Source organism: Paraburkholderia sp. BR10923, assembly GCF_040948765.1.
In the GTDB taxonomy this organism is placed as follows: Bacteria; Pseudomonadota; Gammaproteobacteria; order Burkholderiales; family Burkholderiaceae; genus Paraburkholderia; species Paraburkholderia youngii.
On record NZ_JBFPKO010000004.1, the window covers coordinates 55376 to 113046 of the forward strand.

Consider the following 57671-nt stretch of genomic DNA (forward strand, 5'->3'; position numbering starts at 1 on the left):
GTCGTAGATGAATTTCGGCGAGTACGACACGTCGGCCTTGATCATCGGCGCGCCGTCCATCACGTTCTTCACCATGCCCTTCGAGCCCGCGCCGCCGAACACGATCTTGATGTCGTTGCGCTTGGCCTGATCGATCGCCTTCAGCACGCCGACCGCCATGTCGTCGTCGGCGGCCCACACGGCGTCGATGTGCTTGAAGCGCGTCAGGTAGTCCTGCATCACCTTGAACGCGTCGTCGCGATTCCAGTTCGCGTACTTCGCGTCGAGAATCTTGATGTCCGGGTAGTTCTTCAGCACGCCGGTGAAAGCGGTCCAGCGCTCGTTGTCGAGCGTGGTCGGAATGCCGCGCAGCGCGACGATGTTGCCCTTGCCGTCGAGCGCCTTCGCCAGGTACTCGGCGGGAATCTTGCCGAACGCGGTGTTGTCGCCGGCCACGTAGGCATCCTGCGCGCTCGTGTTGGTCAGACCGCGATCGACCACCGTCACGTACACGCCCTTGCGCTTCACCTGCTCGACCGGTTGTGTCAGCGTCGCCGATTCATACGGGAAGATCACGAGCGCGTTGATCTTGTTGACGGTCACCAGATCCTGCAACTGGTTCGCCTGCTCGGGCGCGTTGGCCGCCGTTTTCACGATCACTTTCAGATCGGGATGCGCCTTCTCGAGATCCTCCTTCGCCTTGTTCGCCCACCAGACGATGCCGCCGGTAAAGCCGTGATCGGCCGTCGGAATCGCGACGCCCAGCGTGACCTTGTCGTCGGCGCGCGCCGCGCCCGCCGTGCCCAGTATCCCCAACGCCAGCACGCCGGCGCCGATCGCTCGAATGACTTGCTTCATGGTGTGTGTCTCCAATCAAGAGGCGTTCGCTCGCCCCGATTTTTCGGACCTGCCGTTGGTTTACCGCGCCTGCCTTGCTACACCTGCTTGAAACGCACGTCTACCGCCGCCCGCGCTGCACGAACGCGACGAAAATAATTACCACGCCCTGCACCGCCGCGTTCAGATACACGCTGATGATGCTGGTCAGGTTCAGGATGTTCGCGATCACCGACAGCAGGATCGCGCCGATCACGGTGCCGATCACACGTCCCTCGCCGCCCTTGAGCGCGGTGCCGCCGACCACCACCGACGCGATCGCTTCGAGCTCCCACAACAGGCCGGTGGTCGGCGTGGCGGAGCCGAGGCGCGGCACGTAGAGCACCGTAGCCACGCCTACGCAGATCCCGAGCAGCACGTACGTGACGATCTTGACCGTATCGACGCGAATCGCCGCGTAACGCGCGACCTGCTCGTTCGAACCGATCGCCTGCACGTGCCGGCCGAACGCGGTGCGATTGAGGATCAGCGCGCCGCCCGCCGCGACCACGAGGAACACCCAGATCGGGACCGGTACACCGAACAGGCTCGCGTAATAGACGGGACCATACAGATTCGAGAGAGAATCGTTGAGCGTCAGCGCGCCGCCATCGGCGAGCCATGTCAGCACCGCGCGGAAAATCCCCAGCGTGCCGAGTGTGACGATGAACGGCTCGATGCGCCCTTTGGTGATCAGCAGCCCATGCGCGCAGCCGAACAGCGCGCCGAGCACGAACGCCGCGACGATGCCGATCGTCACGATCAGCAACGGCGGCAACGCATGACCGGTAGCACCGGCCGCGAGCCCGTTCATCAGCCAGATCATGATGCCGGCGATCAATGCCGCCATCGAGCCGACCGACAAATCGATGCCGCCCGAGATGATCACGAAGGTCATGCCGACCGCGATGATGCCGATGAACGACGTGCGCGTTAGCACGTTCATCAGGTTGTCGAGCGTCGCGAAGTCGCGGTTGAGCAGCGTGCCGACGATGCACAGCACGATCAGCCCGGCGAGCGGCCCGAGCGTGTAGAGCCGCTGCGCGACGCGCAGCGCGCGCCGTGATTGCACGGCTTCAGTGGGTGCCGGTCGCATGAGCGATCAACTCCTCTTCGGTCAGATGCTCGAGCGTCAGCGTCGCTTGCAGGTGTCCCGCGCGCATCACGGCGACGCGATGGCACAAGCCGATCAGCTCGATCAGTTCGGATGAAATGACGATCACCGCGCGGCCCTGCGCGGCGAGACGATGAATCAGGAAGTAGATGTCGCGTTTCGCGCCGACGTCGACGCCGCGCGTCGGTTCGTCGAGCACGATCACGTTCGGGTCGGGCTGCAGGAACTTCGCGAGCGCGAGCTTCTGCTGGTTGCCGCCCGACAGCATGCGCGCGCGGCTCGACAGGTCGCCGGTGCGTATGCCGAATTCGCCGACGGCCTTCTGCAACGCCGCGCGCCCCGCTTTCAGATCGAGCAGCGGATGCGCGTAGCGTTCGAGCGTCATCAGCGTGACGTTGTCCTGCAGGCTCATGTTGACATGAAGGCCTTTGCCCTTGCGGTCCTCGCTCAGATACGTGAGACCGTGGCGCATTGCATCGCGCGGGTTCTTCAGATCGACTGCCCGGCCGGCGATTTCGATCGTGCCGCCGGTGCGTTTGCGCAAGCCGATGATCGCCTCGAACGCCTCGGTGCGGCCCGCGCCGACGAGGCCCGCGAAGCCGAGCACTTCGCCCGCGCGCACGTCGAAGCTCAGATCCTCGACCCAGTCGGGCACCGTCAGGCCGTTCACACGCAATGCGACCGGCGTGTCGGCGGGCACCGTCTGCTTGTCGGGGAACATGTCGGACACGTCGCGTCCGACCATCAGGTTCGCCATCTGCTGACGCGCGAGCCCCGAGGTTTGACCGCGCGCGACGAAGCGGCCGTCGCGCATCACGATCACCTCGTCGGTGATGCGCTCCACTTCATCGAGCTTGTGCGAGATGTAGACGATCGTCACGCCATCGGCCTTCAGCTTCAGCATCAGCTCAAAGAGCCGCTCGGTTTCGGCGGGCGTCAGCGTCGCGGTCGGCTCGTCCATGATCAACAGACGCGCGCGGCGCGACAGCGCCTTCGCGATCTCGACCATCTGCTTTTCCGCGACGATCAGCTCGCGCACTTTCGTGTCCGGCGCGCGCTCGAGCCCGACCTGCGCGAGATAGCGCGCGGCGTCGCTGCGCATCGCGGCATCGTCGACGAACCAGCCGCGGCGCTTCTCGTGGCCGAGGTACATGTTCTGCGCGATCGTCAGATGCTCGGCGAGGTTGAATTCCTGGTGGATCAGCACGATGCCCTGTGCCTCGGCGTCGCGCGAACCGGCGAAGCGCTGCGCGTGACCATCGACCAGCACGCTGCCCGAGGTTGCCGCTTCATAACCGGCAAGGATTTTCATCAGCGTCGATTTGCCCGCGCCGTTCTCGCCGAGCAGACCGTAGATGCGGCCGGGCGCCAGCTCGAAGCTCACGCCGTGCAGCACGCGCACCGGGCCGAAGTCCTTGCGGATGTCGTCGAAGCGGATCGCGAGGCTCATGGTTCACGCGCTCCCACGAATCACCAGACGATGCGGCAGCAGCACGCCCGGCACGTTGGCCTGCGGATTCGCGAGACGCTGCAGCAGCAAACGCGCGGCGGTCTCGCCGAGCTCGCGCATCGGCTGCGCGATCGTCGTGAGCGGCGGATCGATCTGCGCGGCGAGCGAGATGTCGTCGAAGCCGGTCACCGCGACGTCGTCGGGCACGCGCTTGCCGACGCTGCGCAAGCCGTGGATCACGCCGATCGCGAGCGTGTCCGACACCGCGAAGATCGCGCTCGGCGCATCGGACTGCTGCATCAACCCGGCTGCGGCGGACGCGCCCGCCTCGTAATCGAGGCTGTTCAGATTCATGCGCCAGCGCGGATCGGGCGCGATGCCCGCGTCGCTCAACGCGTCGAGGTAGCCTTGCTGACGCTGGCGCGCATACAGATAGTCGACGTCGGAATTGATCAGGCCGATGCGCCGGTGACCGCGCGCGAGCAGATGGCGCACCGCGTCGCCGGCCGCGCGATAGTTGTCGATGCCGACGTACGGCACGCCCATCTCCGGATCGAACTCGCAGCACGCGACCCACGGCAGCGCCTGCGACGCCTCGCCGAGCGCCTGCTGGATCGTCGCCGGATCGAGGCAGATCGCGCCGTCCGCGCGGCGACGCCGCAGCATGTCGAAGTAGCTGCGCTCGCGGCCCGGGTCCGCGCCGGTGTCACATAGCAGCATGAAGTAGCCGTGCTGACGCGCGACGCTGTCGATGCCGCGCACGATCTCCGCGTAAAACGGATTGCCGAAGTCCGGCACCATCGTCAGGAGCAGGCGGCTTTCGGCGGTGCGCAGATTGCGCGCGAGTTCGTTGACGCGGTAGCCGCTCGCGTCGATCGCCGCGAGCACCTTGTCGCGCGTGGCAGGCCGCACATTGTCGTGGCCGTTCAGCACGCGCGACACCGTCGCGACCGACACGCCCGCCTGCTCGGCCACGCCGGCGATCGACGGCCCATCGGCCGTGCGCGGCGAGCGCCTCGGCGGCGGACGTAGCGGTTGACTGCTCGCGCCGGACGACGCGGCCGGCGACGATCGGGACGGCGTTCGGGACACACGACCTCGCAGCGAAAATGTAATCGATTACATTTTGTGGCGATGCCGATGCGAATCGCAAGCCCGGATCGCTAGGGATTAACACGGGGGCGGGCCGGCCTGGCACTTGCCCGCGAGCGTCCGGTGCAAGTCGGCCATTTGGTACAATCCCGCAGTTCTCCTGACGCGGCTTGCAAAGCGAACGCCTTCCGGAGGCCGCGGCCGCCGGCAATCCGCCGTGGCCGGGTCAGGACAAAAGTCAGCGGCAATCGTCGCCCGCTCGCCAAACCAAAACCGCCGAATCCACCATGAACATCGAGCAAGCGCGTTTCAACATGATCGAACAGCAGATCCGCCCCTGGGAAGTGCTCGACCAGGACGTGCTGAATCTGCTGTCGATCGTCAAACGTGAGAATTTCGTCCCCGCCGCTTACCGCGACCTCGCTTTCGCCGACTTCGAAGTGCCGCTGCCGGCCGGCCAGCACATGCTGGCGCCGCGCGTCGAGGCGCGCGCGCTGCAGGAGCTGGCGGTGAAGAAGCACGAAAGCGTGCTCGAAATCGGCGCGGGTTCGGGTTACATGGCGGCGCTGCTCGCGCATCGCGCGCAACACGTGCTGAGCATCGACATCGAACCGGAACTGGCCGAGCTTGCGAAGAGCAACCTGATCGCCAACGGCGTGCTGAACGTCGAAGTCGCGACCGGCGACGCTTCGCGCGGCTGGAGCGGCGCGGCGCCGTATGACGTGATCTGCGTGTCGGGCGGTCTGCCGGTGCTGCCGCAGGAAATCCTCGAACAGCTGAAGGTCGGCGGCCGTCTCGCGGCGTTCGTCGGCAGCGCGCCGGTGATGAAGGCGCAAATCATCACGCGCATCGACGAGAAGCAATACCGCATCTCCGACGTGTTCGAAACCTATGTCGAGCCGCTCGCCAATGCAGTGCAGCCGGCGCGGTTCAGATTCTAAGCGGCGGTTTTCGCTGCGCTTCGAGTTGTATTGTTGATCTGGACGGGCGGCGAGTAAGCCCACCGTCCCACGAACTGGATGTCTCGCTGATGCAAAATCTGACCGCTCCCGCACTCGCCGAATGGCTCGCCGATACCTCGCGTCCCGCACCCGTGCTTCTCGACGTGCGCGAGCCGTGGGAACTGCAAACCGCGTCGATGGCCGGCGTCGTGTCGATTCCGATGCGCGAGATTCCCGCGCGCAGCGAAGAACTCGATGACGATGCGCAGATCGTCTGCATTTGCCATCACGGCGCGCGCAGTGCGCAGGTCGCGATGTTCCTCGAATCGCGCGGACACACCAATGTGTTCAATCTGCAAGGTGGCATCGATGCGTGGTCGCGTCAGGTCGATCCGTCGGTTCCGACTTATTGAGGTTTGGCGCGAAGGTAGCGCGTTGAAGCGGCGCAAGGGCTGATGGTCCTTGCGCCGTTTTTCTTTTGTGCTGTGCCTGGATGGGGGCAAAGACCCCGCAAGCCAAGGTTTTGGCTTGCGGGGTCTTTGTTTTTTGCATACTCGTTATTCAGCCATATCTTTTCGGAATAGGCGCATACGGACGGTGGAGTTTCGCGCGTAGTCTTCGAGGCTTTAAAGTCACGACGAGACCGCTGCTATCTATCTCGGACAGGACGCTAGTGGTATTCAGGTCATGGATCAGTGGAACAGTCAGAACCGGGTACGCCGGCGAACTATTTATTGGCATCCGCATTGCAGTGGCTTGAGCAACGATGCGAATGCTTTCTCGGTGATCGAATGGTGAAATCTAATCTATTTGCGGTAGCGGTAATCGCGTCACTTGGCGCCGCTCTCGCGAATCAGGCTTGCGCAACAGAATTGACGTGCTTGCCATCAATTTCAGTCAATGAGTCATTGAGTCAACCGATATCCCAGGAATGGACTCCCCAGCTGGATACGTCACCCCGATTTTTGCAGGAGATAACATTCTTCGATGACGATCCTAAAAAGAACGCAAGCATCGTCCCTACTAGCGACACAGCGTTGACGGGCCACGACCGAATAGCCCGGTGGCGCTTTGGATCAAGCGGTATCCCGGTCTGGCTCGGGTGTCTATACGACGGCACTGGCATCGTGCTTGCAAGGCAACTACCCGCTTCCTATAAAGAATGCCAGCTTGTTTATGGCCCGGGTCGAGTCGTCCAGAAGATTAGCTGCGACTAGTCACGCTCACGAGCAGCGCACCGTGCAGGAGGCGATGTTCCTCGAATCCCGCGGACATGCCAACGTGTTGAATCTGCAAGGTGGGATAGACGCATGGTCGCGTTAGGTCGATCGGTCGGTTCCGACTTATTGAGGTTTGGCGCGAAGGTAGCGCGTTAAAGCGGCGCAAGACTAAATTATGTGCTCAGTGAAGATTTCGGCGATGTGCATCATTCTCTACAGCATATCAAATATAGCGATTGGCGCCGAAGTCGGTTTTAAAGGGGATTTTGAGGGAACAGGTCGTGCGTGTTCCGGTGCGCTCTACGTGCGAGCCAACACAATTGAATGGAATTCAACGTATAGCGTCTGTAAGTCGACACGCTACGAAATCTTGGAAAAGAATTTCAGCGATGATCAAAGACGCATTGTCTTTCACTTGAAAAATCGAGGTCGCCAGTGTCGATTCAAGATTGTGGAAGTTGAGCACGCAAGTGGGCACAACTGGAATGTGAGTGGTTACCAGTCCTTGGAAGGATTTTCAAAAAAGGGATTTGCCAGACTGGAATAATTCCCCGTTACCCGAACGGCAAGTTTTGTCGTGTTTAATGGTTGGACCAGATTAAGCTCATTGCGTGACACACCGCTTCCTAAAAATTTATTAGCTGAATCCGGTGTGGGCAGCGCGCCCACGCCATGCACAAAAGCGCGGCGTCCCCAAGGCGCCTATGCACCGCCGACGCCCCGCCCGCGCCAGCGACGCTTCGCTGGCGTCGAAGCACGCTTCGTCGCGGCGCGACGCGCACCCGAACGAGGCGCGCCGCGCGCGACTGCACCAGTTTCGCGCCGTGCCATCGATGGACCGAGTCGCGCCCCCGCGCCCATAACCGCGCCACCACAGGCATCGCACGCGCATTGCGTCGAACGCATCACATGGCATGTGCCTTGCAGTAGACGAGCGGCAAGCCGTGCGAGCTCAGCCAGGCTGGCTGAAATCGGCGCTCATAAACAGTGACCATCAATGACAAGGGGATAGCACATGAAACGTCGCAGTCTGTTGAAGTACGGCTCCATGTCCGGCGCGCTCGCGCTCGCGGGCCGCGTGCCGTTCGCGCACGCGCAGTCCGATAGCGGTCCGATCAAGGTGGGCATCCTGCATTCGCTGTCCGGCACGATGGCGATCTCCGAGACGTCGCTGAAAGACACCGCGTTGATGACGATTGCCGACATCAACAAGAACGGCGGTGTGATGGGCCGTCAGATCCAGCCGGTGGTCGTCGACCCGGCGTCGAACTGGCCGCTGTTCGCCGAGAAGGCGCGCCAGCTTCTCACGCAGGACAAATGCGCGGTCGTGTTCGGCTGCTGGACCTCGGTGTCGCGCAAGTCGGTGCTGCCGGTGTTCGAGGAACTGAACGGCCTGCTGTTCTATCCGGTGCAGTACGAAGGCGAGGAAATGTCGCGCAACGTGTTCTATACGGGCGCAGCTCCTAACCAGCAGGCGATTCCCGCGACCGAATACCTGATGAGCGCCGAAGGCGGCGGCGCGAAGCGCTTCTTCCTGCTCGGCACCGACTATGTGTATCCGCGCACGACCAACAAGATCCTGCGCGCGTTCCTTAAATCGAAGGGCGTGCAGGAAGCCGACATTCAGGAGGTTTATACGCCGTTCGGTCACAGCGACTATCAGACCATCGTCGCCAACATCAAGACCTTCTCGCAAGGCGGCAAGACCGCGGTGATCTCGACCGTGAACGGCGATTCGAACGTGCCGTTCTACAAGGAACTCGGCAACCAGGGGCTGAAGGCGTCGGATGTGCCGGTCGTCGCGTTCTCGGTCGGCGAAGAGGAACTGCGCGGCATCGATACGAAGCCGCTCGTCGGCAATCTTGCGGCCTGGAATTACTTCATGTCGGTGCGCAACCCGTCCAACGAGAAGTTCAAGAAGCAATGGGCCACGTGGGTCAAGGACAACAACCTGCCGGGTGGCACGAAGCGAGTGACCAACGATCCGATGGAGGCGACCTTCGTCGGCATCCATATGTGGAAGCAGGCGGTCGAGAAAGCAAAGAGCACCGACGTCGACAAGGTGCGCGTCGCGATGGTCGGGCAGACCTTCGCGGCACCGTCGGGCTTCACGCTGGAGATGGACGGCAACCACCATCTGCACAAGCCGGTGATGATCGGCGAGGTACGCGCGGATGGCCAGTTCAACGTCGTGTGGCGTACCAAGGGGCCGATCCGCGCGCAACCGTGGAGCCCGTTCATCGCCGGCAATGCGGGCAAGCCGGATGTGGTCAGCTCGATTCCGGCGTTCCTGCGGCGCTCGCGCGTTGCGTGACGTGTCGGCGTGAGTCGCACCGTGGCGCGCGCGGCGAACCGCGCGTGTCTCGCCGCAGCAGCCGCGTGCCGCGACGTGCGGCCTGCGTACCGGCACGCGCAGCGCACGCGCGGCGACGCCCCGCTGAAGCGGCGGCGGCACCCTCGCGCGTCCGAGCGGCTCATCGATTCAATCCAGTGCAAAAGGCCATCATGGCGTTTTCATTTCCGACTTCCGTACGACGACGCGGCGCGGCGCTCCTGCTGCCGCTCGCGGTCCTTCTCGCCGCCGCGCCGGGCGCCGCATTCGCGCTGACCCAGGCCGACGTCGCGCCGCTCGCCGGCGACGACTTCGAGGCGAAGTCCGCCGCGATCGACAAACTGATCGCCACGCACGATACCGCGTCGCTCGCGGTGCTGAAGGCCCTCGCCGACGACAGCGCGCTCGCCACCGACTCAGGCGCGGTACTGCTGCAGGACGGCGACGCCACCCGCGATGCCGTCACCGGCCAACCGGTCGCCGCGAACGACGGGCAACCCATCACGCTGAACAACCTGCTGCGCTCGAAAGTAGCGGGCGCGCTGTCGGGTCTGCAACTCGCGTCGCCCGACCAGGCGACACGCGCAGCCGCCATCGATGCTCTGCTGAAAAACCCCGATCCATCGATCAAACCGCTGGTGGACGCCGCGCGCGCCAAAGAAACCGATCCCGCGCTGAAGAAGCGTCTCGACACGCTGTGGGCGATGAGCGCATTGCACGACCCGGACCCTTCGAAGCGTCTCGAAGCCGTGCAACTGGTCGCCGCGCGCCACGACCTCGAAATGAACGAGTTGCTGCGCCCGCTAGTCGCGAAGAAAGCCGACGGCACGTTTGCCGAAACCGACGAACGCGTGCGCGCGGCCGCGCAAAGCGGCATCGACGAGCTCGATGCGATCCAGCGCCGCAGCCAGATCGCGGGCACGCTGTTCGCCGGGCTGTCGCTCGGCAGCGTGCTGCTGCTCGCCGCGCTCGGCCTGGCGATCACGTATGGCCTGATCGGCGTGATCAACATGGCCCACGGCGAATTCCTGATGATCGGCGCCTACGCGACCTACGTCGTGCAGAACCTCGTTCAGCGCTTCGCGCCCAACGCGTTCGACTGGTATCCGCTCTTCGCGATACCGGCCGCCTTCGTCGCGGCCGCGCTGGTCGGCATCGTGCTCGAGCGGCTCGTACTGAAGCATCTGTACGGCCGCCCGCTCGAAACGCTGCTGACCACCTTCGGCGTGAGCCTGATCCTGATTCAGGCGACCCGCATGCTGTTCGGCGCACAGAACGTCCAGGTCGTCAATCCGTCGTGGATGAGCGGCGGCGTCACCGTCCTGCCGAACCTGATCCTGCCGTACAACCGGCTCGCGATTCTCGCGTTCTCGCTGATCGTCGTCGCGATCGCGTGGGCCGTGCTCACGCGCACTCGGTTGGGTCTGTTCGTGCGCGCGGTCACGCAGAACCGCCGGATGGCCGCGTGCGTCGGCGTAAAAACCGCGCGCGTCGATTCGTATGCGTTCGCATTCGGCGCGGGCATCGCGGGGCTCGGCGGCTGCGCGCTGTCGCAGATCGGCAATGTCGGGCCCGACCTCGGCCAGAGCTACATCATCGATTCCTTCATGGCGGTCGTGCTAGGCGGTGTCGGCCAGCTTGCGGGCACCGTGCTCGGCGGCTTCGGCCTCGGGCTCGTCAGCAAGGCGATCGAACCGTTCTGGGGCGCGGTGCTCGCGAAGATCGCGGTACTCGTGCTAATCGTGCTGTTCATCCAGAAGCGTCCGCAGGGCATGTTCGCCTTGAAGGGCCGCAGCGCGGAGGCATGAGATGGCATCGGCTACTTCATCGGCGAACCCCTCTTCCGCAGCGTCGTCGCGCGCGGGCGCCGGCGCCGCGCGCGAGTTCAACACCGGCTTTGCGCTCGGCCTGCCACCGCGGCCCGCGTTGCTGTCGCGTCGCGCGTGGCTCGCGCTGATCGCGTTGATCATCGTGGTCGGCCTCGGCGTGCCGTTCGCCGCGCTGGTGATTCCGCAGACGAGCGCCTTGCATCTGTCCGCGTACGCGATGACGCTGACCGGCAAGTTCATGTGCTATGCGATCGCCGCGCTGGCGCTCGATCTGGTGTGGGGCTACTGCGGCATCCTGAGTCTGGGTCACGCGTTGTTCTTCGCGCTCGGCGGCTATGCGATCGGTATGTACCTGATGCGCGCGATCGGTCACGACGGCAAGTACGGCAGCGATCTGCCCGACTTCATGGTGTTTCTCGACTGGCACCAGTTGCCGTGGTACTGGCAAGGCACGCAGCATCTCGGCTACGCGCTGCTGCTCGTCGTGCTGGTGCCGGCCGTGGTCGCGTGGGTGTTCGGCTTCTTCACGTTCCGTTCGCGCGTGAAGGGCGTGTATCTGTCGATCATCACGCAGGCGATGACCTTCGCCGCGATGCTGCTGTTCTATCGCAACGAAACGGGCTTTGGCGGCAATAACGGCTTCACCGACTTCAAGCGCATCGGCGGTTTTCCGATCACGCATCAGGGCACCCGCGCCGTGTTGCTGCTGATCACGTTCGCGGTGCTGATCGCCGCGTTCATCGGCGCGCGCGCGATCGTCACGTCGAAGCTCGGCCGTGTCGTGACCGCGGTGCGCGACGGCGAAACGCGGCTGATGTTTCTCGGCTACAGCCCGCTCGCGTACAAGCTGTTCGTGTGGACCGTGTCGGCGGTGCTGTGCGGCATCGCGGGCGCGTTGTACGTGCCGCAGGTCGGCATCATCAATCCGGGCGAGATGTCGCCGGGCAACTCGATCGAAATGGCGATCTGGGTGGCGGTCGGCGGACGCGGCACACTGATCGGACCGATCATCGGCGCGTTCGCGGTGAACGGCGCGAAGAGCTTCTTTACGGCGAACTTCCCCGAATACTGGCTGTTCTTTCTCGGCCTGATCTTCGTGCTGGTGCCGCTGCTGCTGCCGAACGGCATCATGGGTCTCGCCGATCTGCTGACGCGCAAAAGAAACCGCTGAGGAACCGCTGATGAACGAAAACCCGATGGTTCCCGATCTGGATTTGCCCGAAGCACCGGCGCAACGCTCGCTGAGCGGCGTCGCGAGCATGGGGCACACGGTCGTGCCCGGCGAGATCGACGTATCGCACGGCACGATCCTGTACCTCGAAGACGTGACCGTCAGCTTCGACGGCTTTCGCGCACTCAACGCATTGTCGCTCGCGATCGACGCGGGCGAACTGCGCTGCATCATCGGTCCGAATGGCGCGGGCAAGACGACGATGATGGACGTGATCACGGGCAAGACCGCACCCGATCACGGCAAGGTGTTTCTCGGCCAGTCGATCGATCTGACGCGGATGAACGAACCGGCGATCGCGCGCGCCGGCATCGGCCGCAAGTTCCAGAAGCCGACCGTGTTCGAGCAGCATCCGGTGTGGGAAAACCTCGAACTCGCGATGAAAACCGACAAGGGCTGGTGGGCGTCGCTGCGCGCGCGGCTCGATCGCGACGCGCAGGCGCGCATCGAGCAAACGCTCGCGCTGATCGGGCTGGAAAGCGAAGCGCGCAGGCTCGCCGGCGAGCTATCGCACGGCCAGAAGCAGCGCCTCGAAATCGGCATGCTGCTCATGCAACGCCCAGCGCTGCTGCTGCTCGACGAACCCGCGGCCGGTATGACCGACGACGAAACGATGCAGCTCGCCGAATTGCTCAACCACCTGCGCGGCACCTGCTCGATGATGGTCGTCGAGCACGACATGGAGTTCGTCGCGGCGCTCGCGGGCGACACGGGAAAGGTGACGGTGATGGCCGAAGGCCGCGTGCTCGCGCATGGCACGCTCGACGAAGTGAAGCGCGATGAGACCGTGATCGAGTCTTATCTCGGCCGCTGATTGCAGCTCGAGGCGGTACCGCATCGTCAACCCGACAGGATGACTGAACCATGCTCGAAGTAGACCGACTGAACCAGTACTACGGCGGCAGCCATATTCTGCGCGACGTGAAGCTCACGGTGCCCGACCGCAAGCTGACGGTGCTGCTAGGGCGCAACGGCGTCGGCAAGACCACGCTGCTGCGCTGCCTGATGGGCGTCGTGCCCGCGAAAAGCGGTGCGATCGCGTGGCGCGGCGAACCGCTGATGAAACTACCCACGCATGCGCGCGTCGCCCAGGGGCTCGCCTACGTGCCGCAGGGCCGCGATATTTTTCCGCGCTTGACCGTCGAGGAAAACCTGCTGGTGGGCGCCGCCAGCAGAAGGTCGCCGAAGAAAATCCCCGAGCGCATCTACGAGCTGTTCCCGGTGCTGGAGGACATGCGCAACCGGCGCGGCGGCGATCTGTCCGGCGGTCAGCAGCAACAGCTCGCGATCGGCCGCGCGCTGATGAGCGAGCCGCAACTGCTGATCCTCGACGAGCCGACCGAGGGCATCCAGCCGTCGATCATTCAGGACATCGGCCGCACGCTGCGGCAGCTCGTCGAGGACATGGGCATGACGGTGCTGCTCGTCGAGCAGTACTACGATTTCGCCAAAGCGATCGCCGATCGTTACTGGGTGATGAGTCGCGGCGAAATCATCGCGGGCGGTGAAGGGGCGAACATGGATGCCGATGGAGTGCGGGGTTTGATTGCCGTGTAAGCGTTTTTTCAATCTGCAACAGCCATTAGAAAGCTTGCGGCCCGCGCCGTCGGCCCCGTCTGACGCGACTGAAGCTCACCACTCAAGTTATCCGCCGCGCAACCGTTACACAGGCTAGGCAGCGCCGCAACGGTTCGACGAGGTGGACACCATGGACGACAACAAGCAGGTCAGACGCGAGTTTTACAGGAACCCAGCCTCCTATTGCAGGGTGATGAACGTGGTGTCGGCGGTCACCTTCGGTTTATTCGAGGTGGACAGCGGCGGTACGGTCGGCATGCTGTCGGTGCGCTGGGAGAAGCTCGGCAACGAACTCGCGCCCCAGTTGCACGCGTACTACGACAGCTGGCACGTGCTTGCGTCGTTCCCCGACGTCCTCGCGAGAATGGCCGAGACGACCGGTCCGTCGTGTTCGCCGGAAGCCTTTTGTGAGCTCTTGCTCGACTGCGGGTTCATCAATCGCGCGGAACGCGGCGTGGACGATCACGCCGCGCCGACCCGCGTGCGCCAGACACTGCCGCAGTAAAACCTGGGTTAGCAACTCAACATCGTTAGAGAAGGGAGAAAAGCATGTCCGTGACGGTTCACGTCGAGTATCAGTACTGCCGACATGGCAAGAAAGCAATCGAGACAGGCAGCGACTCGTTGACCGTCCAGGAAAACACCCCGCGCGCTATCGTCGCGCTGCTGCGGCTGCTGCATCCGCAGTGGGAGGGCATCAAGGTACTGTCGGTGACCGAGGCCTCGCCTGAAGGCACTGCGTCGTAGTCGCTGCCGCGCGGCTCTCGCGCCGCGACCGCGTGCTATCCTCGCCGCACGCCGGTTCCCCCCCTTTCATCCGCATGTCGCTCCACGAAAATCACGCCTCGCTCGCCGCCGCGCACTCCTCGTGGCGCGCGCGACTCGAACTCGGCTTCGTCGGCGGCGACGCTCGCACGACGCTCGCGCACCGGCTTCACGATGGGCCGCTGCGCGTGCAACGGCCGCTCTATCCGGAAGGCCCGGCGATCTGTCACGCGGTGATCGTGCATCCTCCCGGCGGCGTCGCGGGTGGCGATCAGCTCGACATCGACATCACGCTCGCCGCGCACACACATGCGGTGCTGACGACGCCGGGCGCAACCAAGTGGTACAAGTCGAATGGCCGCGCGGCGCGGCAGTGCATCGCGCTCAGGGTCGGCGAACAGGCGAAGCTCGACTGGCTGCCGCAGAACAACATCGTGTTCGATCACGCGGACGCGCAACTCGATTTTTCGCTGACGCTCGGCGCCGGCGCGAGCGCGATCGGCTGGGACGCGACGCAGCTCGGACGCCAGGCGGCCGGCGAACGCTGGTCGGCGGGTAGCTTGCGCGCGGTGTCGCGCATCGTCGGCGCGAATGGCGAGCTACTGTGGTTCGAACGCGCGACTCTCAGCGCCGACGATCCGCTGCGCGACGCGCCGCAGGGTCTCGCCGGCTTTCCCGCCTACGGCACGCTGTGGGCCGTAGGCGCCGCTTGCGACGACGCGCTCGCCGAGTCGCTCACCGCGCAACTGCCGTTCGACGACACGTTGCGAGCGGCAGCCTCGTGCGTGACCAGCGGCGTACTGCTCGTGCGCGCGGTGTCACGCTCGATGGAAACGCTGCAGCACGCGCTCACGCGCTGCTGGCTGCAATTGCGGCCGGTCGTGCATGGTGTCGCGGCGGTGCCGTTGCGGATCTGGTCGACCTGAGCGCGCGGCTTCCTTCTTTCGCCTTCATCACCCTCTTCGCGCACCAAGGCGGCGCACGCGCGCGCCCCAACCATGTGCGCTAGCTGGCGTAACGCGCCGCCAGGCCGCAGCCCAGCGCGATGGCACACAGTTTGCATTGGATTCGCCACTTCGCGGCCGGACACGAAGACGCCAGCGACGACCCGACTCCAACGACACACCACCGCTCACGCCGATGACCCGCACCCTCTCCCGCTCCGCGCGCCGCACCTTGCTGGCCGCATTGCTCGCCCTGCCCATCGTCGCCGACCTCGCGTTTCATGCGGGCGCCGCGCACGCCGACACGCTCGACAACATCGCCAAGGCCGGCGTGCTGAAGGTCGCCGTGCCCGAAGACTATCCGCCGTTCGGCTCGGTCGGTCCCGACATGAAGCCGCAGGGCTACGACATCGACACGGCCGCGCTGCTCGCCAAAGCGATGAACGTGAAGCTCGAACTGGTGCCGGTCAACAGCGCGAACCGCATTCCGTACCTGCAAACGGGCAAGGTCGATCTCGTGATCTCGTCGCTCGGCAAAACGCCTGAGCGCGAGAAGGTGATCGACTTCTCGAGCGCGTACGCGCCGTACTACCAGGGCGTGTTCGGTCCCGCCGATATCAAGGTCAGCGGTCCCGCCGATCTGACAGGCAAGACCGTCGGCGCGACGCGCGGCGCGCTCGAGGAAATTGGTCTCACGCAGATGGCGCCGAACGCGACGATCAAACGCTTCGAGGACAACAACGCGACGATCGCCGCGTTCCTGTCCGGCCAGGTGCAGCTGATCGCGGCCGGCAACATCGTCGCGGCCGCGATCCTCGCGAAAAATCCGCCGCGCCGTCCGGAACCGAAGTTCGTGATCAAGAACTCGCCGTGCTTCGTCGGCATGAACAAGAACGAGCCGCGCCTGCAACAGAAGGTCGATGCCGCGATCGCGCAGGCAAAGCAGGACGGCACGCTCGGTGCGATGTCGAAGAAGTGGTTCGGCGCACCGCTGCCTGCCGATCTGTGATCCTGCAAGCACGACTGTAAGCGCGCCGTTAGCCGGGCTTGATACCGTGACCGGCTGATGGCGCGACGACCACGCCGCCACGACAAATCAACGCCGAGACCCACACCCGATGAAGCTGACACCTCGCGAGAAGGACAAGCTGCTGATCTTCACCGCCGCGCTGCTCGCCGAACGGCGCCGTGCGCGCGGCCTCAAGCTGAACTATCCGGAAGCGGTCGCCTTCATCACCGCCGCGCTGATGGAAGCCGCGCGCGACGGCAAGAGCGTCGCCGAGGTGATGCACTACGGCACCACGCTGCTCACGCGCGCCGACGTGATGGAGGGGGTCCCCGAAATGATCCCCGACATCCAGGTCGAAGCGACGTTCCCCGACGGCACCAAGCTCGTCACCGTCCATCATCCGATTCCCTGAAGTCCTCTTCGTCAAGGCAGGCCCCATGATTCCCGGCGAACTCCTCATCGACGACGGCGAGCACGAACTGAACGCGGGCCGCGCGACGGTCACGGTGGTCGTGTCGAATACCGGCGACCGTCCCGTGCAGATCGGCTCGCATTACCACTTCTACGAAGTGAACGACGCGCTGTCATTCGATCGCGAAGCGGCGCGCGGCTTTCGGCTGAATATCGCGGCGGGTACCGCGGTGCGCTTCGAGCCCGGCCAGGAGCGCACGGTCGAACTCGTCGCGCTGGCGGGCGAGCGCGTCGTGTACGGCTTCAACGGCAAGGTGATGGGCAAGCTGTGATGCGCTGCCCGCGCCCTGGCGTTTCGACCGCCCTGCTCCGCCATGCGTTGCTTTTAGCCCGCTTGTAGCTCACTCCGGACCCACACCATGACACTACGCATTGGCCGCCGCGCGTACGCGGAGATGTTCGGCCCCACCACCGGCGACCGCGTGCGCCTCGCCGACACCGAACTGCTGATCGAGATCGAGCGCGACTTCACGACCTACGGCGAAGAGGTCAAGTTCGGCGGCGGCAAGGTGATTCGCGACGGCATGGGCCAGTCGCAGCGCGTGCATGCCGAGGTCGTCGATACCGTCGTGACGAACGCGGTGATACTCGATCACTGGGGCATCGTGAAGGCCGACATCGGCATCAAGGACGGCCGCATCGCGGCGATCGGCAAGGCCGGCAATCCCGACATTCAGCCGAACGTGACGATCGCGATTGGCGCGGCCACCGAAGTGATCGCCGGCGAAGGGCTGATCGTGACCGCGGGCGGCATCGATACGCACATCCACTTCATCAGCCCGCAGCAGATCGAGGAAGCGCTCGCGAGCGGCGTGACGACGATGCTCGGCGGCGGCACCGGCCCCGCGACCGGCACGAATGCGACGACCTGCACGCCCGGGCCGTGGCATCTCGAACGCATGCTGCAAGCGGCCGACGGCTACCCGATGAATCTCGGCTTTCTCGGCAAGGGCAACGTGAGCCAGCCGGCACCGCTGACCGAACAGATCGCCGCTGGCGCGATCGGCCTGAAGCTGCACGAGGACTGGGGCACGACACCCGCGGCGATCGACAACTGTCTTTCCGTCGCCGACGATACCGACACGCAGGTTGCGATCCACACCGATACGCTGAACGAAGCGGGCTTCGTCGAAACGACCGTTGCAGCGTTCAAGGGCCGCACGATCCATACCTACCACACCGAAGGGGCGGGCGGCGGCCACGCGCCGGACATCATCAAGGTGTGCGGCGAAGCGAACGTGCTGCCGTCGTCGACGAATCCGACACGGCCGTACACGGTCAACACGCTCGACGAGCATCTCGACATGCTGATGGTGTGCCATCACCTCGATCCGTCGATTGCGGAAGACATCGCGTTCGCCGAATCGCGGATTCGCCGCGAGACGATCGCGGCCGAGGACATCCTGCACGATCTCGGCGCGCTTTCGATGCTATCTTCGGATTCGCAGGCGATGGGCCGCGTCGGCGAAGTGATCATCCGCACGTGGCAGACCGCGCACAAGATGAAGGTGCAACGCGGCGCGCTGCCCGAGGACAACGCGCGTCGCGACAATTTCCGCGCGAAGCGCTACGTCGCGAAGTACACGATCAATCCGGCGATCACGCACGGCATCGCGCATGAGGTCGGCTCGATCGAGCCTGGCAAGTGGGCCGATCTGGTGTTCTGGGAGCCGGCGTTTTTCGGCATCAAGCCGTCGCTGATCCTGAAGGGCGGCATGATCGCGATGGCGCAGATGGGAGATCCGAATGCATCGATTCCGACGCCGCAGCCCGTGCATTATCGCGAGATGTTCGCGACGCGCGGTGGCGCGCTGGGTCGCACGTCGCTGACCTTCGTGTCGCAACTCGCCGCCGATGCGAACGTCGCCGAACGCTATGGTTTGGAAAAGCGCATCGTCGCGGTGAAGAACTGCCGCAGCGTGACGAAGGCCGACATGATTCACAACGCGTGGCGCCCGAACATCAGCGTCGATCCGGAAACCTACCAGGTGATCGCCGACGGCCAGCTGCTGACCTGCGATCCGGCCACCGTGCTGCCGATGGCGCAACGCTATTTCCTGTTCTGACCATGCGTACACTGAACAAACTCCTCGCGCCGCATCTGAAGATTGCGCCCGTACTCGTCAAGCGAGCGCCGACGCTGACGCTCGCGTTCGATGAACGTCGCAAGAGCCGTCTTGCCGCGACGCTCGATAACGGCGAGGAAATCGCCTTGCTGTTGCCGCGCGGCTCCGTGCTGCGCGATGGCGACGTGCTCGTCGCCGATGATGGCGGGCTCGTGCGTGTCGTCGCGGCTGACGAAGCCGTGCTTGTGGTGCGCGCTTCGGACGCGTTGACGTTGACGCGCGCCGCGTATCACCTCGGCAATCGTCATACGCCGGTCGAAGTGGGCACCGATTATCTGAAGCTCGAATACGATCCGGTGCTCGCCGACATGCTCGAGCGCATCGGCGCGACGCTCGAGCAGGTGTCGCTGCCGTTCCACCCTGAGACCGGTGCATATGGCGGCGGGCACAAGCATGGGCACGACGAGACGTTCGCCGAGGACTATGCGATCGCGCAACAGGTGTTTGGTGAGCATCATGGGCATGAGCACTCGCACGACCACGACCATGACCACGTGCACGACGAATCGTGCGGACATGGGCACCACTCGCATCACCATGCGCATCGCTGAACTCACAGCGCTGCTGCATCTCGCGTCGCCGGCGCTGCCGATCGGCGCGTTCAGCTATTCGCAGGGTCTCGAAGCGGCGATCGAAGCGCAACTCATCACCGACGCCGACTCCGCGCGCACGTGGATCGAGTGCGGGCTGACTGACGTGCTCGCGCGCGGCGAGTTGCCGTTCCTCGCGCAGCAGATCGAACGCTGGCGCACGCACGACGCCGTCGAACTCGCCGACGCCAACGCCGAATTCCTCGCGAGCCGCGAGTCCGCCGAACTGCGCCGCGAAACCGAGCAGATGGGTTGGTCGCTGCGGCAGTTGTGCGTGTCGCTCGAATGGGGCGATGCGGCGAGGCGCGAAACGCTCGCGTCGCTCGCGCCGCTCGCGCTGCCGAGCGCGTTCGCATTCGCCGCCTACACGCACGATGCGTCCACCGATGCCGCGCTCGCCGCCTACGCGTTCAGCTGGGTCGAGAACCAGGCCGCCGCCGCGTTGAAGGCGGTGCCGCTCGGCCAGCTCGCGGGACAGCGCATCATCGTCGCGCTGCGCGAACCGATCGACGCAGCCGTCGCGCGTGCGCTCGCCATTTCGCGTGACGGCCTCAACACATTCGCACCGCAGCTCGGCATTCTGTCGGCGCGCCACGAGTCGCAGTATTCGCGGCTCTTCCGCTCGTAACACGATTTCCACGATCCATCATGAACGCACCTCATCATCCGGCTTCCCATCCAGCGACCCAGACCCGCACGAAGAAGCTGCCGCCGCTGCGCGTGGGCGTCGGCGGCCCGGTCGGCTCGGGCAAGACCACGCTGCTGGAAATGCTGTGCAAGGCGATGCGCGACCAGTACGACCTCGTCGCGATCACGAACGACATCTATACGAAAGAGGATCAGCGTCTGCTGACCGTCGCGGGCGCGCTGCCGGCCGAGCGCATCATGGGTGTCGAGACGGGCGGCTGCCCGCACACGGCGATCCGCGAGGACGCGTCGATCAACCTCGAAGCGGTGGACCGCATGCTCACGCGTTTTCCGGACGCCGACATCGTGTTCATCGAATCGGGTGGCGACAATCTCGCGGCAACCTTCAGCCCGGAGTTGTCGGACCTGACGATCTATGTGATCGATGTCGCGGGCGGCGAGAAGATTCCGCGCAAGGGCGGACCCGGCATCACGAAGTCGGATCTGCTCGTGATCAACAAGACGGATCTCGCGCCGCTGGTGGGCGCGAACCTCGACGTGATGGCGTCGGACGCGAAGAAGATGCGCGGCGAGCGGCCCTTCGTGATGTGCAATCTGAAGGCGCTCGAGGGGCTCGACGAAGTGGTGAAGTTTATTGAGAAGAAGGGGTTGTTGAAGGTGTGAGCCAGTGACGTGTCACTCGCCAGGATGGCATTCGTGCAGGAATGCCATCATTTCGCTGCCATCCTTCGACAGATAGAAGCGCACCATCTTCTCGTTGAAGTCGGCCACGCGCTGAGCGGGCACGCTGATCGCATCGATACCGTTTGCCATCAGCACGCCGTTCATCATGAAGCGTGACGTGCGCTTGTTGCCGTCGAAGAAAAACTGCTGCAACGCGCCGAACAGGAAGAACGCACAGCCGCGTTCGAATGAATTGGAAACTTCTTCGCTGAGCGCGCGGACACCTGCGCCAAAAACCCGGTTGAGCTCTGGAGCACCAGGCACGGTGGGCAAAGGCGTATATCGCCCCGCCTCACCCAACGCGACATCTGGCGTATAGCGCATTTCTTCACCCTCACCGCGGAAAACGCCCCATTCGAGCGCTTCGTTACGCGCGACGAGGCGATGCAGGTCGCAGAAAGTCGCCTTGTCGAGTGCAAACTGACCGTTTTGGACGATCAGCAGCAAACGTTTCGAGCTCTCGGCGAGATTGAGGATCTGTTCCTGGTCGGAGATTTTCCGTCCGCCAACCGTGACGCCGTCGAGAAGCGTCTTAACCTCGGGGAACGTAAACGGATTCCCTTCCAGCACACTCGCATCCCAGACGAATTCCGGCAGCATGCGATGAAAACGGAAACACGCCCGTTTGATCGAATGGACCGGAATGTTCTGTGGTACCGCAGCGCGATCCCATTGAAAACCGAGTTCGGTGAAAAGCGTCATCGCAGGTGTTGAGAAACAGTTCAGATGGCCGGGCCGGTGCTTGCACAAACCCAATGTGCGGAGAATATCTTATTTGTGGGCGCATGAAGCGCAAGACCGGGCGCCACCTCGCGCGGCGCCCTTCGTCACTCCGGCAACAACGCCGCCAACACATCCACCGTCCGCGCCGTCGCCCCGCGATGCCTCGCCGCAAACGCGGCAGCCGCACCGCCCATCGCGAGCCGCCGCGACTTGTCGCCGAACAGCTCGCGCAGTGCGCGCGCCAGATCGGCCGGGTCCTGCACCTGCACGGCGGCACCGGCCGCGACCGCATCGGCGGTGGCCTGCGTGAAGTTGAAAACGTGTGGCCCGATCAGCACCGGCACGCCGACCGCGCACGCTTCGATCAGGTTCTGTCCGCCGAGCGGCAGCAGACTGCCGCCGATGAACGCCAGATCCGATGCCGCGTAGTAAGCGCCCAACTCGCCCATCGAATCGCCGAGCAGCACGTTCACGTCGCGCGGCAGCGGTGGCACGCCATCGTCGGCGATGCGCGCGGCCGACGCGACCTTCGCATCGGGTGCCCAGTTCGATCGGCGTTCGAGCCGCAACCCCGCCTTCTCGACGAGCGCCGCGACTTCATTGAAGCGTTGCGGGTGACGCGGCACCAGAATCAGCAGCGCATCGTCGACGCCGAGCGCCGCGAACGCGTCGAGCACCAGCGCCTCTTCGCCCTCGCGCGTGCTCGCCGCGACCCACACGGGCCGCGTGCCGATCGCCGCGCGCCACGCGTGGCCGCGCGCCGCGAGTTCGGGCGGCGTGCTCATGTCGAACTTGAGGTTGCCGAGCACCGCGACGTTGCGCGCGCCGAGCGAGGTCAGCCGCTCGGCATCGGACGGGCTCTGCGCGAGCACGCGCGCGAACCCGCCGAACACGTCTTTCGTCGCGCCGCCGAACTTCGCCGCGCGCTTGAACGACCGCGCCGACATCCGCGCGTTGGTCAGCACGAGCGGCACGTCGGCGCGCCGGCATTCGTCGATCAAGGTCGGCCATACCTCGGTTTCCATCACGAGACCGAGCGACGGCCGCCACGCGCGCAAGAAGCGCCGTACCGCATGCGGCATGTCGTACGGTAGATAGCTGCGCAACACGCGGTCGCCGAAAATTTCGCTGCCGGTCGCGCGGCCGCTCGGCGTCATGTGCGTGAGCAGAATGCGCGCGTCGGGGCGCGCCTTCATCAGCGCATCGATCAGCGGCTGGGCGGCGCGCGTCTCGCCAACCGACACCGCATGCACCCAGATCAACGGCGCGTTGTCTTCGGGCAAGCGTCCACGCGAATAACCGAAGCGCTCGCCGATATGCTCGCGGTAACCGCGCTCCTTGCGCGAACGGATCAACAGACGCAGCACGGCAAGCGGCGCGATCAGCCACCAGAGCGCGCGATAGATCGCTCTTAGCATCGGCGCTCCGCGTGGTTCGTCTTCGTCGCAAAGTCTCCGGCGCTGATACGCGCGATGCGGGCCGGCACCTGCCCGGCCCTCGAATCGACCGCCGCGCTCAAACCAGCGCCCTGCCCTTCAGGCGCTCGAGAATGCCGAGCGGCGCGCATTCCGGCTGCGCCATCGCCTTCACCGGCAGGAAGAAAGTCTGCTCCAGCATGAACTGGCCGGACATCACCGCGTGCGAAGTCTGGTCGGAGAAGCACACCCACACGCTGCCCGGCGGAAACGGCATGGTCTCTTGCGGACTCGTCTTCTGATAGTCGAGGTCGGCCTTCATGCCGTCGTGCAGATTGAGCATCAGATGGTCGTACTCGCTGCGCGGCGACTTCGTCACATGCAGCAGGTTCAGCAGCCACGCGGAGCCCGGCATCTGCGGCTTGATGCGCGGCAGGAAGCGCTGCGCCATGTCCTCGAACGGCTCGCCGACGCGCCATACGCGCGGCACGCCATGTGGGTTCACGTTGGTGAACACGCGCAGGATGCGCTCGCCGTAGTTAGGCCGCGACGGAAACGCATCGACGTGCAGACGGCTGTCGTCCTTGCGCCACGAGGTTTCGCGTGTCTCGACCTGATGCAGCCGCAGGCTCGTCGGCGCGACACGCAATTTGCCGTGGTACTCGGGAAAGAGCCCGTCGACGAGCGTGCGCGCATTCGCCTGATAACGCGCGATCAACGCGCGCACCGCCGATTGCGTGACCGCATCGCCGGCCACGCCGTGCAGCGCGCCGCCGTTCGGTTCGAGGCTGATGTTCTTGCGGTTCGGATCGGCGATTGCCGGGTCGAGCAACGCCTGCTCGCCGCCGTCGATCGCGAAGCGCAGGTTCGGGAAGTACAGCACCTTGCCGCGCTCGACGCCGGCGAGCAGCGTCTCGCGCGGCACGGACAGGTTGCAGCCGTGCCAGTCGGCGTTCGCTACTTCGATGATCTGGGATTCGTTCATGATCGCCCTTGAGAACGGAGGGTGCGCAAGGCGAAGCGCACCGGCGGGTGACAGCCCGTGCTGATGACTGCCGGCCCGGGTTACAGCAAACCAAACGCGGCCAGCGCCGACTTGACCTGCTGCAGCGTAGCCGGCTGACCGGCCGCGCCGAGATTGACGACGTTCGGCGACCAGTACCCGCCGGTGCGCCACGCAGTCGAGAAATTGTACAACTCGACCGTGGGCCGCTTCAGCGCCGCCGCGATGTGGACCAGACCTGTGTCGACCCCGACCGTCGCGGCCGCGCCATCGATCAGCCCGACCACCGCCGGCAGCGACAGCTTCGGCGGCACGATCGCGGCCGCGCCGAATTCCTTCGCGAGCCGCTCGCTGGTCGCGCGCTCGGCGTCGCCGCCCCACGGCAGCACGATCGACGCGCCGCGCCGCACCAGCGTTTGCCCGAGTTCGATCCACGCGGCGTCGGGCCACTGCTTGTCGGCGCGCGAAGTCGCGTGCACGAACACCACGTACGGCACCGGCAGATTCAGATTGGCTTGCGACAGCGCGAGCGCGGCACGGCCCGTATCGAGACCGAAGTCGATGTCGTCGGTGGGTTGCGGCGGCGGATCGTTCAGCGCCGCGGCCACCAGTTGCCGCGTGCGTTCGACCACGTGCGTGCGTGGCGCGATCGGCACGCGCCGCCCGTAGAAGAAGCGCACCGGCCATTCGTAGCCGGCGCCGTCGGTGCGGTTGCCGAGGCCGACGAGCGGTCCGCGCGCCATGCTAGCGACCCACGCGGTCTTGATGAGCCCCTGGCAGTCGATCACCAGATCGTAGTGCTCGGCGGCGAGCGCGCGACGAAACGCACCGATCTCGCGCCAGTTGTCGACAGACAGGATGCGCTTGCGCCAGCGCCGCAGCGACACCGGAATCGCGCGCCGCACGCCGCTCACGAGCTCCACGAGCCCGACGAAGCTCTCCTCGACCAGCCAGTCGATCTGCGCGTCGGGATGGCGGCGCCGGATGTCGGCGATCACGGGCATGTTGTGAACGACGTCGCCCAGCGACGACACCCTCACGATGAGTATCTTTTGCGCGCTCAAGAGTGGGAAAACCGGCTATCCGGCTCGAAGATGCGTTGAAAGGACCGCAATTCTAGCGCGTCGGATATCAAAGACATGAAAAACGCGGCGCGGTAAGGCAACCCGCGCCGCGTTCGGTAGCGGCGAGCTTCGATCCGTCTTGACGAATTTCGAAGCGCGCCGCCGCATTAGCCGTCAGAACGGCAGTTTCGCATCGGCCTTCTCCGCGAGAATCACGCGGCGGAAGTCGTCCTGGATGCGCTTGAGCGCCGCGTCGTTGTCGGCTTCGAAACGCATCACGACGACCGGCGTCGTATTCGACGAACGCGCGAGGCCGAAGCCGTCCGGATACTCGACGCGCAGACCGTCGATCTTCACGACGTTGTCCGCGCCGGTGAACTTCGCGTTCTGCTGCAAACGCGCGATCAGCTCGAAGTTCTCGCCTTCCTCGAGCTTCAGTTGCAGCTCGGGCGTGGAGTGCGAGTTCGGCAGCGAGTTCAGCAGCTTGCTCGGGTCGGCGACGCGCGTGAGGATCTCGAGCAGACGCGCGCCGGTGTACAGGCCGTCGTCGAAACCATACCAGCGGTCCTTGAAGAACACGTGTCCGCTCATTTCACCGGCCAGCGGCGCGCCGGTTTCGCGCAGCTTCGCCTTCACGAGCGAGTGGCCGGTCTTCCACATCAGCGGCTCGCCGCCCTTGTCCTTGACCCACTTCGCGAGATTGCGCGTGCACTTCACGTCGTAGATGATCTGCGCGCCCTTGTTGCGCGACAGCACTTCTTCGGCGAACAGCATCAGCTGACGGTCCGGGTAGATGATCTGGCCATCCTTGGTGACGACGCCCAGGCGGTCGCCGTCGCCGTCGAACGCGAAGCCGATTTCCGCATCGGTTTCCTTCAGCGCGCGAATCACGTCTTCGAGGTTCTCCGGGTGCGCCGGGTCCGGGTGGTGATTCGGGAAGTTGCCGTCGACTTCGGTGAACAGCTCGACCAGTTCGCAACCGAGCTTTTTGAACAGCTTCGGTGCGAGCGCGCCGGCCACGCCGTTGCCGGTATCGACGACGATCTTGATCGGACGCGCGAGCTTCACGTCGCTCGCGATGCGCTCGAGATACGCGTCGGCGATGTCGTATTCGGTGTAGCTGCCGTTACCGTCGGCGAAGTTCTCGTCGACGATGCGCTGATGCAGCGCGAGGATTTGCTCGCCGTAAATGGCCGCGCCGCGCAGGACCATCTTGAAGCCGTTGTAGTCCGGCGGATTATGGCTACCGGTCACGACGATGCACGAGTCGACCCGGCGCTCGCCGCCCGCGAGCTTCAACGGTACGCTCGCCGCGAAGTAGCCGACCGGCGTGGGCACCATACCCACGTTCACGACGTCGACGCCGGCCGCACGTAGGCCGTCGGACAGCGCGCCGATCAGTTCGGGGCCCGACAGGCGCCCGTCGCGCGCGACCACGACCGCGTCGCCGCCCTGCGCGCGCACTTCGCTGCCGAAGGCGCGGCCGATGGAACGCGCGGCGTCCGCGTCGAGCGTCTTGCCAATCACGCCACGAATGTCATACGCCTTGAAAATCGATTTGGAGATCATGTTGGCTCACTTGCGTGCAATGGAAAATTTTGACCTGCGCACAGACGATAACCGGTAAAAACGCGGAAAAAATCGCATTAAAAACCACCGTAATACGCGCGTAAAAAAACCGCGTTATCACGCCTCGTTGCGCCCTTGCCGGAAGCGGTCCGGTTCCAACTTATAATTGCGTTCTTCTGACCAGCCTGAATAACGCCATTCTAATGCTTAGACGCCCTCCCTTTGTAAAGTTGCCGTGGCTGCCGGCCGGGCGAACGCGCATAGCGCCGCATGCATGGCCGCACGAGGCGGCTTGACCGACGCGCAGCGGCGAGCGGCCAACGGATGCTGACACTCAAGCGCTTCGCCAATCCCGACGTCACGCGCGCGTTTACGAACATCGTCTGGCTGGGTCTCGAACGGCTCACGCAGATCGGCGTGGCAATCGTGATCAGCGGCATCCTCGCGCGTTACTTCGGACCCGATACGTTCGGCAAATGGCAGTACGCGAACACGCTGCTGCTGGTGCTGTCGCCGATCACATGGGTGTGCGGCGCGGAAATCCTCGTACCGACCATCGTCAACCGGCCGCCCGAACAACTCGGTACCGTACTCGGCAGCGCGTTCGCGTTGCGTTTCTCCGTCTCGGCCGTCGCGCTGCTGCTCACGTGGCTCGGCATTGCGCTGCATTTCTTCGAGCCGCTCGTCGGCGCGATGCTCGCCGGCCTCGCGCTCACGATGCTGTTTCGCGAGCCGTTCGTCGGCGTGATCAACGCGTGGCTGCAAAGCATGACCTACAGCAAGCCGCAGTTGCTGACCAGCATGAGCACCGCTGTGATCAAGGCCGGCCTCGTCTATCTGCTGGTGCGCGCGACGGCCGCGCCCGCACGTTTCGGCTGGCTGTGGGCGCTCGAATCGGCGGCGATCGGCGCGGTGCTGTTGCTCTACTTCGTGCGCCGGCATGGCGGCAAGCTGGGCTGGCATGTCGAACGTTCGCTCTTCAAGCACTTCGCGAGCACGGGCACGGTATTCTGGCTCGGGCTCATCTGTATGTATCTGTTCCTGAAGCTGGACCGGCTGATGCTCGAGCGCGCGATTTCGTTCGCCGACCTCGGACGCTACTCGGCCGCCCAGCAGTTGAATGAAAACTGGATCACGCTCGCGCTGATGCTCGCGCAAACCATTGCGCCCGCCTTCGTCTACCGCGTGCAAGGCATCGCGCAACTGCGCCGCAACATGTGGCGGCTCACCGCGCTGACCGCCGTGCTGATGGTGGGCGGCGCGTTCGTGCTCGATCTGCTCGCGGGCGTCATCATCCGCCGCGTGTTCGGGCCGGATTTCGAAGGCGCGATCGAGATCTTCCGCTGGGCCGTGTGGCTGTCGGTGCCCGCGGGTATCGAGGCGATCGGCAATCTGGTCGTGCTCAAGTATCAGGCCAAGTTCGTGTTGCTGGCGAAGTGGCTGCTCGCGCTCGCCGTCGCGTTCGCCGTCAATCTATTGGCGATCCCGCGACTCGGCGCGTATGGCGCGCTCGTCGGCCTCGCGGCCGGCTATCTGGCGGCCGCCTCGGTTAATCTTTATTACATCCGTTTCAAATTGCGCCCATGACGAATTCATCCGCCACCGCGCAAACCACGCTCGACGACGTCGCGGTGCTGATGCCCGCCTACAACGGCCAGGCGGACGTCGATTCTACGCTCGCGTCGTTTGAAGAAAGTGCGCTGGTGCACGTTTTGATCGTCGATGACGGCAGCACACCGCCGATCGTCGCGCCCACGCTGCCGAACCTGAAGATCGAAGTGCTGCGCATGGCGCGCAACAGCGGCATCGAGCGCGCGCTGCAAACCGGCATCGATGCGCTCGCGCAGCGCGGCTTTCGTTTTGCGGCGCGCATCGACGCGGGCGATCGCGCGGTGCCCCAGCGGCTCGCGAAGCAACGCGCGTTCATGGGAGCGCATCCGAACGTGGCGGGCCTCGGCATGTGGACCCAGGTCGTCACGCGTGCGGGCGAGCCGCTTTTCATGCTGACGCCGCCGGCCGAGCCCTATGTAATTCGGCGCCAGCGCTTTTTCCGCTCGTGCCTCGCGCATCCGTCGATGATGCTGCGTATCGATGCCGTCCGCACAGTCGGCAACTACCGCGCCGCGTATCCTTCGGCCGAGGACCTCGATCTGTTCTTACGTCTGATGGAACGCTACGACTGCGCGAATCTGCCGGAGCTCGGCCTTTTCTATGAGCTGAACGAAGGCGGCATCAGCGCGACGAAGCGGCGCCGGCAGATCGGTTCGACGCTGCGTTTGCAGTTGCGCTACTTCAACGTGGCCAATCCATACGACTGGCTGGGCCTCGCGAAGAATCTGTCGCATCTGCTGCTGCCTTATCGCACGTTGCAGCGGGTCAAGCGCGCGCTGCTCACGCCGCGCGCGAGCCGTTGAGGCGCGCCGCGTGTGAGCGCTGTCGCTGCCGCCTGGTTCGCTGAGCTTCGCGCCGCTGCGTACGGCGCTGTTTTCGTATCACTGGTCCACACTTCATTCAACGCCGTGCCCTTTTTCGCATGAAGCCCTCTTTCAAGTCGACGCCCGCGCTGCGCATTACACTCGTCTGCAACACGGCCTGGGCAATCTATACGTATCGGCAAGGGCTGATCCGCACACTGATCGGGCGCGGGGTCGATGTGACGGTGCTTGCGCCGCGCGACCGCACGTTCGAGCTGCTCGCCGCGATGGGCTGCCGTTGCATCGAGCTGCCGATGGCGTCGAAGGGCACGAGTCCGGGCGAAGATCTGCGCACGCTCTTCGCGCTCTATCGGCAGTACAGGACGATCCGTCCGCATGTGGTGTTTCACTACACGATCAAGCCGAACATCTACGGCTCGATCGCGGCGAAGCTGGCTGGCGTGCAGTCGGTGGCGGTCACCACCGGGCTCGGCTATGTGTTCATCCAGCACAGCCGCGCCGCGCAGATCGCTAAAAGGCTGTATCGTTTCGCGTTCCGCTTTCCGCGTGAAGTGTGGTTCCTGAATCGCGACGATCAGGCCGCGTTCATCGACGGCAAGCTGCTCGCGCATCCCGAGCGCGCGCGGCTGTTGCACGGCGAGGGCGTCGATCTCGAACAGTTCGCGTTCACGCCGCTGCGCGCTCGGGCGGAGTTTCGCTTCGTGCTGATCGGGCGGCTGCTGTGGGACAAGGGCGTCGGCGAATACGTCGAGGCCGCGCGGCAATTGCGCGCGCGCTATCCTCATGCGCGCTTCCAGTTGCTCGGGCCGGTAGGCGTCGACAATCCGAGCGCGATCACGCGCGACGAAGTCGCCGCGTGGGAACAGGAGGGCGTGATCGAATATCTGGGCGAAGCGCACGACGTGCGGCCGTTCATCGCCGATGCCGATTGTGTCGTGCTACCGTCGTATCGCGAAGGCGTGCCGCGCACGCTGATGGAAGCATCGGCGATGGGCCGGCCGATCGTCGCGACCGACGTGCCCGGCTGCCGCGAGGTAGTGGCCGACGGTGTCAACGGCTTGTTGTGCGAAGCGCGCAATGCGCAGAGCCTCGCCGCGAGTCTCGCGCGCATGCTCGATATGAGCGACGCGGAGCGGCGCGCGATGGCGGAACGCGGCCGGCAGAAAGTCGCGACCGAATTCGACGAACGCATGGTCGTCGAAACGTATAAAGACCTGGTCCAGAAAATCACGGGTGTTTTACTTTAAGGGAGCAACAGCATGACCACGAAGGGCACGATTCTGGTAACCGGCGGCGCGGGTTTCATCGGCTCGCACACCTGCGTCGAACTGCTGAACGGCGGCTACGACGTCGTGGTGATCGACAACCTCGTAAATAGCAAGCGCGAATCGTTGCGGCGCGTCGAGCAAATAACCGGCCGTGCGGTGAGCTTCTATGACAACGACGCGCGCGACGCAGCCGCGCTGCAGCGCATTTTCGATGCGCATCCGATCACCGGCGCGATCCATTTCGCGGCGCTGAAAGCCGTCGGCGAATCGGTCGCGAAGCCGATCGAGTATTACGCGAACAACGTCGGCAGCCTGCTGACGCTGCTCGGCGTGATGCGCGATCGCAACGTCAAGCAGTTCGTGTTCAGTTCGTCGGCCACGGTGTACGGCGTGCCGAAAAGCTCGCCGATCGACGAATCGTTCCCGCTGTCGGCGACCAATCCGTATGGTCAATCGAAGCTGATTGCCGAGCAGATCTTGCGCGATCTGGAAGTGTCGGACCCGTCGTGGCGCATCGCGACGCTGCGCTACTTCAATCCGGTTGGCGCGCATGAGAGCGGCCTGATCGGCGAAGATCCGGCCGGCATTCCGAACAACCTGATGCCGTACGTCGCGCAGGTCGCGGTCGGCAAGCTCGAAAAGCTGCGCGTATTCGGCGGCGACTACGAGACGCCCGACGGCACCGGCGTGCGCGATTACATCCACGTGGTCGATCTCGCGCGCGGGCATCTCGCCGCGCTCGATGCGCTCGCCGAGCGCGATGCGAGCTTCGTCGTCAATCTGGGCACGGGCCAGGGCTATAGCGTGCTCGACGTGGTGCGCTCGTTCGAGAAGGCGTCGGGCCGACCGGTGCCGTACGAGATCGTCGCGCGCCGCCCGGGCGACGTCGCGCAGTGTTTCGCGGACCCGAGCGCGGCCGAGAAGATCATCGGCTGGCGCGCGCAGTTCGGTATCGAGCGCATGTGCGCGGACCACTGGCGCTGGCAGTCGACGAATCCGCAGGGGTTTGCTTAACGCGCTTCGGCGTCATCGCGTCGGGATAAAAAACGGCGGCGGCATTCGCATAACGCGGATACCGCCGCCGTTTGCTCGCCTACTGCGCGGATTCGCGCGGATAAAAATACAAGCCGGCAACGTTCAACGCACCGGTCATTCCTTCCTTCGGCACCGCCGACACCAGAAAACGCCTGTGGGCGCCTCGCATTTCGTCAGGCGTGCAGTGCGCCGCTCGGCTGAACACGAGCTGCCAGTTTTGCGCGATGCAAAACGGCACACTGCCCTGACGCTTCGCGTACGCTTCGATGCCCACCAGAATTGGCCACAGCCGTTCCCAATCCGCGGATCCATCGAGGTCGAAGACCGCGATGCCGCTCCCCACATCGAGATTGCGGATAGTCGAGTAAGCAGCCGGAATTCGCGGATCGTCGTACTGGGAAACGTTTTCAGGCGGCTGATGAATCCGGATCGCCGTGAAAGCCGCCACGATCACACAAACGATCACGGCAACGGGCACGGTCGCCGCTGCCACATTGTCGACGAAGCGCTTGACCAGCAGCGTCAGCGCCAGAGCAGGAACGACGTAGTAGAAAATTCCGACATAGGTCAGCGAAAGATCGTCGACGCCGAAAGCGGCATAGAAGACGAAGGCGACTGTCGCGCTCGCCAGCGCCAGCGACAATGCACGCTCAGGCGCGACGCGGCTTTCATTGTCGCGCGCGGGATCGTTCGTCACGAGCACAGCACAAGCCGCCGCGCCCAGCAGGATGCCGAAGAGTCCGTTAATCCAGAAAACTCCGGCGAAACGCGCTGCGTTCACTAAACGATTCGCTCGGTGGACATGGCTAAAAGCGGCATATTCAGCGAGCGGTCCGGGATCTGACGGAAATCCAGGTATTGGCTATCAGCGCGCACCCCAGCATGACGGCCGTCATACCCAGAAAAGAAGCACGACCGTTCAGCAAAAATCCAAGGCTTACGGCAAGGAGCATAAGCCCGTCTGCGCGTCCCATGATCAATGCGGCTACGGACACCGTGAACGCCGCAAAAGCAAAGTAGTAGAGATGCGGGAACCAGGGACCCGCGAAGGCCTGGTAGTTGATGTAAGCGGTGACACCAACGAATAGGGCCGTGGTGACGACGGCTGCTGCGGTGGCGCCCCTCGTCGCCTGCTGCATCCTGATCAAAAGCGTCCCGATTGCCGCGATCCAGAAAGCGGAAAGCAGCGCAACCGCAAGAATCTGACCGGAAAACGGCGACGCGACCGCGTGCGTCAGGTCGAAAATACGGTCTCGCCCGCGGCAAGCGCGTAAAGAAGCGCAGGACCAGGATGATTGAACCCCACGCGCGAGTAATGTCCGACGAGCAGCTTCAGATGCTTTGCGTCGTCGCTCAGCAACGAGTTCGCCGCAAAGTCTCCGACCTCGTGCAATTGCGCTGACGGAAAGGTCTGACCGAACACGATGATGAACAGCCAGACACAGAGCGCCGAAATAACGAACGCTGCCAACCCTTCGAGCATCGAACACCTGTTTTCGTTTTATCCAACCAGATGGAAAACAGGGTTCTAAGGTAGCTGTCGGCGCGCTCTGTCATCGACAATCACGCATTTCTTCCGGTCGGAAACTAAGCCGCCGCCCCCGACTCTTCGAGCCGGAACACGGCAATGGCTTCCTTCAGAATGACAGCCTGCTCCTCCAGCGACTTCGCCGCGGCCGCCGCCTGCTCGACGAGCGCCGCGTTGTGCTGGGTGACCTCGTCGATCTGCGACACCGCCTTGTTGACCTGCTCGATGCCGTCGCTCTGTTCGAGTGCCGAGGCCTCGATCTCGCTCATCACGCCGGTTACACGCTCGACGGCCTTCATCGCTTCCTGAATCGTCTTCTGCGCATCCGACACCAGCGACGCACCTTCCTCGACCTTCGCCGCCGACTCGCCGATCAGCTCCTTGATCTCCTTGGCCGCCGCGCCGGAGCGCTGCGCGAGGCTGCGCACTTCCGAGGCGACCACCGCGAAGCCGCGGCCCTGCTCACCCGCGCGAGCCGCTTCGACGGCCGCGTTCAGCGCGAGGATGTTGGTCTGGAACGCGATCCCCTCGATCATGCCGATGATCTCGGTGACCTTGCGCGATGAATCGCTGATGCCGTCCATCGTCTCCGTCACGCGCGACACCACCTTGCCGCCGCGCGTGACCGTATCGAGCGCGCCGTGCGCGAGGCGGTTCGCCTGCTTCGCGTTGTCGGCGTTCTGCTTCACGGTCGCCGACAGCTGCTCCATGCTCGCCGCGGTCTCCTGCAGTGCGGCCGCCTGCTGCTCGGTGCGCGCCGACAGATCGGCATTGCCCGACGCGATCTCGTTCGCGCCCTGCGTGATCGCGCTCGTGCTGCCGCGCACCTTGCCGACCGTTTCGACGAGGCCGTCGCGCATCCGCGTCAGCGCGCCGAGCAGCTGACCCATCTCGTTGCGCGATTTCACCTTGATCGCGACGCTCAGGTCACCGGCCGCGATGCGCTCGAAGTGCTTGACCGTCGCGTTGACCGGCTTGATCAGCGCCGACGACAACGCGACGCGCGCGCCCACGGCAATCACGAGCGCGATCACCGCGATCGCGCCGAACAGCACTGTCGCGAGCTGGAAGCGGCGCGCGCCGGTCGCGGCCTGCTGATGCTGATTGTCCATCTGCGCTTTTTCGAGCGCGTCGATCGACTTCGAGTAAGACGCGTACAGGCTGTTCGCGGTATCCCCCTGGATGGTACGGAAGGTGTTGAAGTCGAAGTCGGTCAGTGCCTTGAATTCCGGTTCGACCGCCTTGTCGACGAACGCCGCGCGCGCTTCGCCGACGCTGTGCGCGAGCTTGCGCTCGGCGTCGCTCGCGAACGGGCCGGCCATGTAGTTGTGGAAGTCGTCGTTCGATTCGACCAGTACCTTGTGCGCGGCCGGCAGCAGATCGTCGGTCTGCTTGCCGATACTGAACAACGTCTGATAGGTACCCAGCGCGAGTTGCACCTGCAGAAGCTTCTCGGAACTCGCCTTCAGATGCGACAGCGCGGCCTCGCTGCGCTGCGTGTCGTCGAGGCTGTCGTTGGCGAGCTTCAGCGCGCCGTATCCGACAGCGATGACTGTCAGCAGGAAGGCGACGAATACGCTGATCACGAGCGTCAGTCCGCCGCGAATTGTGATGTTGTTTAGCATGGGGTCTCCGGAACGCCTTTGTTGCGCGCGACTGACACTTCGTCGCATCCAGGTTTACGGTTGCGGCGCGCGTGCGGCGCATAGGGGGAATCCATGAGGAGCGAGTGCTGACGGGCCTCTGAGGGCCGCCTCGATCTCGCTATCTGGGATATTCCTGCTGGCCCTCCTGAAAGCTTTGCGTCCCTGCCGCGCGCCGGCCGCCGTGCGTTTCGTTTGTATAATTCCGCGTCTTCGCTCAGGCCCATTTTCATGCTTAGTTTTGCGCTCGGCTTTCTCGTCTCTCTGCTGATCACGCTGTTGATCGTGCGCTATGCGCATCTGCATGAAAAATTTTCGACCGATACCGATCTGGCCGGCGTGCAGAAATTCCATGTGCGTCCGGTGCCGCGCATCGGCGGGACCGGGATTCTGCTCGGGCTGCTCGCCGCCGCGGTGCAATTGCATCGTGCGTATCCGGCCGTGTCGGGCAGCATTCTCGGGCTGATCGCGTGCGGCATGCCGGCGTTCGGCTCGGGGCTCGTCGAGGATCTGACCAAGCGCGTGTCGCCGCTCGTACGCCTCGTCTGCACGATGGCGGCCGCCGCCCTCGCCTGGTTCTTTCTCGACATCGCGGTCACGCGCATCAGCGTGCCGCCGCTCGACTTTCTGCTGTCATATGCGGCGATCTCGTTCGTGGTCACGGTGCTCGCGGTCGCGGCGCTCGCCAACGCGATCAATATCATCGACGGCTTCAACGGCCTCGCGTCGATGGTCGCGTTCATGATGTTCGCGTCGCTCGCGTATGTGGCGTTCCAGGTGCACGACCCGGTCGTGCTGTCGGCGTCGTTCATGATGATGGGCGCGGTGCTCGGCTTCTTCATCTGGAACTTCCCGGCCGGGCTGATTTTTCTCGGCGACGGCGGCGCGTACTTCATCGGCTTCATGCTCGCCGAGCTGTCGATCCTGCTCGTGATGCGCAATCGCGACGTATCCGCGTGGTATCCGGTGCTGCTCTTCATGTACCCGATCTTCGAGACCTGCTTCTCGATCTACCGCAAGAAGTTCATTCGCGGCATGTCGCCGGGCATTCCGGACGGCGTGCATCTGCATATGCTGGTCTACAAGCGGCTGATGCGCTGGGCGGTCGGCGCGCGCACCGCGCGCGAGCTGACGCGCCGCAACTCGCTGACGTCACCGTACCTGTGGCTGCTGTGCCTGATCGCGGTCGTGCCGGCGACGCTGTTCTGGCGGCACACGCTGCATCTGTTCTGCTTCGTTGTCGTATTTGCGGCGACTTATGTGTGGCTTTATGTGAGCATCGTGCGGTTCAAGTCGCCGAGGTGGATGGTGGTGAGGAAGGGGAAGCGGTGAAAGCAGGTCAGCCCCTCCAACTATTGACGCTGGCGAAGGGCGCTTCACCCCACGCCGTGCGGGCGGCCTCCTACACGCGTTGACGGTGTTCGGCAAATGTTTGTGGGCGTGTATCTGCATGCCGCAGGATTACGTCGGCGATCTTGCGAACGGGCACGCGACCGATCCCCGTACGGACAAACGGCTGCCGGTACACCCGCAGGTGCCGATAAAGTTCGCTAAGCTCATGCAACGCCGTCGGAAGCGTGCGGGCCACCATTACCGCTTCATGCGAAAAAAGCACCGAGCCCTTCGACAATGCACAGCCGCGGCGGAAGGAGCTTGCGCAGAAACCGCACCTTCGCGGCGTTCTGCTTGATTGGCGAGATGCGCACGAACCGCTGCCCGTCAATCGTCGTAAGCCTGACCGTATCGTCGGTCTCACCGTGTGTGACCACACCAGTCCAATGCTTGGTTTCAGCCACGAAGACTCCGAACGGCGCAATCGCCAGATGATCGATTTCAGCAGTCGGAAAGGCGCTCCCCGGCGCGTGATTCGGAATAAGCCCATCCAATATTGATTGGCCAGTCCCTCGCCGCACAGGCGCATGAGGTGCCAGCGCAGTTCGGCTGACACCTCCCTCTCCCCTTCTCGCCCGCACACTTGGGCAGAGGCCGCCCGTGCTTCTCGAACTGCGTCATCAGCCGAACGTTTATCGCTAAAGCTCAGATACGCATACAGCAATGCACTCGCGAGCCCGAAGATTGTGTGAGTCAGCATGCTGGTTTCTCCTTTGACTATGTAGGTGAAACCAGCGTATCGAGCGCTATGGGAAGTCAACCATCAGTTCTTGATCGTGAGGCCTGGAGGAAGCTCCTTTCGTGGCGGCCGGCCTTCGTTGAGGGCCTGAAATACGGCATGCGTGGTCGTCCCCAGCGCGCGGGCTGCCTTGCGAAGGTTGCCGCGGTGCTCCGTCAGGGCCTCCATGGCCTTGTCGCTGGTGAGCACCGGAATGTCCGGTCGCATGCATGCAGCCGAACCCCGGATGCGCTCATCTTTCTCGTCGACGCCTGCCTCGCGTGCCGGAACAGGCAGAATGAGCAAGGTAAGAAGTGCGCGCCTTCTGATCCAAAGCAGGAACTGGTGCCAATGCTCAAGCTTTTCGGCCGCGTCCTCCGATGTGAGCCGTTGCGCGGACCAGCGAGCGACCAGGAAGCGCAAGTGCTTGCCCTGAAAGTTGAGCGGCGTTTGGGGCGCATATCCGCTGGCGCGCAGCGCCTCAAAGCCCGCCAACAGCTCCGCCACCCGACGGCATTGTGTTTCGTCCGGCACGGGAGTTTTCGTGCCAGTGCGCCTATCAAACGTCGACTTAACCCTGCCACGGGCAAGCCTGCGGAATTCCCGTCTGAATTCGGATGGTAGATTGCTACAGGCAATGACGTACCGGTAATCGTAGAGAACGTACATATCTGTCTTCCTTGTGTTGAGGCCGTGGTCCCGGCATGCCACACAGGCATCGACGGGCGTTGAGCGGCGCGACGAGCGCGCCGCCGTTTGGGGATGCGCTGTTTATCGGGCCGCGCGCGCCACGGACAAGGAAGTGCGCTGCCGATGGCTAGCCGCCATCGGTATGCAGTAAGAAATAGATTGGGGCGATCGACGCTACACGTCACCCCGACGGGAACGGTCGTCAGACAGCGTGCGGAAAAAAGAACAAAGAAAGGAAGGACAGCCGAAACGGGCACTAAAACTGTGCGCCTCTGAGCTATAGGGGCCCTGAAACGAATTGGACGTGCACGGGCGAACGGATCCGCCGACAGGCTGACCGAAAACAACACGGCAGCTATGGCGGTTCAAGGTCGATGCGTCGTAGACGCAGGCGCCAATATACTCCTACGCCTTCAAGACTCGCAAGCTCGCGGCTCACGTCAGCATGCTATGCTGATCGCACCCAAACCACGGGGCACTCGCATGGACATCTCAGGGCCGGTACTCGGAATTGCCGCAATCATCATGGGCCTTGGCTGGATGGGGCGGCGCGGGGCAGTGAGGCAAAGAGGGCAGCGTATGACGCAACGATCACACGCCGTCGCTTCCGTACGCACAGAATTGCATTGCCCGCATTGCGGACAGCCTATCGGCGATCAGGATTTCGCGCGGCATCACGCGCCGACGGCCTATCGGCCGTCCAGGCCGTCACCGTATCCCCGACGGCCGCGCACCTGAGCGCGACGGTTCCACGACCTGTGCGCGGTGGGCCACCTGGCACGGTGAGCTTCTTCGCGAACGCAAGCGCGCGGCCTGCGTCGATTGTGGCGGTCACCTGACCGCGCCGCATATAACCGTCATGGATGGAGCGGCCTATTGGACGAAGCGCACGCCGACCGGCGCGTCGTACCTAGCCAACGGGACGGCAAGGTCTCTCGCCCCTTTTTGTATTACCTCCGCTCGCCGACGTTCAGATCGCGCAAAGCCTCGAGAGCATATTCCCAACATCATCGTCGGCCTGGCGGAATCGTGTGCGATCGCAGGCCACCCTGTGCCGCTGCGCCACAATGAGCGCACACCTGGGGGCACGGAGCTGGCGCTTCGCTTATTCGGAGCGATGCGCCCCTTCCTCTATCCGAGCGCCTGTGTTCTAATTGCGGCACCGTCCGCTCACGTCACGAGCATCGACTATCACACTCCCTCGTGGGGGTTTGGGGGTTTTTTCACCCAATTTCTTGAAGTGCTTTGCTCCGTTTAACGGCGAAGGCAAAGCGCTTTGCAAAATTCGTGTTGACCGCATTAACACGGATCCAGCCTGCGCTGCTCAAATTCGAGCCTTTTCCGCTCCCTTGGAGTTTTCAACGCATCAGTTGCGCGGGATGCTCATCTGACCGTTCTCTGATGAGACTGAAGTCCATGTCGCGTCGTAACCAGTCACCGACTGGGAAATAACTGGTCGCCATAAAATGCAAGTTTCTTGCAGGCGAATTTTCTTGCAACATGCCAGGGACCTGCTCCCTCACGCACCGCCATAGATTCTGGCGGCACTGCCGCAACGCGACCATGCCGTCAATATATTCCAGACGGCGAGGAAGCCTCTCTCTTCCGGAAATACAACGCGGCATCCATCAAGACAGACCTTGCGTTCCATTCATTGCCAGATGTTCATGAATGCCGCAAGCGTTTCCAAAGGCAACTCCTCGCCCCGTAATGGGTAAAGGAAAGGTGTCTTTCGCAGACACCGGCCGCTCCCCGCTACGCGTCGACGCAGTTCCTGCACGCGGGCGTCCCCTTCCCTCAGAACCTTTTTCCTTCAAGGGCCTATCCGTAACCGGATCCTACAGCTCAACGCATTCCCCGGCCCCCAATTCGATGACATTACGTACGCGCTGGCCCGCCCCCGCCCAGCCGGTCATTGCGGGCACCCGAAGTGGTGCGGATCTGTCACGAGCTAGTCGTGACTGGGGCCGTGCTCGCCATCCCCGCGCGCGAGCATGAGTTGAGAAGCGGGTCACAGCCGGGAGTTTGCCAATGAGCATGATGTCAAAGGCCATACACGATTCTGCAGTGAGCAGCAAAAAGGCAGGCGGTAGCTTTGCCACACAGCAGAACAGGCGGTTCGATACAACAGGCCTTCTGCGCTTTGCCAGACAGGTGGGCGAGTTACGCACATCGATCAGTGATATTCCGGAATGGGTGATTCATGCCTATGCCCAGTACTGCATGGCGCAGGGCAAAACCGCAGGCACCCTTGCGAACATATTTTCGGCTGTGCGCGTCACATCGCGCCATGCAGGCCGCGACATCGACGACGTCTGCAACAACAAGAAACTTCGACTCGTTCGGCGAATAAGGAAAGGTACGAAGCGTGCCATGACCCCGACGGAAATCGGGCAGTTGATCGTGAGAGCGCAGGGAATAGACGAGGGGCTGATGCGCATGATATCGGTCGCGCTGCATCTCGGGCTGCGACGCAAGGAGGCGCTAATGTGTCCGCCCGATCTCGAAATGTGGATCGACGCACTTCTGCGGGGCGATAGCACACTCCCGGTTATGCGCGGCTCAAAAAACGCCAGACCACGGCAAGTGCGAATCATTGAGAGCGATAGGTCGCAGACGATCGAAGCGCTTCGCTCCGCGCTCACTTATTGTCGCGAAAACAATTTCGAATTGATTACTGGCAATGGCAAGACTCTAAAATCTGCGATGAATCGGGTGAGGGCGCTCCTCCGCCGGGCAGGCATGGTTGGACCCATCAGCTTTCATTCGCTTCGATACACCTATGCGATCAGGAGTGCACTCGAAATGCTCGACGGAGGATCGGCCCCATATGAGGTACTCGTGGAGCTCAGTGAATCACTCGGCCACGGACCGACACGCGTCCAGATGATTCTTGGGCACTACTGTCAGACGATCAGGGACCGGTTTGACGGTCAAATCGCGCAGCACAACATCGACGTCGACCGGCGCCGCCCACCGCGCAAACTGCCGCGTTCAACAGCGCGTATTCTAGCGAAACGTCAACACGGCGCACTCAGTGGCTATCCTATTGGCCGGCTCAGCGCAGCACACGATCCGGTAGATCCGCATGGCGACGCGCCGATAGAAGCGTATCCTTCAAGGCCTGAGGCAACCAATGTCTAATACCTCACTTCTTGAGCAAATCAAGCTTTGCGCCGACAACATAGGGGTCAACGAAATGACGTGCAACGTCATGACTAACGTCTGGCTCGATTTCGAAAGCTACATGGCTGAAAATTCGGTGCGTCCAACTCGACTGCAGGACCTGAATATGGCAACGCTTTCGACCTTTTTCGAAATCCGCTCGAAGCGATGCGCCGATGTGGAACTGCTTCTTCTGGAGATCACCTGCATCCGGCTTGTGTTGCTCGAATCAGGCTTCGCGCACAAAGAGCTGACAGACCTGCGTGTTCGCATAAAGAGGAAACGGCTTGGCAATGATAAAAACGGTAAATACCGATTTGCGAAAGTACTTTGTCCTTGACCGATAAGCCCAAAGCCACGAGGCGTGCGTTGCGGTGCGTGGGCCGGAAGCAACGTGTCGGCCAAAGTTTAGTCGCGAGCCAAAGCACGAACTGTTCGAAGCTCGAGGAGCCTGGCAAACGCTGAGCGGATAAAATACTTGCTCGATGACGGCTGAATGCCGCCACGCGTGCGGCGTCAGGCAAAAGGCAAGATCCAAAGGGGTGTTCCACGCCGGGTCTCCGATGGTTTCGTGATTCGTGGCAATAGCGCGTGGATGCGCCTGGTGCTGGGAGGGGTCGGCTCCGCGGCAAGGCGATGAATTGGATGGCGACCATCGGGAGCGGTAGCGACGCATGAGAGAACGTTTGCCCCCGATGCCCGCGGTCGCGCATCGAGATTAAGTTTCCGCTTTGGCGGCAACACATCATCCAACCGGGAGCGGCACAGAGGCGATATTGCGGCGCCGTACCGATGGACCGGTACTGATTCCTTGTTTTCGAATTGCCCCGGCGCACCGTTTGCCGGTGTTAGCTCCTGCCCCAATCCGCGCATCGCGCTTGCAGACCTGCCGCGATTCTTTGGGGATCGAGGTATTGGAGACTGTTGCCGCGAAAGCGATTCAGCCGCGTTCGCATAAAATGAGGAAGCTCAGACAGTACCAAGATTGTTTCCGGCAGCGTGGGATCGATCTCGCAATGGGATGCGTCCAATACTGCAATGCATTCAACGGGGCAGTTGTAGCCTGTCAGTACAGCACGCAGGTGTCGAAGAGCGGGCTTTGCCCTGCGCAATGGAGAGGTCTCAACTGATACAACACCAGGCCTCTCATGAATGAGGACTTCATCCTCGTCCATCGAACGCTTCACGGCCCCCCTCCAATGGTATTGATCAATGATAAACACTCCAAACTCGGTCGCAGCAAGACAATCTATCCACGTCGTCGGATTGCGCGTGCCCGGTGCATGCTCGAATAGGACTCCACATCGCACAACGAACGAACGGTCGCACACTGTGCGCAATACGTCTGAAACGTTCCTTGATAACGAAAGAGACAAGCCTCGCTGACACGCCATCCAACCGTCCCGGTCCGCGACTAGCCCTCGGAAATCGAAGGGGCGATCTTGGTGGCATGAGGCAGCGGAGGATACATCTGTTGCCACAAGAGGAGGAACTATCCTAACCTGTTTCATTTTGTTTTCCGTTAGTTGACTACAGAGGGTTGGCAGAAGACCTGCCGTCTATGATCGGAAACACCTTTCGACAGATGATTAGATTTTTTCAACATATTGGCGGTGGAGAGATAAGCGACAAAAGACATCAAATTTTTGTCTTCCAATGCAGTCCTAAAGAAAATCAACTCAGCCGGCAGCCATTACCATGTCATTCTGGCCGACGAAACGTCACTACTTCTTTTGGTGGTGCAGTGCTGATTCTGCCCATTGGGTTCCGAAGCTCGATTTCTGCGGAGCCAACCTGTTCGATCGACTGGCAGTTTGCGTCAGGTCACATCGAAGATCATGTATCTTGATGACTTCAGCGTGCCACGTTCTGCAAGAAGTCAAGACATCCGCCTCGGCAAGTCGAATCGCAGAAGTGGCAGATCATCCTATGTGTCATAGTCGACACGCCAGTCATTCGCACTTCGGGGCAACCGCTGTCTAGACCGGACCCGACGGGGAGGGACGCGGGCAACCAAGCGCCATAAGCGATCAACAGTGCTGCAATGCCGACGCACGTCCGTCAGTTTTTCCGCTTCCGGAGCGGCCAAGGTATGTCGGGCAGATTCATCCACTGTCTGCTGAGCCGCAGTCAGTCCTGGGAGAGGCAAGTTTGGCGGCATCGACGCGAGCAGTGAATGACGACCGCCGCCGTTGAGAGAGCCGCAGTCGCAATTTCAAATTGCCGAATCAGCGACGCCCGATATCGCTGACGATTGGGGACAGTTGAAGGGCCGGGATTTCCAACGAGCTTTAGCAGGACCACCACACCTTGCAACGCTCGATCCGGTCCACCCGAACAGGTGCACTTATCGGAGGTTCGTAGCGGATTCTTGCCCCCTTTTGCCAGTGTCGCTCGATTACTTCGTCCGTAAAGGACGTCGCGATGCGCCCTGCGCGGCGACAATAAGTTTGGCCGGCCGGCCATCCTGCTTGACGCTATCTAGCGCCCGCCCCCGAGCTCCGCTGACAGGTTGGATAACTTCGTGAAACTGTCTCATCCCGGCAAAGGCATACGGCGGGGCCGCATCACGAACGCAAGCATGCCCATGTTCGATGCGCGCTCATCGGATCGTCATGCTGCAGCTAAAATCGCGATCCTTCAGCGACGTGCTGAGCGTGCAGTGCCCGGAATTCGGAAGATCGGGTTTTCGGCTAAACCCGGCTAGGCCGGCGGTTTCGCACTCTGTGGTCAATGGCAAGCCAAGACAAAACTTGCATCACTGTCGCATTTGAGGCCACAGATTTTATCTAGGCCATTGAGCCCCACATCGCGCGGCTCTATCGGCCCGAAGCGGCGAGGTAAGACGGATACGCAGGAGCACTCTATGGGCGAGTACCGAGCAGCGGCCGGACAACCCTCCCGTCACACTAGGTGGCAAATGGTAACGGCACGACTGTCGAACCTAGACTGTGGCAGTTCAACGAGGTTTCGATTGTATTGCGCCAATCCGCGCAGATCAGAATGATCGATGGTCGGATAACCGACTCGTCCCAGCCGCTGAAGCATATCGTTGGCTGGCGAACATCTATATCGCGCTCATCTTGCCGTCCGCGCACGTATTTCCGCTTCCACTAGTCACCAGACTTGCCCTTGGGCGTATTGAGGCGACCCGTTACTTGCCTTTGGGATGACCAGAGATGCGATCTGCGTATTGCTCGAGGACTACGTTTTGCGATGCATTGCGGATACGCTGCGCCTGCAGCGACGCTGGGCTTCATTCCGTGTCTTGAACTGACCGCACGTCACATAGTTTGACGAAGGTCGCGATATGACAAGCGGTATTTACCAACGCCTGAAAAACGCGCGTTGTAAGACATTGCCGACGACCTATACCAGCCGGCCTTCGTCTGACAATGGCCCACTTTGCGATGCCCGGGGTACCGTCATCACGCTGCGGAACTGGGGGGGCGTCGCCGGCGAATACTCCGGCACCCAGCGCCGCAGATCGCGCCGCACTTCATCGTCGGCCGGCACGCGATGCTGCATCAGCCACGGCAGCAGGTTGTCGATCAGGCTGTCCGGCACCTCGCGCGCCTGCGCGATGCGCAGCTTCGGGTGCGGCGTGCGCGTGGTGGTTTCGTCGTCGGCGAGCAGTTCCTCGTAGAGCTTCTCGCCCGGGCGCAGGCCCGTGAACACGACGCGAATCTGCTCTTCGGTGAAGCCGTACAGGCGGATCAGATCGTGCGCGAGATCGGCGATACGCACCGGCTTGCCCATGTCGAGAATGAAAATCTCGCCGCCGCGCCCCATGCTCGATGCCTGCAACACGAGTTGCGAAGCCTCCGGAATCGTCATGAAAAACCGCGTGATTTCCGGATGCGTGACCGTCACCGGCCCGCCGCGCGCGATTTGCTCCTGAAACTTGGGAATCACGCTGCCCGCGCTGCCGAGCACGTTGCCGAAGCGCACGGTCTCGAACTGCGTGCGCCGTGCGCCCTGCTGCTGCAGCGCCGAGCACGCCATCTCCGCGAGCCGCTTGCTCGCGCCCATCACGTTGGTCGGGTTGACGGCCTTGTCGGTCGAGATCAGCACGAAATGCGCGACGTCGTGGCGGATCGCCGCGCGCGCGACGCGGTACGTGCCGAGCACGTTATTGCGCACCGCCTGCCACGTGTTGACCTCTTCCATCAACGGCACGTGCTTGTAGGCCGCCGCATGAAATACGATGTGCGGACAGTAGCGCGCCATCACCTGATCGAGCAGCAGCGAATCCTTCACGTCGCCGACGAGCGGCACCACCGACACTTCCGGATACTTGTCGCGCAGCTCTTCGTTCAGGCGATAGATCGAGAACTCGGAGATGTCGAAGGCGACCAGTTGCACCGGACCGAAGCGCAGAATCTGCCGGCACAGCTCCGAGCCGATCGAGCCGCCCGCGCCCGTCACCATCACGACGCGGTTCTTCAGCAGCGCGGCGACGTGCTCGGTATCGATCGTCACCGGATCGCGGCCGAGCAGGTCTTCGAGATCGATCTGCCGCACCCGCGACAGGAATGCCTGGCCTTGCGTGAGCGGCGTGAGCGCGGGCAGCGTCATCGCGCGTACGCCGGCGCGCACGCACAGCGTGGCGATGCGCCGATGCGCTTCCACCGACGCCGACGGCACCGCGATGATCACGTGCTCGACCTTCAGCTCCGTGCAGATTTTCTGCAGATCGCTGATCGCGCCAACCACGCGATAGCCATAGATTTCACGGCCCTGCTTGATCGGATCGTCGTCGAGCAGACCGACGAGGCGCCATTGGCCCGAACGCTTCAGCTCGCGCACGAGGTTCGCGCCGGCATTGCCCGCGCCAAGCACGAGCACCGGCTTGCCCTGGCCGACCAGCCCGCCGTAGCGATAGAACTCCTTGGCCGCGCGATACAGCGCGCGTGAGCCGCCCATGGTCAGGAACAGCAGCATCGGCGACACGATCAGCACCGAGCGCGGCACGACCGGCGCGGGCTGCAACAGCGCCGAGCCGATCACGACGACGAGCGCGCCGACGCCGATCGCTTTCGCGATCCGCACGAGATCGGGCAGGCTCGCGAACACCCACATGCCGCGATAGAGGCCGTAGCTGCGAAACATCACCGCGTAGATCAGCAGCACCCACGCGAGTGCATGCAGCCCGCTCGACCAGAACGGCGCGGGCACCGGTCCGTTGAACCGGATCACATAGGCCAGCATCCAGGCCATGGCCACCGCGCACAGGTCGAACGCAAACGCACTGAACGAAAGCCATCTGGCTTTGAAGCTTTTCATTGCGCAGAACCTCAGATTGGCCCGGAACGGGACACATGGCGCCGCCAGCGGCGATCAATACACAGCCCTGCGATGACCAGCACGGCGGCCCATGCGACGACAACAAGCCATTGATACATAGGAGCGAATTGTAGCGCCCAGAGAGCAAGCATTATGCCCGCCGCCATGAACAAGTACCAAATCCACGCGGTCGATGCGTGCCCCAAACCCGACTGCACCAGTCTTTGATAGTAGTGTTCACGATGCGCCTGCCAAAATTTTTCACCGCGCAGCAGGCGCTTGAGCAGCGTGACCGACGCATCGCCAATAAATGGCGCAAAGCACAGCGCCGGAAACCACACCGGCCACACGCCCTCGCGCCACCCCCAATAGCCGAGGGCGCCGGCCAGAAAGCCGAGCGGGATCGAGCCGGCGTCGCCGAGAAAGATGCGCGCTGGGTGAAAGTTGAACAGCAGAAAGCCCGCGGCCGCGCCCGCGACGATCAGGCTCGCCGTCGCCAGCGCCGGGTCCGCATGCGACGACAGCGAGGCGGCCACCGCATAGCCGCCGAAGCCGAACAGCGCCATGCCGCCAGCGAGGCCGTCGGAGCCGTCCATGAAGTTGTAAAGATTGACGAGCCACACGAGCAAAACCGCCATGCACACGAGCGCCCACCACGGCACCTCGGCCGGATAGACCGCGATGAGCGCCGCCACCGCCGCCGCGTGGCCGCCGAAGCGCACGCGTGCGGGCAAGCCGCGGCGATCGTCGATCTGAGACAGCGCCGCGAGCAGCGCCGCGGCAAGCGTGGGCAGCCACAGCGACGGCGCCGCGAGCGCGATCAGCAGCACCGCGACCGGCACGATCCCCCATCCGCCGACGCGCGGCGTCGGGCGCGTGTGCAGCGAGCGGTCGTTGGGGATGTCGGTGGCAAGCCGCCACGCGAGGCCGCTGCGCAGCAGCGTCCAGAGGATCGCCGCGCATGCGGCGAGCGCGGCGACGCCCCACGGCAGCAGCGAGACGATGGGAAAGGCAGTGTGTGAAGCGAGCGGCATCGATAGGGTTTGGCGGTTCAGGTCGGAGTCAAGGCGGTTTCAATCGGCGGTCAGTGCGTGGAGCGATACCACGCCGCGGTTTCGAGCAGCCCATGCTCGACCGTATGCGGCGGATACCAGTTCAGACATTCGCGGATATGCGAACTGTCGACGCACAGTTCGCCGACCAGCCGGTCGATCTGCGCGGAGCGGCCGGTCAGGCGGCCGGCGAGGCGCAGCACGCCGGCCGGCACCGGCACGAGCCGCGCGGGCACATGCAGCTGCGTGGCCAGCAGACGCGCAAGCTCGGGCACGCTGAGGTCGCGGCCGTCGGTCACATGAAAGGTTTCGCCGGCCGCGCGCGGGTCGGTCGCGCAATGCACGAGCGCGTCCGCGAGATTGTCGACGAACACGAGGCTGCGGCGCGCGTTGACCGCGCCGAGCGGCAATGGAATGCCCTTCGCGACCGCGTTCATCAGTTGCAGGAAGTTCGCGCGAACGCCCGGCCCATAGACCAGCGGCGGCCGCACGACGACGACTTCGAGGCCCACCGTCCGACCATAGTCGAACAACGCGCGCTCGGCCTCCAGTTTCGATATGCCGTAGGCATCGGACGGGGCGGGCGGGTCCGTTTCTGCGATCGGCCGACCGCTGCTCGCCTCGCCCATCGCCTTGACGCTGCTGACGAACACGAAGCGCCCCGCGCCCGCGCGCCGCGCCGCGGCCGCGACGCGCAAGCTGCCTTCGACGTTGGTCGCGCGATAGGCGGCGAGCGGGTCGGTCAGGGTCTCCTGCATCACGTGCACGCGCGCGGCCAGATGGATCACCGCATCGCAATTGAGCGCGACTGGCCAGCGCTGATCGATGCCCGCGAAGTCCTCGGTATCGAGCAGCCATTCGTGCACGCCCTCGGCGGCCGTCTGCGGCCGGCGCACCGCGCCGATCACGCGATCGCCCCGCCTCAACAATGCGCGGGACACTGCCTGACCGACGAAGCCGTTGGCGCCGGTAACGAGATTCGTTCGACTCATGTTGCTGTCAGCCCTGATCGATCGCAATCCTTCCGGAAAACTTGCGAATCAGCGCCCGCGGCTCGCGGAGCGCGGCGTCTCGTCTCGCGAGGCCGGCCCCGCTGTCCAGCCCACAGGCGTCGAGACGAGGGCGGACTGACAAACGAAGAACGGTACAATACGGCATTCTGTAAAGTCGAGGGCGGTGAGCCGCTATGAGTGCAGGCCGGATATTGTAAGCGGGTATGCTCATGGTAAACGTGACCGCGAGTTCGAGGATATAAGTTCCCATCTATGATGAAAGTGCTGTTCGCAACGTACCCTATGGCGTTCCATACGCCCGGCGGTGGAGAGATCCAGCTACTCTCATATAAGAAACATCTACCGGCGCACGGTGTCGATGTGACGCTGTTCGACCCTTGGAATCCATGCTTCATGCAACATGACATCGTTCATTTTTTCTCGTGCGTGGGTGGGTCGGGTCACTTCTGCAACTTCGTCAAGCAACTGAGGCTTCCTCTCGTCGTTTCGTCCAGTCTGTGGGTGACCGAAGACACGCGGCATCTGTACCCTATGGACGAAATCAGACATCAGTTCTCGCTGGCCGATCGCATCATCGCGAACTCGGAAATTGAGTGCGAGACGCTTGCGCGCATATTCGAGTTGCCGCGGAATAAATTCGTCTCCGTGCTCAACGGTGTCGAAGAGACTTTCTATACATCCATTTCTGGCGACCTGTTTCGCAAAGAGTTCGACATTCAGGAGCCTTTCGTTTTGAACGTCGGCAACATCGAGCCGCGCAAGAACCAGTTGTCGCTCGTCGCCGCAATGCAGGCCATACCCGACCGCAAGCTCGTCCTCGTGGGGCATCAGCGCGACCCGGACTACGCCCGGCGCTGCCTTGATCTCGGCGGAAATCAGATCGTCTACGCCGGCCCGCTGCCCCACGATTCGCCGCTCCTTCGCTCAGCGTACTCAGCGGCTGAAGTGTTTTGCCTGCCGAGCACACTCGAAACGCCGGGGCTTGCCGCACTCGAGGCCTACGCGGCGGCATGCCGTATTGCCATTACCGAGGTCGGCTCAACGTGCGAATACTTCGGCAACGACGTGGCCTACCTCGATCCATCCAATCCGGACAGTATCGTGAAGGCCATCAGCGAAGCCGCCGGCCTTCAGCGGGCGCCCGGAGCGCAGGCCCGCCAGCGGCGTCTCGACTGGAAATCGGTCGTGAGCCCGTTGAAGGACATCTACGTGCAGGCTATCGCACAGGCGCACAAGCAAAGCTGAAATTGACCGCAAAAAAAAACGAACCGGGGGGATTGCGCCCGCCGGCTCTCGCACATCTACCGCTTCAAACCGCCGAAGGCTCAATCAAACGTGAGAAGCCTGTTCCGTCCATCTGTCTCGCGAGGAGAATGGCGCGCTCGTACTGCTCGTCCAGCAACGAGGCCAGCCTCTTCTCGTCGCCGAGAAGACGATTCAGCGCCGCGGCCAAGTGCGCAAATTCCTTGTCTTCGAAATAGACGCCCGTATTACCCATGACCTCCCGGACGGCCGGAATGCCATAAGCGAATACCGGCAGCCCGGCGGCCATCGCTTCGAACACGGGCAGGCAGAAGCCCTCATCTTCACTCATCGACACATACGCCGTGGCAGACGCATAGACCGACGCCAGCTCGGCGTCATCGATGCTACCGAACCACTTCACCTTGCCTTCGGGAATGCGCAACTGCTCGACCTCGACCCAGTTAAGGTAATCGTGATAGGCCTTGTCCGCGCCGTGCCCAACGATCCAAAGCTCCGAAGACGCGTCGAGCTGCTGGTACGCCGTATAGAACTCCAGCAAATGCTCGATCTTCTTGTGGCTCTTAATACGCCCCACATACAGCAGTTTCGCGCCTTTCTTCACGCCGCCGGCGAATTCCCGGCGCGCCGGAATCGACTCAAGCAATTTCGGCGGAATCACGCGAATCTCGTTCACGTTCCAGACGTGATCATTCGCGTGCCTTGCGCGCGCCTCGCGCCTGGCGTTCTTTGCCGCGCTCTTCGCCTCCTTCACCTTCGGCTTCTGCGCAACGTCCATCATCGGCGTCGAATTTGCCGCTGCATCCGGGATTTTTCTCGGCGCCCGCGCGGCCGCGTCGAAGCTCTCAATCAGGCGCTTCGCGTTGTAGGTCGAATTGGTCGCGAGAATGTCGAAGCCGTGCATCGCTGACATCTGCTCAAGTGCTCTCGCGCATACCATGCTCAGTTCGGGATCGAAGACCTGGAGGCTTCTCGGCTCGGTGATGCCGTGGAAGTACCCGATGTTCTTCTCTACATCGAGTTCGACGATCCGCTCGAGATTCGGGTCGAAGGTCGAGTAGAAATAGAACACGTAGTCATCGTCCGTCGCGTCCTGAAACAAATGCTCGACGCGCGACACCACGTCGTTGAGAACAAGGTCGAAATTCTCCGCGTAGAGTTTCACCGACACGCCGTTCTGCCTCAGCATGCGGTACAGGCTCAGACACAACCCGCCGACGGCATCCCGCACGAAGATGTTGCGCGAAACGATGCGCACCGTCGACCGGGACGGCACAATAAACGGCAGCGAGGCGAACGCCGGCACGCTCAAGTCACGGTTCCAGGCAGCTCGGAACTCAGTGAGATCTTCTGCGGAAAGCAAGACGGGCGTCCTGTCCATGTAGACGATCGCGTTGGTGACGTTCGAGCGCAGCACCGCGATGATAAGGAGCCGCCGGTAATCTACCCGGTTCTCGTTCTGCCACGAGCCGATCATCTCTAGCTCGTCGATAGAGACAGACAGCTCGCCGCGCTTGAGCGCGAGACGGCCCGTCAGTTCGTCAGCCAGGTTTTCGGCCTTGAATTGCCACCAGCCGACATGGCCCTGCGGATGCACGGGGTTGTCGAGATCGTAGACGTCCATGACCAGCGAGACATCGGCCTTCTCCATCGCCCCGGAGCAGCGGAGCTGAAAGCTGGCCGCTTTTTTGTCGAACAAGACCTCCGTCGAGTCGAATTCGACGGAGGGAGAAACGTTAGCGCTTTCCATCTGACACCTTATCTTTAATCCTTGCGACAAACGACTGCGTCATTTCCACGTATCGCATTCCGTTCTTGATCGACGGCTCGATATGGCTGTTTTCGTGAAACTCGTTGAACGTCGAGATCATCACGAGATGAGGCGGCTTCGCGAGTTCCTCCACGAACTTCATCCCCTTCCCGTAGGTTTCGCCGTTCTCGCGATCCACGACCCGGTACTGATTGCCTTCGCGGACCTCGTCGTCGAGCGAGTGGTCGTCGTAACCAGGCGAAATCGTAGCGATTCGGTAGGTCATGCCAGCCTTCTCTGCTGAACGATAGGCCGCGGTCCACACCTTCTGCCAGTTCTTTTCCCCTGACAGTTCGAGCGGCGAGAACGGCGCGAACCCCTGGAAAAAGTTGAAGGTCAGCTTCGACTCCTCGGCGTCCTTGGGAAGGCGCAGGCTCAAGGCCAGATTCGCGAAGCCGCCAGAGACTGCGGCCAGCTCGGAGATGAACCGCCGATTGCCATCAAGTGCGCTGGACCAAAACCAGAACAGGACCGGCTTGCCCCCCAGTGAGAAATAGTTGGGATGAGACGCATAAAGCTTCTCGATGAGCTGGATGGTCTTCACCAGATCTTCCGAATCGTCAGTATACGGCGCGAGCTGGACGGCAAAACGCAGCCGGCTCTTGCGCTTGCGCGCGATGTCGAACACGTGCTGCAAGCCCATCAGTTCGATACCGTTGGCGCCGTTGGCGTCGACGTGCAGGTTGATGACGACGTAATCGAGCCCGATCTGCTCGAACAGATCCATGTGATACTGAATCGTCTGTCCCTTCGTGGAAGAGTAATACCCGAAGAGGGGCTTGTCCGAAACATAGCCCGAGCGCGTGTTGTCGTTCCAGTGCGCCGCACCGAACCCATCCCCGTACCAGACATAGTATTGCGCGCCGACAAGCGTCTCTCCCTCGGACACGACGAGTTCTTGCGGTCGTTTCGCCCTCGAGGTCTGCCACGTATCCACCAGCACCGCCTCGAGCTCGTCTGCGGCCTTCTTCCAGGTGTAGTTCGGGGCGACGCGCTGCCCGGCTTGCCCCATGCGGCGCGCGACGTCTGGATTGTTCTGCAGGAACGAGATCTTCTCAGCGAACGCGGAGGGGAACGGCGGCACGAGGAACGCGTAATCGGGATGACACGCTTCGACGTAGCCCCCCTGATTGACCGCGATAACCGGCTTACCTGCCGCCATCGCCTCGAGTACGACGATGCCGAAGGGCTCGTTCACTGGCGAAAACAAGAACGCACAAGCCCGTGCGAGAACGAGCTTCAGCTCCCAATTGCTAAGGCCCGACAGAAAGAAGACGCGGTCGTCGACCCCCAGCTTCGCCGCGACCTCAAGAAGGCGCGCCTTCTCTGGGCCCGAGCCAATCACGATCAGCTGGGCCTCGTCTGTCATCGCAATCGATTCGATCAGTAGGTTCACTCGCTTGTGAGACCACAGCTGGCTGATCGTGACGAACAGATTCGGATCGGTCGGCAAATCGATGAACGCGTCAGGATCCACGCCCGGGTAGACGATGTCCGTGACCGGCGAACCGTAGACGTCCTCGAGATACTTGGCGGTGTAGCCGCTATTCGCGACGATACGCTCGGGCTTCGCGGCCTTGTCCATCGCATCGATCGAGCTCAGATACGCCTCGTAGAGCGAATCGCCGATGCGGTCGTAGTTGTACTTGGGGTATATGTGCACATTGCGCGCCGCTTCCCGGCCAATGTGCTCGACGCTTTGTTCGAAACGCAAGTCGTGCAGGACGCGCAGCGGCTCGTGCGGATACCAGACCATCGGGTGCAGATCAATCAGATGCGTCGGCCAAAGATGGGGATGGTAGATGTCGTGCCGGCCAATCTCCTCCAGCCAGATTTTCGGCAGCAGGAGCGCGTTCAGCAACATCGAGTGCGGGCCGTCGAAATAAGGCGTCAACAACGAACGCTTGACCTGCTTGCCAATGCCATGCTCCGCCAGCAACTCCTCGTTGATGGCCGCGGCGTAGATGGTGATGTCGTGGTTGTGCTGCCAGTGGCGCAGGCACTCAACGACGTACCGCTCGGCCCCACCATACTTCTCGAGAAGTGGGATGATGATGGCCAGATCCATGCGAGGTGTCGCTGGCGCTTTATTCGTTGCCGCTTTTTTCGTTGCCACAGGACTTGCTTTCTTCTTCCTGACTATAGACATTAGGTTGTTCCTACACAGCATTGAGCATAGTGACGACCCCATTGCGACGCACGCAACCGGGGAACTCCGATACGAAGGAGTACGGGGGAAGCGGAAAGACGGTCCATCCCACTATGGCAGCCAGTCCAATGCGGCTGAATCCGATTACTCCAGCCGCCAAAAATCGACGAGAACTGGTCACCCCCATGCGTCGCGCGCGCCCCCGCACATGACGCCGATCGGTAGCGGGCTAATCTCTCGCCGCTGTGGGCTGTCGCACGAACCGGCATCAAGGAACTGAAAGCTATGACGGAGATGTCGTTCTTTAAAAAAATCAATTGCAACAATATTTTGCCATGACGGTAACAACGACGATTGGCCATACTCAGGAAACGTGTCAGCTTGCGCAGCAGCAAATTGACCGCCGCCTGTCCGGCGGGCAGCCGCCGCGCCCGGAGGTCGCGTGAATTCCGTTGAGTTCCGTCGGCCGAGCCGGAATGTTTCTACAATCGATGCTTCGAACCCGCCGCATTCCCGCCGGATGCGAAGCATCCGAAATAATCCGAGCTGCTCCACCGGCGACACGCCGACAGCAGCAGGCGTGAGCAGATGAATCATCTCATTATAACAAGACCACACGGCCAGCCACACTTGTCAGATGTCAGAACGCACGGTGTACGCGCTGCTGTTCCGGCAGGCGAATTGCCAGTCTCCTGTATCAGTGCGATCTCGTTGAATGCACTGTTCTGACGTGGGCTCGCCTGCTTTACCATGCTTGCGGAACATAAAGTGATAACAAGGTACAACGTTATCTCGGCACATCGCCTTTTTCAGCGACGAAAGTTTTTGCTCGAGTATGTGCCGCGGCAGCGCAGCCGGATACGGCACTGATCGATCTGGGGTTCCGCGATCTAAGTGCCGACACATCATCAGTACGTCTGATTCATCTCCAAAACCTGCACACAACGGCGCTGGTTCAAGCAACGGCAGGCGATCGAGCTGTGAAGCAGGACCGCGGTATCCAGTGCTGTTGGCTCAGGGGCAAACCGGCGACGCGCTGCATGAAGTGCTGTGTGTGCGGCCGGCTACTGCGGGCGATCGTTCGTCTGGGCCCTTGGTCCTGTATTTTTTTGCTCCCGTGGGTACGTTGCCGGTTCAACGTCATGCTCAACCTTTACGCGTGCGCCGCAGACGTGGCCGAAATGTGCGTTTACGTCCAGACCGGACCGCATCTTCGTCGGGTTAGAACATAGCGTAGAATGCCTTCTTCATACGCTCGTACTGCTTCGCGTATGCGGCCAAATCTGTGGGCGGGACGCGGCGTCTCGCACTTGCAGTCCTCCCTGCGCTTCAGACGGTGCCGCGCTGCGGCCTTCGTCCATGAAGTCTGGCCCTGCCACGCCGCTTGACGCTACCAAGGATGCCCAAGATAATGGCCTTCAACTTTTTGTCCGATATGCGCAGCTTGAGCGCGAGCCGGCAATGGGGCGAACCGGCTGTTCGCCGGTTCGCCACCCGCGGCACAACGCGGTGCTGCCATCATGAGTCTGAGACGCTGGGCCGAACTCATCGGGGTCGACTTGCATGCCTATCTGACGGACATTCCGAGTCGACTGCCAACTCACAGAGCCGGTGGCATTGCAACACGGCTGCCTTATCGGTGGCAGTCGACAATCGTTCCCGGTTAGCTTGCCTTCGCGGCACGGGGGCAGCTGTGCAGCTTGTCGGCTATGGCGTCGAGTTAGTCCTGACTGTAGACCGAGCCGTTGGGCGCCCTTGGAGGGGTACTGGCGCAACGGCGCGCGGGGTTCTCACAGACGCGGCGTTGCCAAGGGCTGTGCGTTTTGTCTGTGCCCTAGTAGGCAGTGAAGCTTCGACGCTACGGTGCGGCAATCGAATTCGGGTTGGCAGTGAAGCCGACCGGCGCCAACGCCGCGAGGGCATTGGTCATCCCAGCGAGCGACATCAAACGGCTGGGGCGTTCGACGAGCACACCCATGAACGACTGGTTGCCCGCTCCTTTGATGGAGTCGCCCACCAATTGGCCTGGCATCACCCAGCCGCCCACATCCGGCAGGCGCTCACCGGTGCTCCCCATGTTGGGAATCGAGCCGCGCCAGTCAGTGACGCGTTTGCGAGACAAGCGCTTACTGCTGCCTGGGCGCAGGCAGGCGACAAAACGGCGGCGGAGTTCACCGCACTGCTGAGCATAGGTAGCGCTGCAGATCATCTCGCTCGAGACGCACTTGGTTGGATCGTGTTGCACATGGGTTTCAGGTTGCTGGAGATCTGCTGCGGCGACCGCTTCCTCTCCAACCGCGTGAGCAACAAGCGACAGGCGGCGCTATGAGGATCCAGCGTGGCGGGCGAGCGCGCCGCAGCACGCAGGGTGTGGCTGAACGACTGCGCCATCGTCGACGGATAGCCGACGGCAGGGTAGCTGTCGGGCGCCGACTTACGGCCGCGACCGAGCGACCAAGTGGGCCCAATGCCGAGGCATACATTGTCCGTCCGTTAAATTTCACTGTCGGCCATATGGCTGAGGACGGATCTGTTGGTTTGCCGACTTTCACATCGCTCTCGCACCTCAAACCGGTGTTGTTGGGTTGTTTGAGAACTTCGATTGGTGTAATTGTGCACAAACCGTAGGTGATCGGGATGACTAAAGAAAACATTGCTGAAGTTGCCTATGTCGCCGGATTTTATGACCGCGAACATGATGGCGTGCGGCATTTCAGGTGGATCGCAAAATCTGGAGAGATAGTTCTGCCCGACATCGCGCATGGCCGAACCTCCTCAACATATATCGCATCCGTCGAACTTGGGTCACCAATCGATAATAAAGTCAGAATTATCTCTAACGGAACGACGATAATCGATGCACAAATCTCACCGGGCTGGAAAACGTTTAGGTTTCTAATAGAAAGACCTCAGGCCGGAGAGGTAAAAGTTAGGGTGGAGGCTGAAAGCTCATTTATTGAAGGAGGTCGCAACCTTGGTCTAATGGTTGGCGAACTTGAAATAGAATCCGCGGAAAAAAAATCGAGATTTTATGTTAACCGCCCTCGCCCTCCCGAATCCAAGAAAAAAGACAAGCCATATCTGAGCGCATATTACTATCTTTGGTACTTTACCCCCAATGGAAAACGGTCACGGACGGCGCTGAGCGGAAAGTGGGCGGAGGGATATGCACGTGCTTTACTTGAGCCGCCTCAATATCCTACTTTAGGCGAATACGTAATGAACGACCCGGAGGTGATTGAAACACATATCGACTGGGCTGCCGACCACGGAATTGATTGTTTTATTTGTAATTGGGAGGGAATGGTTGGTCATCGAAAATTTCTTTCGGAAAATTTGGTGCACATCCTTCAAGGGGGGCTTTCAAACGGCACGTTGTCAGGTGGTAAAATTCCATTCACGTCAAAGGATTCCACAGGTAATGGTTGGGATTCCGTTTCCCAAGGATGGGACAAAACTGGATATCCTATCTATAATCTGAATCGCATATACTTCTCTGTTCTGATCGAAAGCCGGTTGATTGTGAAACAGTGGCCTCCAAGAGCTAATAGCGAGGAGTGTATTCGAGCATTCACAGATGCCGTAATTTATATGGCCGAAAATTTTTTCGGATCCCCGAGATGGCAAAGGATCGATGGAAGGCCTGTCATTTATATATATGAGGTATTTTCTTGGAAGGGCGGCCTGTCCGATTTTTATGAATTCCGAGCGTCAGTCGATGAAGCTGTAAGGTCAATAGTTGATCCGGTAACAGGGAAACGATATACGGGATTGTATATCGTTGGTGATGCGCTATATCCATATGAGCAAGATCTGGACAGACTGCAAATCTTCGATGCAATAACGGGATATCAGCCATACCCGCCTTCCAGCTCATCGGCTGTGCACGAAGGAAGAAATGGATGGGAGTTCCGAGGGCAGGGACTCTTTACTTGTAGCGCTTTTGAAGAATATCATAGAAAATTTTACACATGGGCTAAAGAAAAATCGATCAATCTTATTCCGACCGTGATCCCAAAGTACAACGATCGAGCCGTCCGTGGGGCGCTTGATCATTACGCGTATCCTCCGATCTCCCGGAGCCCATATGACAACATATCCGATGCCAGGGCATGTGTTCTCTTTAAGAAAAATATTGAAGCGCAATTAAGATGGGTTACTCCTGATTCACCCATGCTTAATATCAATTCATGGAATGAGTGGTTTGAAGATACGTCAATCGAGCCGGTTGGATACACTACGGAGACAGGTTTGCCTGACTATCTGAATCAAGGCGAAAATATTGGGACTAGTACCAATCTCGGATTGGATCGGCGAGTGCCTGCCAAGGTAGTCACGTATGGTAACGATGGACATACTTGGATCGACACTCCGGATGATATAAGAGAAAAAGGAGTTGATATCACTCAGGGATTTGAATGGCCCGCGTACGGTTTCGATTATTTATATGCGCTGAGGGATTTTTTTGGGCTGACTTATGGTCGATAATTTTTCCATCGAACCGAATATAAAGAATTCAACTGATTGACGAC

51 protein-coding genes and 2 pseudogenes (1 of these 53 cut by a window edge) are annotated in these 57671 nt (G+C 62.3%); 30 read left to right on the top strand and 23 right to left on the bottom strand.

Annotated elements, in window-relative coordinates:
• The 4 genes from AB3X94_RS08760 to AB3X94_RS08775 form a co-directional block, all read right to left on the bottom strand.
• A protein-coding gene (locus AB3X94_RS08760) for a substrate-binding domain-containing protein (protein WP_176109339.1) crosses the window boundary here: on the bottom strand, window positions 1-837 show its 5' portion. Its footprint begins 126 nt before the window's first position; 837 of the gene's 963 nt are visible here — the first part of the coding sequence; its start codon is at window positions 835-837; the stop codon falls past the left edge of the window.
• Window positions 838-937: 100 nt separating this feature from the next.
• Window positions 938-1951: an ABC transporter permease gene (locus AB3X94_RS08765; RefSeq protein ID WP_013088671.1), complete on the bottom strand. Its 1014-nt coding sequence runs from the start codon at window positions 1949-1951 to the stop codon at window positions 938-940.
• A complete protein-coding gene (locus tag AB3X94_RS08770; protein ID WP_368611295.1) occupies window positions 1932-3419 on the bottom strand; it encodes a sugar ABC transporter ATP-binding protein in 1488 nt (495 codons plus the stop codon). The genes AB3X94_RS08765 and AB3X94_RS08770 overlap by 20 nt, the downstream gene beginning before the upstream one ends.
• A 3-nt stretch (window positions 3420-3422) precedes the next feature.
• Window positions 3423-4511, bottom strand: a complete 1089-nt coding sequence (locus tag AB3X94_RS08775; protein WP_176109341.1) for a LacI family DNA-binding transcriptional regulator — start codon at window positions 4509-4511, stop codon at window positions 3423-3425.
• Window positions 4512-4798: 287 nt separating this feature from the next.
• Between AB3X94_RS08775 and AB3X94_RS08780 the strand changes: the two genes are divergently transcribed.
• The 21 genes and pseudogenes from AB3X94_RS08780 to ureG all read left to right on the top strand — a co-directional run bounded on the left by AB3X94_RS08780 (window position 4799) and on the right by ureG (window position 20858).
• The gene (locus AB3X94_RS08780) at window positions 4799-5452 is read left to right on the top strand and encodes a protein-L-isoaspartate O-methyltransferase (RefSeq protein WP_368611296.1); all 654 of its coding nucleotides are present in this window, start codon (window positions 4799-4801) and stop codon (window positions 5450-5452) included.
• An 89-nt stretch (window positions 5453-5541) separates the two neighbouring features.
• A complete protein-coding gene (locus tag AB3X94_RS08785) occupies window positions 5542-5865 on the top strand; it encodes a rhodanese-like domain-containing protein (protein ID WP_018431735.1) in 324 nt (107 codons plus the stop codon).
• Between the two features lie 232 nt (window positions 5866-6097).
• Window positions 6098-6250 (top strand): annotated as a pseudogene (locus AB3X94_RS08790) (BPSL0067 family protein); the annotation flags it as partial.
• Window positions 6244-6669 carry an STY0301 family protein gene (locus AB3X94_RS08795; protein WP_368611479.1) on the top strand — a complete coding sequence of 142 codons (426 nt, stop codon included), beginning with the start codon at window positions 6244-6246 and terminating at the stop codon, window positions 6667-6669. The pseudogene AB3X94_RS08790 and the gene AB3X94_RS08795, both read left to right, overlap by 7 nt.
• Window positions 6670-6685: 16 nt before the next feature.
• A pseudogene (locus AB3X94_RS08800) lies at window positions 6686-6775 on the top strand (sulfurtransferase); the annotation flags it as partial.
• 96 nt (window positions 6776-6871) lie between these two features.
• Window positions 6872-7219 carry a hypothetical protein gene (locus AB3X94_RS08805; RefSeq protein WP_368611297.1) on the top strand — a complete coding sequence of 116 codons (348 nt, stop codon included), beginning with the start codon at window positions 6872-6874 and terminating at the stop codon, window positions 7217-7219.
• 468 nt (window positions 7220-7687) lie between these two features.
• On the top strand, window positions 7688-8986 hold the full coding sequence (gene urtA, locus AB3X94_RS08810) for an urea ABC transporter substrate-binding protein (RefSeq protein WP_176109344.1): 1299 nt from the start codon (window positions 7688-7690) through the stop codon (window positions 8984-8986).
• Between the two features lie 191 nt (window positions 8987-9177).
• Window positions 9178-10812, top strand: coding sequence for an urea ABC transporter permease subunit UrtB (gene urtB / locus AB3X94_RS08815; protein ID WP_176110640.1), 1635 nt, complete (start codon window positions 9178-9180; stop codon window positions 10810-10812).
• A gap of 1 nt (window position 10813) precedes the next feature.
• On the top strand, window positions 10814-12004 hold the full coding sequence (gene urtC, locus AB3X94_RS08820; RefSeq protein WP_176109345.1) for an urea ABC transporter permease subunit UrtC: 1191 nt from the start codon (window positions 10814-10816) through the stop codon (window positions 12002-12004).
• 10 nt (window positions 12005-12014) lie between these two features.
• Window positions 12015-12878: an urea ABC transporter ATP-binding protein UrtD gene (gene urtD, locus AB3X94_RS08825; RefSeq protein WP_176109346.1), complete on the top strand. Its 864-nt coding sequence runs from the start codon at window positions 12015-12017 to the stop codon at window positions 12876-12878.
• Between the two features lie 50 nt (window positions 12879-12928).
• Window positions 12929-13621 (top strand): urea ABC transporter ATP-binding subunit UrtE, encoded by a 693-nt coding sequence (gene urtE, locus AB3X94_RS08830; protein ID WP_176109347.1) that lies wholly within the window; start codon window positions 12929-12931, stop codon window positions 13619-13621.
• 151 nt (window positions 13622-13772) lie between these two features.
• The gene (locus AB3X94_RS08835) at window positions 13773-14147 is read left to right on the top strand and encodes a hypothetical protein (protein ID WP_368611298.1); all 375 of its coding nucleotides are present in this window, start codon (window positions 13773-13775) and stop codon (window positions 14145-14147) included.
• A gap of 44 nt (window positions 14148-14191) precedes the next feature.
• Window positions 14192-14389, top strand: coding sequence for a hypothetical protein (locus AB3X94_RS08840; RefSeq protein WP_176109348.1), 198 nt, complete (start codon window positions 14192-14194; stop codon window positions 14387-14389).
• Window positions 14390-14463: 74 nt separating this feature from the next.
• On the top strand, window positions 14464-15333 hold the full coding sequence (locus AB3X94_RS08845; protein WP_368611299.1) for an urease accessory protein UreD: 870 nt from the start codon (window positions 14464-14466) through the stop codon (window positions 15331-15333).
• 214 nt (window positions 15334-15547) lie between these two features.
• Window positions 15548-16360: a transporter substrate-binding domain-containing protein gene (locus AB3X94_RS08850; protein WP_176121116.1), complete on the top strand. Its 813-nt coding sequence runs from the start codon at window positions 15548-15550 to the stop codon at window positions 16358-16360.
• A 109-nt stretch (window positions 16361-16469) separates the two neighbouring features.
• Window positions 16470-16772, top strand: coding sequence for an urease subunit gamma (gene ureA, locus AB3X94_RS08855; protein WP_008923043.1), 303 nt, complete (start codon window positions 16470-16472; stop codon window positions 16770-16772).
• 25 nt (window positions 16773-16797) lie between these two features.
• Complete coding sequence (locus AB3X94_RS08860) at window positions 16798-17103, top strand: urease subunit beta (RefSeq protein WP_013088655.1); 306 nt, start codon at window positions 16798-16800, stop codon at window positions 17101-17103.
• 87 nt (window positions 17104-17190) lie between these two features.
• Window positions 17191-18897 carry an urease subunit alpha gene (gene ureC / locus AB3X94_RS08865; protein ID WP_176109352.1) on the top strand — a complete coding sequence of 569 codons (1707 nt, stop codon included), beginning with the start codon at window positions 17191-17193 and terminating at the stop codon, window positions 18895-18897.
• 2 nt (window positions 18898-18899) lie between these two features.
• Window positions 18900-19508, top strand: coding sequence for an urease accessory protein UreE (ureE, locus tag AB3X94_RS08870; RefSeq protein WP_368611300.1), 609 nt, complete (start codon window positions 18900-18902; stop codon window positions 19506-19508).
• Window positions 19495-20175, top strand: coding sequence for an urease accessory protein UreF (locus AB3X94_RS08875; protein ID WP_368611480.1), 681 nt, complete (start codon window positions 19495-19497; stop codon window positions 20173-20175). The genes ureE and AB3X94_RS08875 overlap by 14 nt, the downstream gene beginning before the upstream one ends.
• A 20-nt stretch (window positions 20176-20195) precedes the next feature.
• On the top strand, window positions 20196-20858 hold the full coding sequence (gene ureG / locus AB3X94_RS08880) for an urease accessory protein UreG (protein WP_368611301.1): 663 nt from the start codon (window positions 20196-20198) through the stop codon (window positions 20856-20858).
• A gap of 12 nt (window positions 20859-20870) precedes the next feature.
• Here ureG and AB3X94_RS08885 read toward each other — a convergent pair whose 3' ends face one another.
• The 5 genes from AB3X94_RS08885 to AB3X94_RS08905 form a co-directional block, all read right to left on the bottom strand.
• Window positions 20871-21620 (bottom strand): Fic family protein, encoded by a 750-nt coding sequence (locus AB3X94_RS08885; protein ID WP_368611302.1) that lies wholly within the window; start codon window positions 21618-21620, stop codon window positions 20871-20873.
• Window positions 21621-21745: 125 nt separating this feature from the next.
• Window positions 21746-23059 (bottom strand): lipid IV(A) 3-deoxy-D-manno-octulosonic acid transferase, encoded by a 1314-nt coding sequence (waaA, locus tag AB3X94_RS08890; RefSeq protein WP_368594567.1) that lies wholly within the window; start codon window positions 23057-23059, stop codon window positions 21746-21748.
• Between the two features lie 97 nt (window positions 23060-23156).
• Entirely contained in the window at window positions 23157-24041 is an 885-nt protein-coding gene (locus tag AB3X94_RS08895) for a Kdo hydroxylase family protein (RefSeq protein WP_368611303.1), read from the bottom strand.
• An 80-nt stretch (window positions 24042-24121) separates the two neighbouring features.
• Window positions 24122-25063, bottom strand: a complete 942-nt coding sequence (gene waaC, locus AB3X94_RS08900) for a lipopolysaccharide heptosyltransferase I (RefSeq protein ID WP_368611481.1) — start codon at window positions 25061-25063, stop codon at window positions 24122-24124.
• Window positions 25064-25297: 234 nt separating this feature from the next.
• Window positions 25298-26692 carry a phosphomannomutase/phosphoglucomutase gene (locus AB3X94_RS08905; protein ID WP_176109359.1) on the bottom strand — a complete coding sequence of 465 codons (1395 nt, stop codon included), beginning with the start codon at window positions 26690-26692 and terminating at the stop codon, window positions 25298-25300.
• A 324-nt stretch (window positions 26693-27016) separates the two neighbouring features.
• Here AB3X94_RS08905 and AB3X94_RS08910 point away from each other — a divergent pair, with 324 nt between their 5' ends.
• From AB3X94_RS08910 to galE, 4 genes are all read left to right on the top strand, one after another.
• On the top strand, window positions 27017-28279 hold the full coding sequence (locus AB3X94_RS08910) for an oligosaccharide flippase family protein (RefSeq protein ID WP_368611304.1): 1263 nt from the start codon (window positions 27017-27019) through the stop codon (window positions 28277-28279).
• Window positions 28276-29106 carry a glycosyltransferase gene (locus AB3X94_RS08915; RefSeq protein ID WP_368611305.1) on the top strand — a complete coding sequence of 277 codons (831 nt, stop codon included), beginning with the start codon at window positions 28276-28278 and terminating at the stop codon, window positions 29104-29106. The genes AB3X94_RS08910 and AB3X94_RS08915 overlap by 4 nt, the downstream gene beginning before the upstream one ends.
• A gap of 119 nt (window positions 29107-29225) precedes the next feature.
• Entirely contained in the window at window positions 29226-30374 is a 1149-nt protein-coding gene (locus AB3X94_RS08920; protein ID WP_176109362.1) for a glycosyltransferase family 4 protein, read from the top strand.
• 12 nt (window positions 30375-30386) lie between these two features.
• Window positions 30387-31409 (top strand): UDP-glucose 4-epimerase GalE, encoded by a 1023-nt coding sequence (gene galE, locus AB3X94_RS08925; RefSeq protein WP_176109363.1) that lies wholly within the window; start codon window positions 30387-30389, stop codon window positions 31407-31409.
• A gap of 79 nt (window positions 31410-31488) precedes the next feature.
• Here the strand turns inward: galE and AB3X94_RS08930 are convergent, their stop codons facing one another.
• The 4 genes from AB3X94_RS08930 to AB3X94_RS08945 form a co-directional block, all read right to left on the bottom strand.
• Entirely contained in the window at window positions 31489-32211 is a 723-nt protein-coding gene (locus AB3X94_RS08930) for a hypothetical protein (RefSeq protein WP_368611306.1), read from the bottom strand.
• A gap of 40 nt (window positions 32212-32251) precedes the next feature.
• Complete coding sequence (locus AB3X94_RS08935) at window positions 32252-32569, bottom strand: hypothetical protein (RefSeq protein ID WP_368611307.1); 318 nt, start codon at window positions 32567-32569, stop codon at window positions 32252-32254.
• Between the two features lie 95 nt (window positions 32570-32664).
• Window positions 32665-32913: a hypothetical protein gene (locus AB3X94_RS08940; protein ID WP_368611308.1), complete on the bottom strand. Its 249-nt coding sequence runs from the start codon at window positions 32911-32913 to the stop codon at window positions 32665-32667.
• Between the two features lie 104 nt (window positions 32914-33017).
• On the bottom strand, window positions 33018-34583 hold the full coding sequence (locus AB3X94_RS08945; RefSeq protein ID WP_368611309.1) for a methyl-accepting chemotaxis protein: 1566 nt from the start codon (window positions 34581-34583) through the stop codon (window positions 33018-33020).
• Window positions 34584-34832: 249 nt separating this feature from the next.
• On the opposite strand from AB3X94_RS08945, the gene AB3X94_RS08950 reads away from it, so the two are divergent.
• Window positions 34833-35933 (top strand): glycosyltransferase, encoded by a 1101-nt coding sequence (locus tag AB3X94_RS08950; protein ID WP_368611310.1) that lies wholly within the window; start codon window positions 34833-34835, stop codon window positions 35931-35933.
• Window positions 35934-36199: 266 nt separating this feature from the next.
• Here AB3X94_RS08950 and AB3X94_RS08955 read toward each other — a convergent pair whose 3' ends face one another.
• Window positions 36200-36397 carry a nuclease-related domain-containing protein gene (locus tag AB3X94_RS08955; RefSeq protein WP_368611311.1) on the bottom strand — a complete coding sequence of 66 codons (198 nt, stop codon included), beginning with the start codon at window positions 36395-36397 and terminating at the stop codon, window positions 36200-36202.
• A 359-nt stretch (window positions 36398-36756) separates the two neighbouring features.
• Window positions 36757-37380 (bottom strand): hypothetical protein, encoded by a 624-nt coding sequence (locus AB3X94_RS08960; RefSeq protein ID WP_368611312.1) that lies wholly within the window; start codon window positions 37378-37380, stop codon window positions 36757-36759.
• 2052 nt (window positions 37381-39432) lie between these two features.
• Here AB3X94_RS08960 and AB3X94_RS08965 point away from each other — a divergent pair.
• Entirely contained in the window at window positions 39433-40545 is a 1113-nt protein-coding gene (locus AB3X94_RS08965; protein ID WP_368611313.1) for an integrase domain-containing protein, read from the top strand.
• Window positions 40538-40906 (top strand): hypothetical protein, encoded by a 369-nt coding sequence (locus AB3X94_RS08970; protein WP_368611314.1) that lies wholly within the window; start codon window positions 40538-40540, stop codon window positions 40904-40906. Before AB3X94_RS08965 ends, AB3X94_RS08970 begins: the two co-directional genes overlap by 8 nt.
• Window positions 40907-41414: 508 nt before the next feature.
• Here the strand turns inward: AB3X94_RS08970 and AB3X94_RS08975 are convergent.
• The 4 genes from AB3X94_RS08975 to AB3X94_RS08990 all read right to left on the bottom strand — a co-directional run bounded on the left by AB3X94_RS08975 (window position 41415) and on the right by AB3X94_RS08990 (window position 47896).
• Complete coding sequence (locus AB3X94_RS08975; protein ID WP_368611315.1) at window positions 41415-42077, bottom strand: nuclease-related domain-containing protein; 663 nt, start codon at window positions 42075-42077, stop codon at window positions 41415-41417.
• 1858 nt (window positions 42078-43935) lie between these two features.
• On the bottom strand, window positions 43936-45852 hold the full coding sequence (locus AB3X94_RS08980; protein WP_368611316.1) for a polysaccharide biosynthesis protein: 1917 nt from the start codon (window positions 45850-45852) through the stop codon (window positions 43936-43938).
• A gap of 11 nt (window positions 45853-45863) precedes the next feature.
• Window positions 45864-46886 (bottom strand): glycosyltransferase family 4 protein, encoded by a 1023-nt coding sequence (locus AB3X94_RS08985; RefSeq protein ID WP_368611317.1) that lies wholly within the window; start codon window positions 46884-46886, stop codon window positions 45864-45866.
• A 50-nt stretch (window positions 46887-46936) separates the two neighbouring features.
• Window positions 46937-47896 carry a UDP-glucose 4-epimerase family protein gene (locus AB3X94_RS08990; protein ID WP_368611318.1) on the bottom strand — a complete coding sequence of 320 codons (960 nt, stop codon included), beginning with the start codon at window positions 47894-47896 and terminating at the stop codon, window positions 46937-46939.
• A 276-nt stretch (window positions 47897-48172) separates the two neighbouring features.
• Here AB3X94_RS08990 and AB3X94_RS08995 point away from each other — a divergent pair, with 276 nt between their 5' ends.
• Window positions 48173-49162, top strand: a complete 990-nt coding sequence (locus tag AB3X94_RS08995; protein WP_368611482.1) for a glycosyltransferase family 4 protein — start codon at window positions 48173-48175, stop codon at window positions 49160-49162.
• A 64-nt stretch (window positions 49163-49226) separates the two neighbouring features.
• On the opposite strand, the gene AB3X94_RS09000 is transcribed toward AB3X94_RS08995, so the two are convergent.
• From AB3X94_RS09000 to AB3X94_RS09015, 4 genes are all read right to left on the bottom strand, one after another.
• Window positions 49227-50930: a glycosyltransferase gene (locus tag AB3X94_RS09000; protein ID WP_368611319.1), complete on the bottom strand. Its 1704-nt coding sequence runs from the start codon at window positions 50928-50930 to the stop codon at window positions 49227-49229.
• Window positions 50917-53058: a glycosyltransferase gene (locus AB3X94_RS09005; RefSeq protein WP_368611320.1), complete on the bottom strand. Its 2142-nt coding sequence runs from the start codon at window positions 53056-53058 to the stop codon at window positions 50917-50919. The genes AB3X94_RS09000 and AB3X94_RS09005 overlap by 14 nt, the downstream gene beginning before the upstream one ends.
• 258 nt (window positions 53059-53316) lie before the next feature.
• Entirely contained in the window at window positions 53317-53736 is a 420-nt protein-coding gene (locus AB3X94_RS09010; protein ID WP_368611321.1) for a hypothetical protein, read from the bottom strand.
• A 1261-nt stretch (window positions 53737-54997) separates the two neighbouring features.
• Complete coding sequence (locus tag AB3X94_RS09015; protein ID WP_368611322.1) at window positions 54998-55384, bottom strand: hypothetical protein; 387 nt, start codon at window positions 55382-55384, stop codon at window positions 54998-55000.
• Between the two features lie 392 nt (window positions 55385-55776).
• Here AB3X94_RS09015 and AB3X94_RS09020 point away from each other — a divergent pair, with 392 nt between their 5' ends.
• Window positions 55777-57627 carry a glycoside hydrolase family 99-like domain-containing protein gene (locus AB3X94_RS09020; RefSeq protein ID WP_368611323.1) on the top strand — a complete coding sequence of 617 codons (1851 nt, stop codon included), beginning with the start codon at window positions 55777-55779 and terminating at the stop codon, window positions 57625-57627.
• Window positions 57628-57671 lie beyond the last annotated feature (44 nt).

Bases quoted from the DNA above. Each gene is read 5' to 3' on its own strand.
- AB3X94_RS08765 (WP_013088671.1), bottom strand. From the start codon at position 1,951: ATGCGACCGGCACCCACTGAAGCCGTGCAATCACGGCGCGCGCTGCGC.
- AB3X94_RS08770 (WP_368611295.1), bottom strand. From the start codon at position 3,419: ATGAGCCTCGCGATCCGCTTCGACGACATCCGCAAGGACTTCGGCCCG.
- AB3X94_RS08780 (WP_368611296.1), top strand. From the start codon at position 4,799: ATGAACATCGAGCAAGCGCGTTTCAACATGATCGAACAGCAGATCCGC.
- AB3X94_RS08785 (WP_018431735.1), top strand. From the start codon at position 5,542: ATGCAAAATCTGACCGCTCCCGCACTCGCCGAATGGCTCGCCGATACC.
- AB3X94_RS08795 (WP_368611479.1), top strand. From the start codon at position 6,244: ATGGTGAAATCTAATCTATTTGCGGTAGCGGTAATCGCGTCACTTGGC.
- AB3X94_RS08805 (WP_368611297.1), top strand. From the start codon at position 6,872: ATGTGCATCATTCTCTACAGCATATCAAATATAGCGATTGGCGCCGAA.
- urtA (WP_176109344.1), top strand. From the start codon at position 7,688: ATGAAACGTCGCAGTCTGTTGAAGTACGGCTCCATGTCCGGCGCGCTC.
- urtB (WP_176110640.1), top strand. From the start codon at position 9,178: ATGGCGTTTTCATTTCCGACTTCCGTACGACGACGCGGCGCGGCGCTC.
- urtC (WP_176109345.1), top strand. From the start codon at position 10,814: ATGGCATCGGCTACTTCATCGGCGAACCCCTCTTCCGCAGCGTCGTCG.
- urtD (WP_176109346.1), top strand. From the start codon at position 12,015: ATGAACGAAAACCCGATGGTTCCCGATCTGGATTTGCCCGAAGCACCG.
- urtE (WP_176109347.1), top strand. From the start codon at position 12,929: ATGCTCGAAGTAGACCGACTGAACCAGTACTACGGCGGCAGCCATATT.
- AB3X94_RS08835 (WP_368611298.1), top strand. From the start codon at position 13,773: ATGGACGACAACAAGCAGGTCAGACGCGAGTTTTACAGGAACCCAGCC.
- AB3X94_RS08840 (WP_176109348.1), top strand. From the start codon at position 14,192: ATGTCCGTGACGGTTCACGTCGAGTATCAGTACTGCCGACATGGCAAG.
- AB3X94_RS08845 (WP_368611299.1), top strand. From the start codon at position 14,464: ATGTCGCTCCACGAAAATCACGCCTCGCTCGCCGCCGCGCACTCCTCG.
- AB3X94_RS08850 (WP_176121116.1), top strand. From the start codon at position 15,548: ATGACCCGCACCCTCTCCCGCTCCGCGCGCCGCACCTTGCTGGCCGCA.
- ureA (WP_008923043.1), top strand. From the start codon at position 16,470: ATGAAGCTGACACCTCGCGAGAAGGACAAGCTGCTGATCTTCACCGCC.
- AB3X94_RS08860 (WP_013088655.1), top strand. From the start codon at position 16,798: ATGATTCCCGGCGAACTCCTCATCGACGACGGCGAGCACGAACTGAAC.
- ureC (WP_176109352.1), top strand. From the start codon at position 17,191: ATGACACTACGCATTGGCCGCCGCGCGTACGCGGAGATGTTCGGCCCC.
- ureE (WP_368611300.1), top strand. From the start codon at position 18,900: ATGCGTACACTGAACAAACTCCTCGCGCCGCATCTGAAGATTGCGCCC.
- AB3X94_RS08875 (WP_368611480.1), top strand. From the start codon at position 19,495: ATGCGCATCGCTGAACTCACAGCGCTGCTGCATCTCGCGTCGCCGGCG.
- ureG (WP_368611301.1), top strand. From the start codon at position 20,196: ATGAACGCACCTCATCATCCGGCTTCCCATCCAGCGACCCAGACCCGC.
- AB3X94_RS08885 (WP_368611302.1), bottom strand. From the start codon at position 21,620: ATGACGCTTTTCACCGAACTCGGTTTTCAATGGGATCGCGCTGCGGTA.
- waaA (WP_368594567.1), bottom strand. From the start codon at position 23,059: ATGCTAAGAGCGATCTATCGCGCGCTCTGGTGGCTGATCGCGCCGCTT.
- AB3X94_RS08895 (WP_368611303.1), bottom strand. From the start codon at position 24,041: ATGAACGAATCCCAGATCATCGAAGTAGCGAACGCCGACTGGCACGGC.
- waaC (WP_368611481.1), bottom strand. From the start codon at position 25,063: ATGCCCGTGATCGCCGACATCCGGCGCCGCCATCCCGACGCGCAGATC.
- AB3X94_RS08905 (WP_176109359.1), bottom strand. From the start codon at position 26,692: ATGATCTCCAAATCGATTTTCAAGGCGTATGACATTCGTGGCGTGATT.
- AB3X94_RS08910 (WP_368611304.1), top strand. From the start codon at position 27,017: ATGCTGACACTCAAGCGCTTCGCCAATCCCGACGTCACGCGCGCGTTT.
- AB3X94_RS08915 (WP_368611305.1), top strand. From the start codon at position 28,276: ATGACGAATTCATCCGCCACCGCGCAAACCACGCTCGACGACGTCGCG.
- AB3X94_RS08920 (WP_176109362.1), top strand. From the start codon at position 29,226: ATGAAGCCCTCTTTCAAGTCGACGCCCGCGCTGCGCATTACACTCGTC.
- galE (WP_176109363.1), top strand. From the start codon at position 30,387: ATGACCACGAAGGGCACGATTCTGGTAACCGGCGGCGCGGGTTTCATC.
- AB3X94_RS08935 (WP_368611307.1), bottom strand. From the start codon at position 32,569: ATGCAGCAGGCGACGAGGGGCGCCACCGCAGCAGCCGTCGTCACCACG.
- AB3X94_RS08940 (WP_368611308.1), bottom strand. From the start codon at position 32,913: ATGCTCGAAGGGTTGGCAGCGTTCGTTATTTCGGCGCTCTGTGTCTGG.
- AB3X94_RS08945 (WP_368611309.1), bottom strand. From the start codon at position 34,583: ATGCTAAACAACATCACAATTCGCGGCGGACTGACGCTCGTGATCAGC.
- AB3X94_RS08950 (WP_368611310.1), top strand. From the start codon at position 34,833: ATGCTTAGTTTTGCGCTCGGCTTTCTCGTCTCTCTGCTGATCACGCTG.
- AB3X94_RS08960 (WP_368611312.1), bottom strand. From the start codon at position 37,380: ATGTACGTTCTCTACGATTACCGGTACGTCATTGCCTGTAGCAATCTA.
- AB3X94_RS08965 (WP_368611313.1), top strand. From the start codon at position 39,433: ATGAGCATGATGTCAAAGGCCATACACGATTCTGCAGTGAGCAGCAAA.
- AB3X94_RS08970 (WP_368611314.1), top strand. From the start codon at position 40,538: ATGTCTAATACCTCACTTCTTGAGCAAATCAAGCTTTGCGCCGACAAC.
- AB3X94_RS08975 (WP_368611315.1), bottom strand. From the start codon at position 42,077: ATGAAACAGGTTAGGATAGTTCCTCCTCTTGTGGCAACAGATGTATCC.
- AB3X94_RS08980 (WP_368611316.1), bottom strand. From the start codon at position 45,852: ATGAAAAGCTTCAAAGCCAGATGGCTTTCGTTCAGTGCGTTTGCGTTC.
- AB3X94_RS08985 (WP_368611317.1), bottom strand. From the start codon at position 46,886: ATGCCGCTCGCTTCACACACTGCCTTTCCCATCGTCTCGCTGCTGCCG.
- AB3X94_RS08990 (WP_368611318.1), bottom strand. From the start codon at position 47,896: ATGAGTCGAACGAATCTCGTTACCGGCGCCAACGGCTTCGTCGGTCAG.
- AB3X94_RS08995 (WP_368611482.1), top strand. From the start codon at position 48,173: ATGAAAGTGCTGTTCGCAACGTACCCTATGGCGTTCCATACGCCCGGC.
- AB3X94_RS09000 (WP_368611319.1), bottom strand. From the start codon at position 50,930: ATGGAAAGCGCTAACGTTTCTCCCTCCGTCGAATTCGACTCGACGGAG.
- AB3X94_RS09005 (WP_368611320.1), bottom strand. From the start codon at position 53,058: ATGGATCTGGCCATCATCATCCCACTTCTCGAGAAGTATGGTGGGGCC.
- AB3X94_RS09010 (WP_368611321.1), bottom strand. From the start codon at position 53,736: ATGATTCATCTGCTCACGCCTGCTGCTGTCGGCGTGTCGCCGGTGGAG.
- AB3X94_RS09020 (WP_368611323.1), top strand. From the start codon at position 55,777: ATGACTAAAGAAAACATTGCTGAAGTTGCCTATGTCGCCGGATTTTAT.